Here is a 57,671-nt window from a genome sequence, read left to right as displayed (position 1 = left end):
CTGCTCGCCACCGGTGGCGGTCTGGCTGCTGGCGCCCGGTTGCGCAGTCTGGCCGGGTTGGGTGGTTTCGTCATCCTCGTTTTTTGCAGGCTTGGCCGGCTCGGTTTTTTCCGGTTCCTGTTGCATCAGGCTTTCCACCAGCGCCTTGTTCTTCAGCGCCGGCTGCAAGTCTGGCTGGGCTTCGAGGGCTTGTTCGTAGGCATCGATCGCCGCTTCCAGCTCGCCGCTTTTGGCCAGGGCATTGCCTCGATTGTAGTGGGAGTAGGCGTCGCTGCCTTCGGCAAACCGCTTGGCGGCTTCGGCATAGTTGCCCGCTTCATACAGTGCGACGCCTTGCCATTGCGGGTCTTCGAAATGTTCGGCTGCTTCGGCCGGGCGTTTTTTCTTCAGCAGCAGTTGACCCTGTTGGTCGGGGCGCAGCCACAGGTCCTGGAAGTCGAAGGCATAGCTGGGCTGCGGCGCGCCCAACAGCAGCAACGGCAGGAAGAACAGCCAGCCCCGGCGCCCGGCGCAGGCAGCGAGCAGCAGCAGTGGCAAGAGCAACCAATAACCCTGGTCGGCCCAGGTGTCGAGGTGCAGCAGTTGGCCGTCATTGCGCAGGTTTTGCGGGCCATCCAGCAGGCCGAGGTGGCGCAGGTCCTTGTCGTCCAGGCGGGCCTGGCGGTAGCGGCCGCCCATTTCGCTGGCGAATGCCTTGAGGGTCGGGCTGTCGAGACGCGGTACGAGGATTGCGCCTTGGGCGTCCTTGAGGAATTCGCCGCTTTCCTGGGTCACCGGCGTGCCTTCGCGGCTGCCAATGCCGAGGATCGACAGGCTCGGCGCCTGGTTGCCTTGCAGCTGCAGGCGGATCCCCTGGCGTTCCTGCTTGGACAGCGACGAGCCGATCAGCAGCAGCCGACCCTGGCCGAGGCCGCCATGCTTGAGCAGGCTCAGGGCCTTCTCCACGGCCAGGTCGGCGCGGTGGCCGGGCTCGGGCATGATCGAGGGGCGCAGGGCTTCCAGCAGGTTATGGCTGGTGGCCAGGTCGTCCGAGAGTGGCACCAGCGTATGGGCGCTGCCGGCGTAGACCACGATGGCGGTCTGCGCATCGCTGCGGGCCTGAAGCAGGTCGAACAGCTTGCGCCGTGCCTGTTCGAGGCGGCTGGGCGGGCTGTCGGTGGCGAGCATTTCCGGGGTCAGTTCCAGCAGCACCACCAGCGGGTCGGCGGGCTTCTGGCTGGACTGTTCGACGCGTTCCCAGCTCGGGCCCAGCAACGCCAGCACGGCCAGCAGCCAGGCGATGCCGAGCACCACCCATGGCGACTTGCTTTCGCGGCCACTGCCGCCGCTGAGCAGCGCGGCATGGAACGCCGGCGGCAGAATCATCTGCCAGCGCCCGGCGCGTTTCTGGCGGTGCCACAACTGCCACAGCAACCAACCGAGCAGCGGCAGCAGCAACAGCCACCAGGGACGGAACCAGTGCGGCCACAGGGCGATCATCGACGCCTCCGCAAACGCAGGCGTTTGAGGCGTTCACGCCATTCAGGATTGGGTTGCAGGAAACGGCCCTTGCTTGAGAGTTTGTTGAACAGGCGTTGCAGGGCGTTATCCGGCCAGCGTTCCTGGATCACCAGCAGCATGCTGAGGATCAGCGCCAACGCCAGCGGCGCGCTGTACAGCGCCTGGGCGGGGCGGGCCTGGGTGGGTTGCTGGGCCACGGGTTCGAGCTGGTCGAGGGTTTCCTTGATCTTCAGCAGTTCGTTGCCGTCGCGGGCGCGGAAGTAGCGGCCGCCGGTGGCCTCGGCGATGGCCTTGAGGGCCGGCTCGTCGAGGTCGAGGCTCGGGTTGACGCCGAGGATGCCCAGGGAGCCGGTTTGCTCGGGGTCTGCGCCGATGCCGATCGGGTAGATTTTCACCCCTTCTTCGGCGGCCAGGCGGGCGGCGGTCAGCGGGTCGATTTCGCCGGCATTGTTGGCGCCGTCGGTGACCAGGATCAGCACCCGGCTTTGCGCCGGACGCTGGCGCAGGCGCTTGAGGGCCAGGCCGATGGCGTCGCCAATCGCGGTGTTTTTACCGGCGATGCCAATCCGTGCCTCATCCAGCCAGGTGCGCACGGTGCGCCGGTCAAAGGTCAGCGGCGCTTGCAGATAGGCCTGGCTGCCGAACAGGATTAATCCCACGCGATCACCTTCGCGGCCCTCCAGGAAATCTCCCAGCAGGTGCTTGACCAGGCTCAGGCGGCTGACGTCTTCGTCTTGCCATTGCATGTCGGGGAAGTCCATCGAGCCGGAAACGTCCACCGCCACCAGCAAGTCGCGGCCGCTGGCTGCAATCGGCAAGGGTTCGCCGAGCCATTCCGGGCGGGCGGCGGCGGTCAACAGCAGCAGCCACAGGAACACAAACGGCGCTTGCTGGCGCCATCCCGGCAGGTTGACCCGCGCGCGGCGGCGGGCCAGGCCTTCGAGGTCGCTGAGGAAGCTGACTTTCAGCGCCGGTTCGCCGCTGTCGGCCACCGGCAGGATGAGGCGCAGCAACCAGGGCAATGGCAACAGGGCAAAGATCCACGGCCAGGCGAACTCAAACATGTTTGCGAATCCAGGTGTCGACGGCCTGGGTCAGCCCGGCGATGGCCTTGTCGTCGAGTTTGCATTCGGGCTTGTAGGCGCCTTCCACCAGCACCATCCAGCGGGTCAGGCCGGCGGCGGGGCAGCGGTTGTCGAGGAACGCCAGCCACTTGCGGCCATTGAGGGTGTGGCTCTGGCTGTAGGGGTAGTCGTTGCGGCACAGGCGCTTGAGCAGGCCGTTGAGTTGTTGCAGCCAGGCACCGGCCGGTGCGCCGTCGTAGGGTTTGGGCATCAGCGCCAGTTCGGCGAGGGCGGCGATGCGCAGCGGGTCCAGGGGTTGTTCGGCACGGGCCAATGGGCGCTTGGCTGGCAGGAAACGGCGCAGCCACCACAGGCCCCAGCCCGCCAACGGGATGATCAGCAGCAACAGCCACCAACCCGGCGCCGGCGGCCAGAAGCCGATCACTGGCGGGGCGATCAGGGGTTGCAGTTGGTCGAGGCTGCTCATTGCTTTTTAACCGGGCGTTGCGGGTTCAGGTATTCGCGCAGTTGCTCGACCATTTCACCCTGGGTACTCAAGGGCATCAACAGCACCCGCAGCTTTTGCGCGAGCAGTTCCCAGCGTGCGCTGCGGGCTTCGGCCTGGGCCTTGTAGGCCTGGCGCAGATCAAAATTCAGGGTGTCCAGTTCCAGCTGTGCGCCGCGCTCGGCGAAGCGCAGCAGGCCGGCGGCGGGCAGGGCGTGGTCCAGCGGGTCGGAAACCGGCAACAGCAGCAGGTCGCAATGCCGCGACAACAGGCTCAGCTGTTGCTCGGCGCCTTCGGTCAGGGCGCGCTCGTCACAGATCACAATCACCAGGCTGCCCGGGCGCAATACTTCCCGGGCTCGGCGCAAGGCCATGCCGAGGGCGTCGGCTTCGGGGCGGCGTTCGGTGTTGAGGCTCTGGTTGACCCGTACCAACCGGTTGAGCAATTGCAGCAGGCTTTGCTTGCTGCGCCGGGGTTTGATTTCGTAGTGCTCGCTGTCACCGAACACCAGCCCGCCGACCCGGTCGTTATGGCCCAGCGCCGCCCAGCCGATCAGGCTCGCCGCCTGAGCCGCCAGCACCGACTTGAACATCTGCCCCGAGCCGAAAAACAAGCGGCAGCTTTGCTCCACCATGATGAAGATCGGCCGTTCGCGCTCTTCATGAAACAGCTTGGTGTGTGGCTCCTGGGTGCGTGCGGTGACGCGCCAGTCGATGGTGCGCACATCGTCGCCGGCCTGATACACCCGCACCTGGTCGAAGTCGACCCCGCGCCCGCGCAGTTTCGAGTGGTGCAGGCCGATCAGCGGGCTGCGCTGGCTCGGCGTGGAAAACAGCTGCACTTCTCGGACGCGATGGCGCATCTCGATCAATTCGCTCAGGGTGACACGGGTTCCATCGCCAGCGTTCATGGGCGTCAAGCGACGGCAACGACGTCGAGAATGCGTTGCACCACGCGGTCCTGGTCGATACCGGCCGCTTCAGCTTCGAACGACAGGATGATGCGATGACGCAGCACGTCGAACAGCACCGCCTGGATGTCTTCCGGGCTGACGAAATCGCGACCGGCCAGCCAGGCGTGGGCCCGGGCGCAGCGGTCCAGGGCAATCGAGCCACGAGGGCTGGCGCCATAGGCAATCCATTCGGCCATTTCCGGATCGAACTTGGCCGGGGTGCGAGTGGCCATGACCAGTTGCACCAGGTATTCCTCCACCGCATCGGCCATGTACAGGCCGAGGATTTCCTTGCGCGCGGCGAAGATCGCCTGCTGGCTGACGCGCCGCTCGGGCTTGGTTTCACCGTTGAGGGCTTCGCCACGGGCCTGCTGCAGGATGCGGCGCTCGACGGCGGCATCGGGGAAGCCGATTTTCACGTGCATCAGGAAACGGTCGAGCTGGGCTTCGGGCAGCGGGTAGGTGCCTTCCTGCTCGATCGGGTTTTGCGTGGCCATCACCAGGAACAATGGCGACAACTCGTAAGTGCTGCGCCCCACGCTGACCTGGCGCTCGGCCATGGCTTCGAGCAATGCCGACTGCACCTTGGCCGGGGCACGGTTGATTTCGTCCGCCAGCACCAGGTTGTGGAAGATCGGGCCTTGCTGGAACACGAAACTGCCGGTTTCCGGGCGATAGATCTCGGTGCCGGTGATGTCGGCGGGCAGCAGGTCGGGGGTGAACTGGATGCGATGGAACTGGGCCTCGATCCCTTCGGCAAGCTCCTTGATGGCCTTGGTCTTGGCCAGCCCGGGAGCGCCTTCAACCAGCATGTGGCCATCGGCGAGCAGGGCAATGAGCAAGCGCTCGATGAGTTTTTCCTGGCCGAGAATCTGCGTTGAAAGAAAGGTTCGCAGCGCAAGCAGCGCTTCACGATGTTCCATCGATGACGGTTCCTGGAGAGGTGAGACTGGGCATTGCGAAAAATGCCAGGCCTGGGGGCGTTACTTTAATGCATCGGAGGGGGTGGAGACTAACGGCGCGGGGGGTATTTTTCGGGAAATGTGGGAAATGTCTGAGGTTTTTTCCGATAGGCGCCTGCCTTTGTGGCGAGGGAGCTTGCTCCCGCTGGGTTGCGCAGCAGCCCCAACAAGGCTGCCGAGTTTTTCCAGGCAGAAAGCAGTTGGCTGGATTGGGGCCGCTTCGCAGCCCAGCGGGAGCAAGCTCCCTCGCCACATTGTGCGTGTTTGGCAGCTAGGCCCGGATATAGGTCCCGGTGCCCTTGAGAATGTTCTGCAGGGTTTCTTCCACTTCGGCCAGATCCGACTCGGCGGTGCCGTGGGTGATTGCCAATTGATCGTGGCCGCCCAATGCATCGGCATCCGCCGCGCCAATCTCCACTAACAGTGTCGTGGCACTCAGGGTGATCTTCAGCCCGTCCAGGGTCGACGGCTCGTAATCCCAGGTGACTTCCACCTCGTCCTCGTCCGGATAACGGGTCACCATGAACATCTCGCCCTTGTCGCCGTGGCAGCAGAGCATGGCCATGTTGTCTTCTTCGTCATCGCACGGGTTGACGATCAGGTGGGCGGTGGTGAGTTGCAATGGCATGGTTAATCCTGTCTGGGGGAGGGCGAAGCAGGGCAATTGTGCCATTGCGGCGAATTTTGTGCTGCATCGTGTGTCAGACCTTGTGGCATGACCTGGCGGGCAATATCAGTCATTTCCGGTACTCGGCGCCTTGGGATTTCTCTGAAAACACCCGGTTGCCCAAGTCGCAACCCGCCGGCAGCGTGCCGATGACCGAATATGTCGCAGCGTCGCAAGCAGCTTGCTTCCTACACTCGTTAAGCTGCGCAACGGATGTGCCTCGCCAGGAGTCTGACCTGCCCGTCGTACCGTCACCTGGCAAGGTGCGCATCTTATGGAAGTTGAATGTGACCTCATTGTCTTGTCCAGCTTCACCCACCTGTCACTCTGAATTCGTTACTGTAGACCGCGAACAGAGCTGACGGTCTCCCCGCAAGGGGATAACACGCGACGCTTCCATCAATAACAAGCCCAAGCGGAGTACCACAGATGGCGTTCTTCACCGCAGCCAGCAAAGCCGACTTCCAGCACCAACTGCAAGCGGCACTGGCGCAGCACATCAGTGAACAGGCACTGCCACAAGTGGCGCTGTTCGCTGAACAATTCTTCGGCATCATTTCCCTGGATGAACTGACCCAGCGTCGCTTGTCCGACCTGGCCGGTTGCACCCTGTCTGCCTGGCGCCTGCTTGAGCGCTTTGATCACAACCAACCGCAAGTGCGGGTCTACAACCCCGATTACGAACGTCATGGCTGGCAATCGACCCACACTGCGGTCGAAGTGCTGCACCACGACCTGCCATTCCTGGTGGACTCGGTGCGTACCGAGCTGAACCGCCGTGGCTACAGCATCCACACCCTGCAAACCACCGTACTCAGCGTGCGTCGTGGCAAGAAGGGCGAATTGCTGGAAATCCTGCCCAAAGGCACCCAGGGCGAAGACGTTCAGCAAGAATCGCTGATGTACCTGGAAATCGACCGTTGCGCCAACGCCGCCGAGCTGAGTGTCCTGAGCAAGGAACTTGAGCAGGTACTGGGCGAAGTGCGCGTTGCAGTCGCCGATTTCGAACCGATGAAAGCCAAGGTCCAGGAGCTGCTGGCCGGTATCGACGCCAGCCCGTACGTGATCGACGGCGAAGAAAAAGCCGAGATCAAGAGCTTCCTGGAATGGCTGGTGGGCAACCACTTCACCTTCCTCGGCTACGAAGAGTTCGTGGTACGTGACGAGGCGGACGGCGGTCATATCGAATATGACGCCAACTCGTTCCTCGGTCTGACCAAACTGCTGCGCCCGGGCCTGACTACCGACGAGCTGCGCATCGAAGACTACGCGGTGAACTACCTGCGTGAGCCGGCCGTGCTGTCGTTCGCCAAGGCTGCACACCCAAGCCGCGTGCACCGCCCGGCCTACCCGGACTACGTGTCGATCCGCCAGATCGACGCCGACGGCAAGGTCATCAAGGAATGCCGCTTCATGGGCCTCTACACCTCCTCGGTGTACGGCGAAAGCGTGCGGGTGATTCCTTACATCCGTCGCAAGGTGACGGAAATCGAGCGTCGCTCGGGCTTCCAGGCCAAGGCGCACTTGGGCAAGGAACTGGCCCAGGTGGTCGAGGTTCTGCCCCGCGATGATCTGTTCCAGACCCCGGTGGACGAGCTGTTCAGCACCGTGATGTCGATCGTGCAGATCCAGGAACGCAACAAGATCCGCGTGTTTCTGCGCAAGGACCCGTACGGCCGTTTCTGCTACTGCCTGGCCTACGTGCCGCGCGACATCTATTCCACCGAGGTGCGCCAGAAGATCCAGCAAGTGCTGATGGATCGCCTGAAAGCCTCGGACTGCGAGTTCTGGACGTTCTTCTCCGAGTCCGTACTGGCTCGCGTGCAGTTGATCCTGCGGGTAGACCCGAAGAACCGCCTGGACATCGACCCGCTGCAACTGGAAAAAGAAGTGGTGCAGGCCTGCCGCAGCTGGCAGGACGACTACTCCAGCCTGGTGGTGGAAAGCTTCGGCGAAGCCCACGGCACCAACGTGCTGGCGGATTTCCCGAAAGGTTTCCCGGCCGGCTACCGTGAGCGTTTCGCCGCGCATTCGGCCGTGGTCGACATGCAGCACTTGCTCAGCCTGACCGAAGCCAACCCGCTGGTGATGAGCTTCTACCAGCCGCTGGGCCAGGTTTCCGGCCAGCGCGAGCTGCATTGCAAGCTGTATCACGCCGATACGCCGCTGGCGCTGTCCGATGTGCTGCCGATCCTGGAAAACCTTGGCCTGCGTGTCCTGGGTGAATTCCCGTACCGCCTGCGTCATGCCAATGGCCGCGAGTTCTGGATTCACGATTTCGCGTTCATCGCCGCCGAAGGCGTGAACCTCGATATCCAGCAATTGAACGACACCCTGCAGGACGCGTTCGTGCATATCGTGCACGGCGATGCCGAAAACGATGCGTTCAACCGCCTGGTGCTGACGGCCGGCCTGCCATGGCGCGACGTGGCGCTGCTGCGTGCCTACGCCCGTTACCTGAAGCAGATTCGCCTGGGCTTCGACCTGGGTTACATCGCCAGCACCCTGAACAACCACACCGACATCGCCCGCGAGTTGACCCGGTTGTTCAAGACCCGTTTCTACCTGGCGCGCAAGCTCACCGCCGAAGACCTCGAAGACAAGCAGCAACGCCTGGAACAAGCGATCCTCACGGCCCTGGACGACGTTCAGGTGCTCAACGAAGACCGCATCCTGCGTCGCTACCTGGACCTGATCAAGGCCACCTTGCGGACCAACTTCTACCAGGCTGACGCCAACGGCCAGAACAAGTCGTACTTCAGCTTCAAGTTCAACCCGCACGCGATTCCTGAGCTGCCCAAGCCTGTGCCGAAGTTTGAAATCTTCGTCTACTCGCCACGGGTTGAAGGCGTGCACCTGCGCTTTGGTAACGTCGCTCGCGGCGGCCTGCGCTGGTCTGACCGTGAAGAAGACTTCCGCACTGAAGTATTGGGCCTGGTAAAAGCCCAGCAAGTGAAGAACTCGGTGATCGTGCCGGTGGGCGCCAAGGGCGGTTTCCTGCCGCGTCGCCTGCCGTTGGGCGGCAGCCGGGACGAGATCGCGGCCGAGGGCATCGCCTGCTACCGCATCTTCATTTCCGGCCTGTTGGACATTACCGACAACCTGAAAGACGGCGCCCTGGTGCCACCGTTGAACGTGGTGCGCCACGACAACGATGACCCGTACCTGGTAGTAGCAGCGGACAAGGGCACTGCGACCTTCTCCGACATCGCCAACGGCATCGCCATCGACTACGGTTTCTGGCTGGGTGACGCGTTCGCTTCCGGCGGTTCTGCCGGTTACGACCACAAGAAAATGGGCATCACCGCCAAGGGCGCGTGGGTGGGGGTGCAGCGTCACTTCCGTGAGCGCGGCATCAACGTCCAGCAAGACAGCATCACCGTGGTGGGCGTGGGCGACATGGCCGGCGACGTGTTCGGCAACGGCCTGTTGATGTCCGACAAGCTGCAACTGGTCGCGGCCTTCAACCACCTGCACATCTTCATCGATCCAAACCCGAACCCGGCCAACAGCTTCGCTGAACGTCAGCGCCTGTTCGACCTGCCGCGCTCGGCCTGGACCGACTACGACACCAGCATCATGTCCGAAGGCGGCGGTATCTTCTCGCGCAGCGCGAAGAGCATTGCCATCTCGCCACAGATGAAAGAACGCTTCGACATCCAGGCCGACAAGCTGACCCCGACCGAACTGCTGAATGCCTTGCTCAAGGCACCGGTGGACCTGTTGTGGAACGGCGGTATCGGTACTTACGTCAAGGCCAGCACCGAGAGCCACGCCGATGTGGGCGACAAGGCCAACGACGCCCTGCGCGTCAATGGCAACGAGCTGCGCTGCAAGGTGGTGGGCGAGGGCGGTAACCTCGGCATGACCCAGCTGGGTCGTGTGGAATTCGGCCTCAATGGCGGCGGTTCCAACACCGACTTCATCGACAACGCCGGTGGTGTGGATTGCTCCGACCACGAAGTGAACATCAAGATCCTGCTCAACGAAGTGGTGCAGGCCGGTGACATGACCGACAAGCAGCGCAACCAGTTGCTGGCGAGCATGACCGACGAAGTCGGCAGCCTGGTGTTGGGCAACAACTACAAGCAAACCCAGGCCCTGTCCCTGGCTGCCCGCAAAGCCTTCGAGCGAGCGGCCGAGTACAAGCGCCTGATGAGCGACCTGGAAAGCCGTGGCAAGCTGGACCGCGCCATCGAGTACCTGCCTTCGGAAGATCAACTGACCGAGCGTGCCGCCACCGGCAAGGGCCTGACCCGTCCGGAGCTGTCGGTACTGATCTCCTACAGCAAGATCGACCTCAAGGAAGCGTTGCTCAAGTCTCTGGTACCGGATGACGACTACCTGACCCGCGACATGGAGACCGCGTTCCCGCCGAGCCTGGTGGCGAAGTTTTCCGAAGCCATGCGTCGCCATCGTCTGAAGCGCGAGATCGTCAGCACCCAGATCGCCAACGACCTGGTCAACCACATGGGCATCACCTTTGTTCAGCGGCTGAAAGAGTCCACTGGCATGAGCCCGGCGAACGTGGCCGGTGCCTACGTGATCGTGCGTGACATCTTCCACCTCCCGCACTGGTTCCGTCAGATCGAAGCCCTGGATCACCAGGTCTCGGCTGAAGTGCAACTGGCGTTGATGGACGAACTGATGCGCCTGGGCCGCCGTGCCACACGCTGGTTCCTGCGCAGCCGTCGCAACGAGCAGGATGCTGCCCGTGACGTCGCGCACTTCGGTCCGCACCTGGCGGCGTTGGGCCTCAAGCTCGACGAACTGCTGGAAGGTCCGACCCGCGAAGGCTGGCAGAACCGTTACCAGGCCTATGTCGAAGCCGGTGTGCCGGAGCTGTTGGCGCGCATGGTGGCAGGCACTACCCACCTGTACACCTTGCTGCCGATCATCGAAGCCGCTGACGTGACCGGTCAGAGCGCGGCGGACGTGGCCAAGGCGTACTTCGCCGTGGGCAGCGCCCTGGACCTGCCGTGGTACCTGCAGCAGATCAGCGATCTGCCGGTGGGCAACAACTGGCAGGCCCAGGCCCGCGAAGCCTTCCGCGACGACGTGGACTGGCAGCAACGGGCGATCACCATCAAGGTTCTGCAAATGGCCGATGCGCCACAAGACATGGAAGCCCGCGTGGCCCTGTGGCTTGAGCAGAACGCGAGCATGGTGGAGCGCTGGCGCGCGATGATGGTGGAGATTCGTGCTGCGGTCGGTACGGACTACGCCATGTACGCGGTAGCCAACCGTGAGTTGCTGGACTTGGCGATGAGCGGTCAGTCGGTGCTGTAATGGGTCTGATTGAGCGTTAATACAAAAAGCCCGGTATCGAAAGATACCGGGCTTTTTGTATTCAGGATGCCTAATTCATACTTCTTAAAATTAGAGTGGTCTATATTGTTGCTGGTTTGGATAGGTTTTCATAATACCAACCTCTCGACGATATAAGCTGCGCTGGTGAGCCGGTCTCCACTATTGAGCCGTTTAATAAGACAATAATGTGGTCAGCTAACCCGGCATCCTCAAGGTCGTGAGTGATAATTATCCTTGTTGTATGGTGTTTGAGGGTTTGGAATATGTAGTCATTTATTATTTTTTTTGAGTTGACGTCCAAAGAGTTTGTAGGCTCGTCTAGAAGTAGCAGTTTGGAATTTCTTGCAACTGCTCTTGCAAGAGAAATTCTTTGTTTTTCTCCACCGGACAAGCCTTCAAGTGTTCGCTCAGTTCCATCTTCTTCCATCATGGGGGGCATGTTTGAGCTGTGATAAAAACTGATTGTCTTGTCGTAGTGCTGGTTGGAGGTGGAAAATATATTGTTTTTTATTGTTCGATTAAACAGGCAATGTTCTTGAGGAACATATCCCAGGCGGCAACGCAATTTTTTTACGTTGGTATGGGATAAGCGTTCCGAGTCTACATATATGTGGCCTGAGTGGAGGTTGTAGAGTCCGGCAAGTGATTTGAGCAAGGTACTCTTTCCAGAGCCGGAACTGCCCACGATGGCCATAGATTCACCTGGAGGAATTTTAAATGATACATTTTTTAGGATGAATGAGTCATCAAATCCTTTTACGTAAATATTGTCCACTTCTATTGATGGGGCGGATAACGCTGTACAGTCTATTTTATGTTGCTTGTAATCGAGTGAGCGGGTGAGCAAAAAAGCCGAATTTTCTGCAATGGTAACGGACGCTCTCTTAATGCTGCTGATGACTAGGCCAAAATAGCTGACGGGTAAAACAAACTGTAGCAAATAGGCATTGATCTGTACAAATTCACCCACCGAAATCACATCCTTCGACAGATCTACGGCGGATAAAACGGTGATTATTGTAAGGCCCGCACCCATTACCGCTATCTGCGCCCCTCCGATGAATTGGTTTGTTATGGTATTTTTTACTTCGCTGGTATTGATTTCATTTAAGTTTCTTTCTATGTTAAGTTTTTCGGTGTTTTCATTTGAATGGGCGATTACTATTTCGCGGTTTTTTAGAAGGTCTAAAATTACTTCGTAAGCGGTTTGTGAAATTTTGTTTGCAGTAGTCTGTCTTTCTCCAATGAGTTTGAATGTAAAGTAAGAAATGGTGCCAAAGGCAAATACGACTAAGGCTAGTGTGAGGGAGTAAATGACTGGTAAAAATTGTATGAGGATGCCTATTGACAAGAAAAATCTAACAATTAGTGGTAATACTTGCGAGAGTACACCGTCTAAAAAAATAGGTAAGGCAGAATTTATTCGAGAAAGTTTGTTGGCAAAAACTCCGCTCGACATCGCTGGCTGGCTGGAATCCCATATGAAAATCGTATTTAAGCAGAAACGAATACTGGCCTCTTTTTTGACTTGCTCAATTAAAATGCTGCTAAAGACGGCTCTGAGCCTGAGCATAAGTTCAGAGGCTAACCAGACCAAACCATACGCTGCGCCTACCCATGCAAGATTATAACTGGGCAGGTTGTCGCTGTAAGAGTCAATCAATGTTTTTAGCAGTGCGGGCGCTGCCACCGAAAAGACCACGGTTAAAATATCCATTACTATTGAAAGCGCAAAAAAAAGCTTTAACTTGTGTCCGGCGACTGCCATTATGCTGAAACAGATTCTAATGCAAGTAAAAAAATCTTTTCCTATCATCCAGTTGTACCTATGGAAACGATAATAGCGAGATCTTGAGGTAGCTCGGCTTTGTCGAGAATGACTCCGTATGGCCCCTCAGTCCATGCGTGAGAAATAAATGGGTGTGTTTGAACACCAATGTTGAATGAACATCTAAGGCTTTCTTCGAATGCAATCCTAGATAGGCTGTATGCGAATTCGAGGCATTTTACTTCGACGCTCAATAATTTAATTGCAAAATTAATGTTATTCCCTATTTTTACCAGTCGCCGTTGGCTCGTTTTTTTCTGTTGAAAACTGCTTGCTCTAAGGTCGTTTAATAACTCCGAAAGCTTGCCTGCTTCGGTGAGTGCTTTAGCGCGTTTTAGATAAATAAATGCTTTGATAAACAATGTAGGAGTTAGATCTCCCAGTCTCCAGGAATCGTCTCCGTTACGCCACTCACAGGTAAATGCGCCTACGCTATTTTTTACATCGACAAATGGTTTGCCAGGAGTCCGTTCCTCAATGGACAAGATTCCACACTCAGTTAGTTCGCTTATAAACTCCCTGTCCTTTGATGTTAGATGGTTAGGCGATTTGTGAATTATTGACTCTATGAATTTTCCCTGATCAGGTTCAAAAAAAATAAACCGATCCTTTGTTTCGTCCAGGCTCACAATTTGTGAGTTGTAAATTACGCTGTGCAGGCCTTTTGCCCACTGTACTACTGGTTCTTTATTAGCCATTTATATAAGGCTCCCAGTGCTTTATGAACATGTTTGCTGTGTATAAGTGTATAAGCGCGTGTGGGCACTGTATTGCGCCTACAGCGATCCCGCTTATCAGTCTTTGAATGCGGTCCGTGTCAACAATGTCCAGTTCCACGAGTGGTCCATTTAAAATAAGTTTTTCGATTTCAAATCGGTTCGCCAATAAAGATTTTTGTGTCAGGCCCATCGCACTCCCTTTTCTGGTGTTCCATAAGGAGTTATCGCTATATCGATCAAATGCAGATTGCCGTAGAAAATGCCTGTCGAATTTTCCTTTTATTAATTTATGCGAATGTACCTGTAAAGCAGTAGCTAACGACTCAGGCGATAGGAATGGATATAAATAGCGGCCAGGTACACCCGAGAGTGGTGAGGTAAGCATTTCATACTTGTTTATGAGCGCATTTTGCGTTCGGTCTCGTAAAGATATCCGATGATCATTGTTGTCTACTTCGTAAGAAGACCTGTTGTTGCTTTCTTTGTCTATATGTTCTGGTTTTAGAATTAGATTTGCACCGTAGTCAATAGCTAAACATTTTTCTGGGTCATTCACTCGGTTAAGTGTTTGGTGGTAGCTGGACTTTGAGGCGGCGTACATGCTCGCGATAGGTGATCTAAAATACTCTGAAAGATTTTTCAGTGTTATGGCTGCGGTAATGTAGCGTCTTTCTTTGATGAGTTCTATAACAAGCCCTTTCTGAGGTAGCGCACAAAACAGCGCGTCTCCGCCGGCGCCGTTGATAAGTGTAGTATTCTGATTAGTGATTAAATCATTAGAAAAGTCTAGATAGGCAGTGTTGACCAAGCCGGTATGAGGAAAGCTAGGTAACAATGTCGTGCAAGGCTGACATCCAAATGGTAGGGAGTCATCATAGTTTAGTATGGTGATATCGCACTTGTAACGCTCGGCGGTTTTTATTACTGATTGGGTATCGTCTCCTGATGCGCAAAAATGGTCTGTAATATGATAAAGTTTTAAGCGTTCGGGACAGAGTCTTAGAAGTATATGCAGTAATATAGTGGATTCCAGTCCGCCGGAATATTCAAGCCCAATAGTGCCGGTACTTGGAATGCTTTTTTCCATATGTGTTTCTAGAATATCCAAAAAATTTACACGTCTGGCAGTATCCCAGTCGCGGTTGATTACGACCCAGTTGACAATGTCGAGTGCGGTTCCTGGTGGCAAATACAATACGCCCGCAAACGGTGAGCTAAAGCACGGTTGTGTTCCATACATGAGGTATTTTATGAAGTGTTCTTTGTTTATTTTAGGTGTCTCATGAGATTTTTCGATTGTTGTCTTCAAATCAGAGCTGATGTGGATATGCTCAGGTGAACGCTTGTTAACGTATAGTTGGTGTTTGCAGTGGTGGCCGGTTTCTATGAAATTGCCTTTAAGCGAGAGTATTGGTTTGCCTCTTTCGCTCAGTATGTGTTCATTTGGATCCTTGGGGTTGGGTAGTAGGGTATATCCATCGTTGGTAATATCTGGGGTTTTTACGAGGATTGCTACTCTGTCTTTTATTTCAATCATGAAGTGCATCCAATGCCTCCATCCCTTTGAATCGTTATTAAATGATTAAGCATCCAGCGACTCTTCGCTCGCTGGACGCTTAATCAGTTTATTTTACGATACTGGGTACTTGGCCCATTGAGGGTGTTCCAAGTTTGGCCCGCCCGGTGGCCCTTGGATATTTTTTGCTGCAGGTAGTTGAATCAGGTTTTTAAAGTTCATAGCAAATCTCCTTTATCAAACGTGATTTGGTATTGACTTTGAATCGAAATGATTCAAGAGCAAATTTAGAATCTTGAGTCCAAAAGTACAGACTCAGAATTCCTCAAATATCGTAGGAAAGTTCCCGAGCGAGAGGTGTCGTAGCGAAGCCAAACGCTGGCATGCGCAATCGGGGCTGTAACCAGCTTGATTGAGCGTTAAAACAAAAAGCCCGATATCGAAAGATGCCGGGCTTTTTTGTGTGCGCCATTTACAGGCTCGACAGCTGCTACGTGATAAGGAGCTTGGCTTCCAGATGGTCCAGATGTTGAGTCATCAAGGCTACGGCTTTGCCGGCATCGCCATGCTCCACCGCATCCACAATCGCCCTATGTTCCTGCCATGCGCAATACGTGCAAGCCTTGGCCTCAAACTGCGCAATCGCCAATGAGGTCAGCGGCACCAGGCTGTTGAGAAACTGTGCCAGCGGCGCGTTGCCCGCAATTGCCGCCAATTGCAGGTGAAATTCCCCGGAAAGGCGAATCGCCGGGCCACGTTCGTCACGCTCGATGCAGTCGCGCTCCCGTGCGATCAACTCCCGCAGTTGGCGGATCTGCGCCGGTTTCGCCTGGGCACACGCCAACTGCACCACGGTGATTTCCGTCAGGCGCCTTGCCTCGAGAATCTGCTGGGTCTGTTGTGCATCCGGTGCCGCTACCTGGGCGCGGTGGTTGGGCCGCAGGATGATCACTTGCTGGTGCGACAGCCGCGCCAGCACTCGGCGAATCACGCTGCGGCTGACGCCAAAACTTTGCCCGAGGCTCTCCTCGGTAAAACGGCTGGCGGGGGCGATGCGTTGCTCGAGAATGGCGTCGAACAACGCCGGGTAGATGTCGTCCACCGAGAGTTTCGGCTTGCCCACCAGGCGCAACGGCGTAAAGGGGAAAGGGGTGTGCAGGGCGTGAGCGGTCATGCGCGGTCTCCTGGAAGTCAGCTACCCAGATGGTCATCCGGGATGTTCAAGCGAATGCCCATGCGCAAGCCTTCCTGCAGGATATGCCGGCGCATTTCGGCGCTGGCCAGGGCGCTGTTCTTGTTGCGGATCGCCCGCACCACGGCGTCGTTTTCCTGCAAGCGTTCCGCCAGGTGTTCGGGGGAGTTGCGCAGCACCTGGGCGCTTTGCTTGAGGGCGTTGCTGGTCTGTTGCACCACGTTCTGGAAGATCGGGTTGGAGGTCAGGGCGAACAGTTCTTCGTGGAACGCGATGTAGGCGTTCATCCCGGCTTCGCTGTCGCCGGCGTCGAGGGCTTCGCGCATGTCCATCAGGGTCAGGCGCAGTTGCCCGACTTCCTTGCTGCTGATGGATTGCGCCACTAAACCTACGATAAAGGGCTCGAGGGTGTAGCGCAGTTGCAGGATGTCTTCGAGGCTGGCGTCCGCCACGCCGCTGTCCTGGGCCTGGGATTCGCTGAGGGTGGTTTCCAGCACCACCACGCCCTTGCCGGGCATGGAGCGCACCAGGCCGAGGGTTTCCAGCACGATCACCGCTTCGCGCAGGCTCGGGCGGCTGATGCCCATTTGCTCGGCCAGTTCACGCTGGCCGGGCAGCATCTCGCCGCGCCGCCACTGACCCCTCGCCAGGGCGGCGCGCAGTTTTTCTACCACTGAATTGACGACGGTTGACGAGGTGATCACGTGTGGCTCCCTTTAAATTGAACTGTCTGCTTGGTGTGGCGAGAGAGCTTGCTCCCGCTGGACTGCGCAGCAGGCCCATTTTTTGGGGCCGCTTCGCGCCCCAGCGGGAGCAAGCTCCCTCGCCACAGGGGGTGAGTCTGTCTCATCAGAACTCTTGGTGGGCGGGCAGCACCGGTTTCTTGGCCTGGAAGGCATACCCTTGTTGACCGTCCAGCACCTTGTTGGCGCGCTGGATATCGATGTCTTTTTCCCAGCGGGCGATGGCCACGGTGGCGACGCAGTTGCCGATCAGGTTGGTCAGCGCCCGGCCAATGCCCATGAACCAATCCACCGCCAACACCAGCACCAGGCCCACCACCGGAATCGCCGGGATTGCGGTGAGTGTCGCCGCCAGAATCACCAGTGCCGAACCCGGAATCCCGTGGGCGCCCTTGGAGGTGATCAGCGACACCAGCAGGATGGTCAGCAGGTCGGTCATCGACAGCGGTGTGCCGGTGGCATTGGCGATAAACACGATGGCCAGGGTCAGGTAGATCGAAAAACCGTCGAGGTTGAACGAGTACCCGGTCGGAATCACCAGGCCCACGGTGGAGCTGCCAATGCCAAGGTGTTCCAGTTTACGCATGATCTGTGGCAACACGGCATCGGAGGACGCGGTGCCCATCACGATCAACAGTTCTTCCCGCAGGTACTTGAGCAGCGGCATCATCCGCAGGCCCGACAGGCGCATCACCAGCCCCAGAATCACCGCGACGAACAGGAAGCACGTAAGGTAGAACAGGCCCACCAGGCTGCCCAGGTGTTGCAGGGAATCCAGGCCGTAGGTGCTGGTGGTGAAGGCGATGGCGCCGAACACGCCGATGGGCGCCAGGCGCACGATCATGCCCATGATGCGGAAGATCACGTGGCTCAGCTCGTTGATCAACCGAGAGATGCCGGAAGCGGCTTCGCCCACCAGGTTCAGCGCGCTGCCGAACAACACGGAAAACAACAGCACTTGCAGCACGTTGTTGTCCGCGAAAGCGCCGATCACCGAGTTGGGGATCAGGTCCATCAGGAACTGGCTGGTACCCTTGATGTGTTGGCCACGGTCTGCCAGTTCATTCAGGCCGGCAGACGACAGTTGCTCCAGGTGGATATTGGCGCCGGTGCCGATCCCGGTGCTGAAGGCCATGATCAGGCCGATCACCAGGGCCACGGTGGTCAGTGCTTCGAAGTAGATCACCGACTTGAGGCCGATGCGCCCGACTTTCTTCAAGTCGCCGGCACCGGAAATACCGCTGACCACCACGCAGAAGACGATCAGGCCAATCAGCATTTTGATCAGCTTGATGAAGCCGTCACCCAGGGGTTTGAGTTGCGAGGAGAATTCAGGGAGGGCGAGGCCGCAGATTATGCCGATCACCAGGCCAATCACGACTTGCAGGAAAATCGAACGCGAGCACCATCTGAGCATGGGAAGGATCTCTATTCGGTGCCCTGGTGGGTCCAGGGCTTAATTGTTGTGGTCTGACCGGTATGTCCAGTGCGGGGCCAGTCTACGCTCGGTTTTTTTCAAGTCGCAAGTAAATATTACGCGGATGGCAGGTCCCGGTCTGACCAGTTGGTCCGCAAGGTTCGTACTTGAGCGGTTGGCGGCCCGGAATTTTTTTCGCTTATCATCCCGGGCTTGGTTCACAGGGTGAGTTATGGATATTCCAGGATTGATCACGGACGCGGCGGGCGTCACCAGCTGTACGTGGCGCACGGTGGCGCCGGAGTACCCGGATTACCACGACCACGAATGGGGCGTGCCGGTGGCCGATGACATTGCGCTGTACGAGAAGATTTGCCTGGAAGGTTTTCAGGCCGGCATGGCGTGGATCACCATCCTGCGCAAGCGCGAGGCGTTTCGCCGGGCGTTCGAGGGCTTTGATTTTCGCCGGGTGGCGCAGTACACCGAGCAGGACATCGAGCGATTGATGGCCGACCCGGGCATCGTGCGCAATCGCGCCAAGATCGTGTCCACCATCAACAACGCCCGGCGCGCCTGTGAGCTGGTGGATGAGACCGGCTCGCTGGCGGCGTGGTTGTGGTCGTTTGAACCGGTCGCCGATGAGCGCCCGGCGGTGGTGGACATGGCGTACTGGACGGCCAACCCCACGTCAGCCGCGTCAACGCGCTTGTCCAAGGCCCTGAAAAAGCGTGGCTGGAGCTATGTGGGGCCGACCACCATGTATGCGTTCATGCAGGCGATGGGCATGGTCAACGACCACCTTGAAGGCTGTACCTGCCGGCCTCGAATCGAACACCTGCGCCACCACTTCAAACGACCCTGAGCCACTGACTGTGCGCGGTTAAAACTGTGGGAGCTGGCTTGCCGGCGATGGCGGTGGATCAGCAAACACAACTGTGTCTGATGCACCGCCATCGCAGGCAAGCCAGCTCCCACAGGAGGGTGCGGTGGCGCGGGTTAGTGGGGCAGCGGCGTGAGCACGTCGGCCTTGTCATCCATCACCATCACTACCAGCAGTTTCGCCGGTTGGGTCTGGCTGGCATTGCTGGATTCAAAGTGCCGCGAGCCGGCAGGTTCATAGAACGACTGGCCGACCTTGTAGGTGATCGCCTTTTCATCGTTGACCCGCGAGGTGATTGCACCTTCCAGCACATAGGCCACGGCCGTGCCGGTGTGGCTATGGGGCACGGTGGCCTGGCCCGGCGCATAGTCCACGGTGAGCATCACGGTTTTCTTGCCGGGGACGTTGGCCAGGGCGTGTTCCTGCAACACGTTGATCTTTTCCTGGTTGTACACCGGGTCGTGGGCAAAGGCGCTTAACGAGGCCAGCAGCAGGGTGGTGCCGAGCAGTACTTTCATGGTGAGGCTCCGAGTGAGTCGAGACCCGTTCACCCTAGGCCCCGATCCGGATTTGACCAATAGCCAATCCGGCGGAAATTCCCTCAGCCAATCTGTCGCAGGATATCCCGCACCACGTCCAGCGCCGGGTCAATGTCCAGGGTTTCGATCGCGCCAAACCCGATCTTCAGTCCCTCGCGTACCGGTGTGTCGTGGAAAAACACGCTCAGCGGATAGAGCCCCACGTCAGCCTCCCGTGCCAATTGGGTGAGCTGCGGAATATTCACCGGCACCTTGCACAGTGCGGCCAGATGGAACCCGGCCACGGTGGGCACCACGTCGAACCACGGCGAGAGGTCCCCCGCCAGGCGCTGCAGAATCCGTTCCCGGCGCCCGGTATATACCCCATGGCAGCGCCGAATGTGCTTGAGCAGGTAGCCTTCGCTGATGAACTTGGCCAGGGCCCATTGCGGCAGGGTGGAGCTGTGCTGGTCGGTGAGTTGCTTGGCCTTGAGCACCGCGCCGAAAATTGCCGGCGGCAACACCGTGTAGCCCAGGCGCAACTCCGGCAGCAGGGTTTTCGAGAAGGTCCCGACGTAGGCGACCACGCCGCGGGTGTCCATGCTTTGCAGGGAGTCGGTGGGGCGGCCCTCGTAGCGGAATTCGCTGTCGTAGTCATCCTCGATCACGATGGCGCCCAACGCCAGCGCACGTGCCAGCAACGCCTCACGGCGCGGCACGCTCATGGGCATGCCCAGGGGGAACTGATGGGACGGTGTCACGTAGATCAGCCGCGCGCCGTCGGGAATCAAGTCGACCCGCAGGCCGTGTTCGTCCACCGGCACGCCCACCACGGTCGCCCCCATGGCGTCGAACATCAGTCGCACCGGGGTGTAGCCGGGGTCTTCCATGGCGACGACGGTGCCCGGTTCCAGCACCACGCGGGCGATCAGGTCAAGCGCCTGCTGGGCGCCGTTGGTGACTACGATGTCGTCTTCGCTGCACCTGACCCCACGGGAAAATGCGATATGCCCGGCGATTGCACTGCGCAGGGCCGGCAAGCCTTCCGGCCGGCTGTAGAAGCCGCTGTCCTGTGAGATACGGCGCAAGGCATCGAGGGTGCAGCGCCGCCATTCATCCTGGGGGAACTGGCTGCGGGCGGTGGCACCGCCGATAAAGTCCCGGCTCGGGCGGGTTTCACGGTTGGGGTGACCCATGGGCGCGGGAAGGGCCTGCCACTTGGCCAGGTTGGCGGCGCAGGCAAGGTCGGCGGCACTTTGCAGGTGTTCGCGGCGCGTGGCCCAGGCGTTGACGAACGTGCCACGGCCGATCCTGCCGACCAACAACCCTTCGTAGGTCAGCGCCGCGTAGGTGTCTGAGACTGTCTTGCGCGACACGCCCAGTTGCAGGGCCAGCAAGCGGCTGGGAGGCAATTGCGACCCGGCCACCAGTTGTCCCGACTCAATGGCCGTGCGCAATTGCTGGTAAAGCTGTTCGGCCAGGTCCTTGCGGCCCTTGATAACGACGTGCAGTTCCATGTTTCATCCAGAGGCAAGCAATCACCCGCAAGATTACCGCAAGTCACCCGCCAGCCGAATCAGGACAGGAAACCACCGTCTACATTCAGCGATACACCGGTAGTGTAGCTCGACGCGGCGCTGGCCAGGTACAGCACCGCGCCGGCCATCTCGCTCGGGTCGGCCACGCGCTTGAGGGGGATCTGCGCCAGGGCCATTTTCAGGATCGAGTCGTTCTTCACCAGTGCCGAGGCGAACTTGGTGTCGGTCAGGCCCGGCAGCAGTGCGTTGCAACGAATGCCGAACGGCGCGCATTCCTTGGCGAAGACTTTGGTCATGTTGATCACGGCGGCCTTGGTCACCGAGTAGATGCCCTGGAATACGCCCGGCGAAATCCCGTTGATCGAGGCCACGTTGATGATGCTGCCGCCACCGTTCTCGCGCATCAGCTTGCCGGCTTCCACCGACATGAAGAAGTAGCCGCGGATGTTCACGTCGACGGTCTTCTGGAATGCGCCCAGGTCGGTGTCCAGCACGTTGCAGAACTGCGGGTTGGTGGCGGCGTTGTTGACCAGGATGTCCAGGCGGCCGAACTGTTCGCGGATCGCGGCAAACACGTTGGTGATCTGTTCCATTTCGCCGATATGGCAGGCAATTGCCGTGGCCTTGCCGCCGTCGGCGATGATCGCGTCGGCCACGTGCTGGCAGCCGTCGATCTTGCGGCTCGACACGATCACGTGGGCGCCTTGCTGGGCCAGCAACTTGGCGATGGCCTCACCGATACCGCGGCTGGCGCCGGAAACGAAAGCGATCTTGCCGTCGAGGTCGAACAGTTGGGTCTTGGACATGGTTTTTCCTTGAAGAGGGTCAGAGGGAAGACTGTTTGATGACATTCAGGCTCATCTGCTCAAGCAGCTTGTTCATGTGAATGAACTGCGCAAAGCGTTTGTCCTGGGTCTGGCCATGGAAGAAGCGGTAGTAGATCTGCTGCACGATGCCGGCCAGGCGGAACAGGCCGTAGGTGTAGTAGAAGTCGAAATTGTCGATCTGGATCCCGGAGCGTTCGGCGTAGTAGTCGACGAACTGGCGGCGGGTAAGCATGCCGGGGGCGTTGCTCGGCTGGCGGCGCATCAGTTGCACCGGGGCCGGGTCGGCCGCTTCGATCCAGTAGGCGAGGGTGTTGCCCAGGTCCATCAGCGGGTCGCCGAGGGTGGTCAGTTCCCAGTCCAGCACGCCGATGATCTGCATCGGGTTATGCGGGTCGAGGATCACGTTGTCGAAGCGGTAGTCGTTGTGGACGATGCTCGAGGTGGGGTGGTCGGCCGGCATCTTGTCGTTGAGCCAGGCACGTACCGCTTCCCAGCTGGGGGCGTCGGGGGTCAGGGCTTTTTCGTAGCGGTCGCTCCAGCCGCGAATCTGCCGCTCCACATAACCTTCGGGCTTGCCCAGGTCGGCCAGGCCGCAGGCGCTGTAGTCGACCTGGTGCAGCTCGACGAACTTGTCGATAAAGCTTTTGCACAAGGCTTCGGTTTTCGCCGCGTCCAGGCCCAGTTCCGGCGGCAGGTCCGAGCGCAGGATGATCCCCTTGACCCGCTCCATCACGTAGAACTCGGCGCCGATCACTGACTCGTCGGTGCAGTGCACGTAGGCCTTGGGGCAATACGGGAAACCGTCCTTGAGCTGGTTGAGAATCCGGTATTCGCGGCCCATGTCGTGGGCGGACTTGGCCTTGTGGCCAAAGGGCGGGCGGCGCAGCACGAATTCCTGGCCGGGGTATTCCAGCAGGTACGTCAGGTTGGAGGCACCCCCGGGGAACTGGCTGATTTTGACGCTGCCGCTCAAGCCCGGGATATGGGCCTTGAGGTAGGGATCGATGAGGCTGGCATCAAGTTCTTCGCCGGGGCGAATCTGGGTCGATTGGTCATTAAGCGCCATGCTTATCCCTTCTGCTTATTCTTAAGGCCTTGGACTATTGGCTAATCTAATGCGCGCGGCCGCCAAGCCACAAGGTTGGGGCGGCTTAATAGGTTAGCGTGTTGGCCGATGATCAGCGGGCTTGATGTGCTCAGATCACCAGAACTGCGCGCCCGCCGGGGTTGCAGGACAGGTTGGCACCGATTTCGACTTTTGCCAGGTCGATGCCCAGGCCGGCGAGCAGGTTATTGACCAGCGGGTCGAGGAGCGGGCTGAGCAGTCCGGAGATGATGCCGCTGAGCAGATTCAGTACGCCGGTGATCAGGCCGACCACCAGGTTCAGCACCAGCCCAATCAGTCCGCCCTGTGTCGGTGGATGGTTGATCAACTGGATGCCATTGAGGGTGTTGCTCAAGCTGCCCACCACGTTGTTGGAACTGAAGCTGAAGTAATCCGGGGGGCTTTTCACCTCGGGCGGCGACAGGTAAGTGTGGTTCCGGACGGTCTTGGCCACGCTGCTGTCGATCTTCAGGCTGATGCCACCCACGCCATACGGTTGCCGGGGATCGCAGACACCGTTGCTACAGGTCTTCACCCCAAGGTCGAGTAATGGGAATTCGTCAACGTTCAGTGGTGCTGTGGAGGAAAACAGGTTTTTTGGGTCGATCTGGCCCACCATCAGCCTAACCGCCGAGGTGGTACCGAGCACCGACAAGGCTTTGTCCGCAGGCCCGTTGCAACGATATCCGGTGACCGTGCTGCTGCCGCTGGCGGCTTCCAGTGCTACATCGATTTGCTGGCCGATTTTGGGGTCAAAGGAGCTGCCTAACAAGATGCCCACCAGCGCCGTTACCCCGCCCAGTAAATCGTTCACCGCGCCGATTGCCGGCAGTTTCACCGAGATCAACGTCCTGACTTGCGCGGTCCTGACGTAGATCGGCTGGGTGGCGATCAGCTTGGGGTTACCTATGGCGGAAACCTGCGCCGGTTCAATGACCTTGGTCTTGACCGTGATATTCAGCAGTCCCAGCACATCCACCGGCAACTCCACCGCGACCGCGTTGTACTTGTTCGACAGTTGCACAAACCCCTGGATCAGGTTGAACAGTTGCAGGTTAACGTCCAGGGCGCTCTTGTCGGTGCCGTTCTGGATGGTCAGCAGGTCGCCCAGGTGCAGGATCTTGGTGCCGGGTGCAATCAGCTTGATCGCTTCCAGGTTATTGATCACCACCTTGACCGCATCGCCCCCCAGCTTGAGTACATCTATCGCGGCCTGGATCAGATCGCCGACGCTGGCGTCGGTCTTGAGCAACTCGTCGTAGTTGCCGGCGCTGACCTTCAATTGAATCGCCAGCGCGTCCAGGTAACTGAGCAGGTTGATATCGGTATTGATCAGGCCCTTCCAGCTCACCGCGTCGAGTTGCAATTTGCCCCCCAGCAGTCCGCCGATCAACGCATTGAGTGCGGCGGACTTGGTGCTGTCCACGGTCAGCAAGGTGCTGCGGATGGTCAGTACGGCCACCGGTGGCGCGGGCACGGCGGCCACGGCCACTGCCTGCAACCGGATAGTCCGCTCGAAAGGGCCGGGGGAGAGCAGCATGAACAGGCGGTTGGCGATACTGGTGACGACGCGGTGGGTGGCGATGACCTGGATCGCATCGGACCTTGAGGGATTGGGGCTGAAGGCGCGCATGAAGTCAGCCCCGGTGACCAGGGTGCCACAGGTGGTCGCCAGGGTACGGTCTTCGTTCAGCGGGAAATCATTGCGGGCTGCGCTTTGGATCGCGAATTGCGCGGCGTTGGTATTCGGCGTCACGCAGGCGCCGCCGCGGGTGACCACTTCCAGCGCCGCGGTGTCGGCAACCCGTTGCAGCTTGCGCTTTTCCAGGTACAGCCGGCCGCTGTCGACCACCAGCAACAGGAACAACAGTGCGATCCCCAGGGTCATCGCACCCATCAGTCCTATCGCGCCGCGTTGGCGGGCCGAGCCGGGTCCTTGGCAAACCATCCTGCGTTCCTTCGCCGGTCCAGTACCGGCATCCTGAGTATCCCCTCAGGCAGTGTAGTCAGGTTTTGCAAGGATTCATGGCTATTGGCCATTATTTTCGCGGAGGCAGTGCTACGGGCGTCAGCACAGGGCGGCCGGCAAAGTATTCCAGCAGGTTGTCCGCCACGCGCTGCACGGTGTCATGGGCGGCTTCCGGCGACAGGCCGGCGACGTGGGGCGTGAGCACGGTATTGCTGAGGCGCTTGAGTGCGTCGGGCACGTTGGGTTCATCGTCGAACACGTCCAGTGCCGCGCCGCCGATGCGCCGTTGCTCCAGGGCGGTAATCAGGTCGGCGGTGACCACCACGCTGCCACGGCCGATGTTCACCAGGAAACCGTTGGGCCCCAGTGCGTCGAGGGCCTGGCGGTCGATCAAATGTCGCGTGCTGGCGCCGCCCGGGGTGGCCAGGATCAGGAAGTCCGAGGCCCGCGCCAGTTCCACGGCGGTGGCGCAGTAGGTGTAGTCCACATCTTCGCGGGGCTGGCGGTTGTGATAACTCACCTCCATGCCAAAACCCAGGGCAGCCCGCTTGGCGATTTCCAGGCCCACGGCCCCCAGGCCGAGAATGCCCAGCTGTTTGCCGGCCAGGGAAGGGCGCATTATCTTGGGCCATTCGCTGCGCCGTACTGCTGCGTCCGCCCGGGGAATGTCCCGCACCAGGCACAGCAGCAAAGCCATGGCGTGGTCGGCCACCGACGGCGCATTCACCCCGGCGCCATTGGTGACCACGATTCCACGGTTGCTGGCGGCTTGCAGGTCCACGTGTTCATACCCGGCGCCGATCACGCAGATGATCTCAAGCAGCGGCAGCGCGGCGATTTCCTCGGCGTACAGGCCCAGCGGGCCACGGGTCAGCACCGCCTGGACCTGCCCGCCGTGGGTCTTGATGGCCTTGGCGCGTTCGGCCGGGGTGGGCGCAAGAATCACGTGAAAGCCATTGCCTTCGATGATCGGCAGGTAGTCGTTGATGGTTTCAACCAGGACCAGAACGGTGACGGGCATCGGAAGGTTCTTCCTGAAGGATTAGAGGCTTGGATTATGCGGGATTTGTAGTCCCGATCGTTTCTTTACCGCAGAAAAATTTCATTTCTCACCAGCCTAATCTGATTTTCCAGACCGCTCGTCCCAGGCCTTTTTACTGCAGCAGACTTCGACGACTTTCCTTAGCAGAGACGTCATGGATGCATGTTCCTGCCACCTCCGAAATCGTCGAGTGGACCTCTTATGGCTACAAGCACAGCCCATCAAAAAACCTAGCTTGGGAAGATATTGTCAGCAGCACCCGATACGGCCCGGCCAAATACAAGCCCGGTATAAATATTGAAAAGCTTGAGCGAGAAGCCTATAAAATGGAGTGCCAAGCACTCATGCAAAACCCTGGAAACTCAGGGAGTATCCGCAAGTCATAGGTGCCAGTGATGGCAAGCCCAGTTACTGGGTTCGAATTGAGTCAAGCGCGGGCGTCATACATGGTCATCCGATTTCCGAGCAGGAATTCAGGAGGTTAACAAGTTGATCTCACTAGGCTTTATTGACGGAAACGTCACCCATGATGATCTCTCCATCTTGCAGGATGGGGCGATGGAGAGTCAGGTTCACCTGTTGAAAGAGGACATGCTTCAGGTTGAATACGCCGGTGGGCTTATATTGGATGTCGGCTGGTACCCCTCCTTCGATACCCATGGTGGGTTCCGCATCAATGTAATAAGAAATTACGACTGGGACCGCCCAGTGATTGCGTTAACGGCGCACGCAGCCGGTGATCTGGTGGACCAACTGGCTGTTGCGCAGAGCGCGATCAATGGCGAACTGCGCAACGTATTGAGAACCTCGGCTTAGATAAAGCTCCAGGCTTTAGAAGCAGATATCGTCAGCTTTCACACGCTGCACAAATGCCCCGGCCAAGGTTGCGTTATGGTGCTCGATAATCGATGCGGCCGATAACGCCGGAGTGTCCATACAAGTATGGGCATCCTCCGGCAGCAGCACCGAGAACCCCAGCTCCACGGCCACTCGGCACGTCGTGTCGATGCAGTACTGGGTTTTCATCCCGACGATCACCAGTTCATTCACCTGTGCCGCCGCCAGTTGCTGCGACAGCTCGGTGCCGAGAAAACAGCTGGGCCGGGTTTTATTGAAAACCGTGTCGCGAGCTTCATCAACCTCCAGTGCTGGCCATAGTTGCCAAAACGGGCTGCCCACCTCGATGGGCGAACCCGCAGGGCCGGTGTGACGGGCGGCGAAGATCGGCACGCCAGCGTGTCTGGCACGCTGTATCAACTGGTTGATGATGTCGAGTACGCGCTGGCGTTCGTAGGGTTTTTCCGGACCATCGTACAGACCGGTCTGCATGTCGATGATCAGCAGGGCGGGGCGCTTGTTGTCAGGCATGGTACTGCTCCTTGTGTTTGCCAGATGGCGGAGCAATAAAAAGGCCCCGTCCATTGCTGGCGGGGCCTTGGGTAAATCCGGGTGGCTTAGTTTGCGCGCCACTCACCGCTACCACACGACCCGCCGGAAGCGGTCGTGGTGGTGGTGCGGGTGAGGGCCAGCTGGAAAATGTTCATGGGCCGATCATGCTGGCGCTGGCGTTTGCCTGTCAACGCGTCAGTCGAGGTTTTTTTGCGGGATCAGCAGATTTCTGGCTGCTTCGAGGAATTCATCAGACAGGCTGTTTCCCTTGGTCGCACGGGCGAGGGTAATTGCGCCTACCATCATCGCGTACTGGGCAATGGCGGCCTGGCGGTCGCCTTCGGGGGTTCCGGTGGCCTGGGTAGCGGCCAGGATGCCCATGGACGCTTCAAAGCCCCGGATAAAGCTGCGTTGCAACGCGCTGTCGGCGGCTTCATGGCACATCTCCCCGGCAAAAGCCGCAACCGGGCAACTGTCCCCGGGGTTGTCACGATTGGCGGCCGACAGATACGGATCAATCAACGCCAGGCGCGCAGCCTCGGGATCAGGGCTTTGCTCGACCCTGGCCTGCCAGCGCTCGCTCGATTGCTCGAATGCCCGGTTGCAGGCTTCCGTGGCCAGCGCCTCGCGGGACTCGAAGTGCCCGTAGAAACCGCCATGGGTCAGCCCGGCGGCGGCCATCACGTCCGACACGCTGATGCCATGGATGCCCCGTTCACGAAACAGCCGCGTGGCGGCCTCGACGATGATTTCGCGGTTGAGTTCGGCTTGTTTGCGGGACACGCGTGGCATCGAGGGCTCTCAGGATCAGGTGGTGGCAGGGATGGGTGGCATCATAAAACGTTTAGCTGGCGTACTGCGCGATCCCGTTGCCGAACGACCAGTTTTCCTTCTTGACCTCCACCAGGCTGATAAACACATCTTCCAGGCGCACCGCCAGTTCACGGTGCAAGCTCTCGGCAATGGTTTTGTACAGCAGCTTTTTCTGCTCGGTACTGCGGCCTTCGTTCAGAGTGATCTGGATGATCACCAGGTTGTCGGTGCGCTGGATGCCCAGGTACTCCGGGTCATAGATGAAGTGGTGTTCATCGTGCTCGGTGAGGATCTGGAAGTTGTCGTGTTCAGGCACGCCGATGGCCGTGTGCATGGCGTTGTAGATCAATACGCCGACGCGCTTGGCGTAGGTGACGTCGGGGTTTTTCCGAAGGTCGATGCGCACGATTGGCATGGCAGGTAGTCCAGTGAGGGGCGTGCTTTAAAAATACATGACGTGATGAATTTATAAAATAGATTTCTTATGAAATGTAAAATTGACGCTGCCAAAATCGCCTTCAATCCTCTGCACCGCACAACCATTCCTCAGCTAAGTCTTTGCTTCTTCAAGCGAATCCCGGACAATCGCGCCCCTGTTTCGGTCGTGGCGCTGCCTGTCAGGTTTTTCTGACTCGTCTCGACTGAGTGAATGCGGAGATCCGAACGGATGAATGATCAGGCCAATAGCGTCGACGAACGCTACGCAACGACACCTGCAACCCTCACAAGCTGGAGCCGTCAGGACACCACCTGGATGCTCGGCCTGTTCGGTACGGCCATCGGCGCCGGCACCTTGTTCCTGCCGATCAACGCGGGCCTTGGCGGTTTCTGGCCGCTGGTGATCCTCGCGCTGCTGGCATTCCCGATGACGTTTTTCGCGCACCGTGGCCTGACCCGCTTTGTGCTCTCGGGCCGTGAAGGCTCGGACATCACCGACGTGGTCGAGGAGCACTTCGGCCTCAAGGCCGGCGCCGCGATCACCTTGCTGTACTTCTTCGCGATCTTCCCGATCCTGCTGATCTACAGCGTGGCGCTGACCAACACCGTCGGCAGCTTCATGGAGCATCAACTGCACATCGCGCCGCCACCGCGGGCGATCCTGTCGCTGGTGCTGATCCTCGGCCTGCTGGCCGTGGTGCGGTGTGGCGAGCAGGTGATCGTCAAGGCCATGAGCCTGATGGTGTATCCGTTTATCGTCGCCTTGCTGTTCCTCGCCGTGTACCTGGTGCCGCACTGGAACGGCGGCATCCTCAGCACCGCCAGCACCGTGCCGGCCCCGTCGGCGCTGCTGCACACGCTGTGGCTGGCGATTCCGGTGATGGTGTTCTCGTTCAACCATTCGCCGATCATCTCGGCCTTTGCGGTGGACCAGAAGCGCCAGTACGGCGAACACGCCGAGGAACGCAGCTCGCAGATCCTGTCCCGGGCACACATCCTGATGGTAGTGATGGTGCTGTTCTTCGTGTTCAGTTGCGTACTGACCCTGTCGCCGGCGCAACTGGCCGAAGCCAAGGCGCAGAATCTGTCGATCCTGTCCTACCTGGCGAACCACTTCAGCAACCCGACCATCGAGTTCGCCGCGCCGCTGATCGCGTTTGTGGCGATTGCCAAGTCGTTCCTGGGCCATTACATCGGCGCCAGTGAAGGCCTCAAGGGCCTGGTGCTCAAAAGCGGCCGTCGCCCGGCTGCCAAGACCCTGGACCGCATGACGGCTGCCTTCATGCTGGTGGTGTGCTGGATCGTCGCGACCCTCAACCCTAGCATCCTCGGCATGATCGAGACCCTGGGCGGGCCGATCATTGCGTCGATCCTGTTCCTGATGCCGATGTACGCGATCCGCAAGGTGCCGGCGATGGCCAAGTACCGTGGCCAGGCGTCCAACGTGTTCGTGACGGCGGTGGGCCTGGTGGCGATTACCGCGCTGATTTATTCGCTGGTGTCCTGACAGCACCCGGTTTCAGTGCAATGATCACGGCCAATTCGCAGACAGCGGATTGGCCGTTTTTTTTGCCAGGGAATTAGGGATTGAACACCAAGCCTGAGAGCGACACCACGCCGAACCGTGCACAAGACTTGCTGGCCGGCCTGTCCATCGCCGGCCTGTTGCTGCCCGAGGCCGTGGCCTATTCCAGCATCGCCGCGTTGCCGCCCCAGGCGGGCGTGATCGCCTTGTTTGCCGGATTGTTGTGCTACGGCCTGTTTGGCACCAGCCGCTTCGCGATTGTCTCTGCCACATCGTCCTCGGCAGCGGTGCTGGCGGCGGCCACGGCAACGCTGGCGGGAGACGACCCGGCACTCAGGCTGAGCCTGGCAATGGGCCTGGTACTGGTGACGGGGGCGTTTTTCCTGTTGGCCGGGATGCTCAAGCTGGGCGGGCTGACCTCGTTTATCGCCAAGCCGGTGTTGCGTGGCTTTGCCTTTGGCCTGGCGCTGACGATCATCCTCAAGCAGTTGGCCAGCGTGGTGGGCGTGCACCTGACCGACAACAACCTGATTCGCTTCCTGCCTCAGCTCCTGGAGCAACTGCCGCGCTGGAACTGGGCCGCCGCTGCCGTCGCGGGCGTCGCGTTGCTGCTGCTCTGGCTATGCGCGCGAGTTCGGCGCCTGCCGGGCGGGTTGCTGGTGGTGATCCTCGGGATTGCCGCCGGCCAGTGGCTGGATCTGCAGGCCCATGGCGTGGCGTTGATCGGCGTCATCGACCTGCGTCTGGAACTGGCGCATTTGCCGGTGTTGCCGTTCCCCGACTGGCTGCGCCTGGGAGAGTTGGCGTTTGCCATGGTGATGATTCTTTACGCCGAGTCCTACGGCTCCATCAGCTCCTTCGCCCTCAAGCATGGTGATCGCGTGTCATCCAACCGTGACCTGCTGGCGCTGGGGGCCGCCAACCTGCTGTCCGGGCTGTTCCAGGGCATGCCCACCGGCGCTGGGTATTCGGCGACATCGGCCAATGAGGCGGCGGGCGCCAACTCCCGGCTGGCGGGCGCCGTGGCGGCGCTGGTGGTGTTGGCGATCGTGCTGACGGTGCTGCCGCTGGTGGCATTGACGCCGGAGCCGGTGCTTGCCGCCATCGTCATTTACGCCTTGGGCCGTGGCTTGAGCCTGCAGCCCCTGGGCCGCTATTTCTCCTGGCGGCGCGACCGGTTGCTGGTGATTTGCGCGGTGGCGGCGGTGTTGGTGCTGGGGGTGCTGGATGGGTTATTGGTGGCGGTCGGGATCAGCGTGGTGTTGATGTTGCGCCAGATGTCGTCGGCGGACGTGCGCGAGTTGGGGCGCATTGACGGTGGGCATGATTTTGTCGACTTGCTGCATCACCCGAGCGCTGAACGGATCCCCGGTGTGCTGATCGTGCGGCCCAGTGAAGCGCTGTTCTTCGCGAATGCCGAGCGAGTGTTGGGGGCGGTGTTGAGCCTGATGCGGCACGCTACGTTACCGGTGCACACGGTAGTGCTCAGCCTGGAAGAATCCCCCGACCTGGACGGCACCAGCATCGAGGCATTGCAGGCATTTTTCGTACAGGTGCGAGGGGAGGGCAAATGCCTGGTGCTGGCCCGCGTACGGCATGAGGCGCAGGAGGTGTTGCAGACGCTGCCTGAGGCGTGTGCTCCCCAGGTATTGATCAGCGGCTTGAGTGTTGATGGTGCAGTGCAACTCGCGTTGCAACCCACCGCCTGAATGCAAAAAGCCCCGACTGGTCGGGGCTTTTTATTGACGCGAGCTTACCGGCGGCGGAACAACGGCAACGGTTCATCCGTCGCGGCCTGGTACGTCACCGAGAAATCCTTGAGGCTTTCCAGCGCTTCATACGGGTCTTTGTCCGCGCGCAAGGCGAAGGCATCGAACCCGCAGCGGCGCAGGTAGAACAACTGGTCGCGCAGCACATCGCCAATCGCCCGCAGCTCGCCCTTGTAACCATAACGGTCACGCAGCAGGCGGGCGTTGGAGTAGTTGCGACCGTCGGTGAAGGCCGGGAAGTTCAGGGCGATGACCTGGAAGTGCTCCACGTCATCACCGATCTCTTCGGCTTCTTCATCGGCGTCCAGCCATACACCCAGGCCGCCGTCGCGGGCCTTGAGGGCGTGAGCGTGCTCGCGCCACAGGGCCAGCGGCACGATCAGGTCGTCGCAGTTGGAGATGCCATCGAAGCTCGCATCCTTGGGCAGCAGGTGCCAGGTTTCGTCGAGGACTTCGTTGTTCTTAATGATTCGCTGCATAGACGCGCTCCTTGAACAGGTCAATGCCGATGCGCTGGTAAGTGTCGATGAAACGCTCATCTTCGGTGCGCTGTTCAACGTACACGTCGATCAGCTTGCCGATCACGTCAGGCATGGCTTCCTGGGCGAAGGACGGGCCGAGGATCTTGCCCAGGCTCGCATCGCGGCTGGCGCTGCCACCCAGGGACACTTGGTAGAATTCTTCGCCTTTCTTGTCCACGCCCAGGATGCCGATGTGGCCGACGTGGTGGTGACCACAGGCGTTCATGCAACCGGAGATGTTCAGGTCCAGCTCGCCGATGTCGAACAGGTAGTCCAGGTCGTCGAAACGGCGCTGGATCGATTCGGCAATCGGGATCGACTTGGCGTTGGCCAGGGAGCAGAAGTCGCCGCCCGGGCAGCAGATGATGTCGGTCAGCAAGCCGATGTTCGGCGTGGCAAAACCCTGCTCGCGCAGCTCGCCCCACAGGGTGAACAGTTGAGACTGTTCAACATCGGCGAGGATGATGTTCTGCTCGTGGGAGGTGCGCAGTTGGCCGAAGCTGTAGCGCTCGGCCAGGTCGGCGACGCCGTCCAGTTGCTTGTCGGTGATGTCACCCGGTGCAACACCGGTAGGTTTCAGCGACAGGGTCACGGCCACATAGCCCGGCTTTTTGTGGGCCAGGGTGTTGCGGGTGCGCCAGCGGGCGAAACCCGGGTGCTGCGCATCGAGCTCGGCCAACGCGGCGTCCTGATTGCTCAGGGCCTTGTAGTCCGGGTCGACGAAGTGTTTGGCAACGCGGTGCACTTCGGCGTCGGTCAGGGTGGTCTGGCCGCCGCGCAGGTGTTCCATCTCGGCGTCGACTTTCTGGGCGAACACCTCGGGGGTCAGCGCTTTTACCAGGATCTTGATCCGGGCCTTGTACTTGTTGTCACGACGGCCGTAGCGGTTGTAGACCCGCAGGATCGCGTCGAGGTAGCTCAACAGGTCCTGCCACGGCAGGAATTCGTTGATGAAGGCACCCACTACCGGCGTACGACCGAGGCCGCCGCCGACGAGCACACGGAAGCCCAACTCGCCCGCCTCGTTATGCACCGGCTCCAGGCCGATATCGTGCACTTCGATGGCGGCGCGGTCCGAGGTCGAGCCATTGATGGCGATCTTGAACTTGCGCGGCAGGTAGGCGAATTCCGGGTGGAAGGTGGTCCATTGACGGACGATTTCACACCATGGGCGGGGGTCGATCAGCTCGTCAGCGGCAACGCCGGCGAACTGGTCGGTGGTCACGTTGCGCAGGCAGTTACCGCTGGTCTGAATGGCGTGCATCTGCACGGTGGCCAATTCAGCCAGGATGTCCGGCACGTCTTCCAGGGCCGGCCAGTTGAACTGAACGTTCTGGCGAGTACTGATGTGGGCGTAGCCCTTGTCGAAGTCGCGGGCAATCTTGGCCATCATGCGCGTCTGACGGGAAGTCAGTTGGCCATAAGGCACGGCAACCCGCAGCATCGGCGCAAAGCGCTGAACATAAAGGCCATTTTGCAGGCGCAGAGGGCGGAACTCTTCTTCGCTCAGTTCACCTGCCAGATAGCGTCGGGTCTGATCACGGAACTGCTTGACGCGGTCCTCGATGATGCGCTGATCGTATTCGTCGTATACGTACATATAGGTCCTGTTCTCGGCAAATCTGCGCGCACGGCCGCGCACTCCCAACGGAGCCGGCGCACGATACCAGTTTGCGTTTATGCGCAAAAGTGATGTTTGAGTATATGCAAATAACCAAATGGCCTAATGAGAACGGTTATCGCGATACCCACATTTGTCATGCGGGCAATCATGAACTTTACTGTGCTCGTGTCTTTGTGCAATCACCTATAAAACCGACAAGAGGCGATGCTATGAGCAATCCGACCAAAGCCCGCAAAAGTGACAGCAGTGTCGATGCGTGGGCCATTCTGTTTTTGATTATCCTGGTGGTTTCCACTGCCGTGTTCTGGGTCAGCCATCAATAAAAGGGCGTTATCGAGCCTTGTTGTCGACAATCGGCAATTAGCCGAGATTGACCGGCCTGATGCCATTATCATGGGCCGTCATTCCGAAGGGCTCAGGCAACGATGTTGAAGGTTCTCTGCAAGTGCTTGCTGGTGCTGAGCATGCCGTTCTGGGCCATCGCCCAGGCGACGTCGGTGGTGTTTCTCAACCCTGGCAATTCGACCGAGACCTTCTGGGTCAGCTACGCGCAATTCATGCAGGCCGCCGCCAGGGACCTCGGCCTGGATTTGCGTGTGCGCTATTCCGAGCGCAACCCCGAGACCACGCTGGTGCAGGCCCGTGAAGCCCTGCAAGGCGCCGAGCGCCCGGACTACCTGGTGCTGGTCAACGAGCAGTACATCGCCCCACAGATCTTGCGCCTGGCCCAGGGCAGCGGGGTCAAGCTGCTGATCGTCAACAACGCGCTGACCGCGGACCAGACTCAACTGCTGGACGCCGGCAAATACCCTGACTGGATCGGCAGCATGGTCGCCGACGACGAACAGGCGGGCTACTTGATGCTCACCCAGTTGTTGCGCCTGCATGGGCCTGTCGCCCCCGGCCAGACCCTCGACCTGATCGCGTTCTCCGGGGCCAAGACCACTCCCGCCGCGCAACTGCGCGAGCGAGGCTTGCAGCGCGCCCTGGCGGATCATCCGCAGGTGCGCCTGCGCCAGTTGGTGTATGGCGAGTGGAGTCGCCAGCGCGCTTTCGACCAGGCCACGCAGTTATTCAAACGCTACCCGCAGACCGCGCTGGTGTGGGCGGCCAACGATGAAATGGCGCTGGGGGCAATGGATGCACTCAAAGGCAGCGGGCGCGCGCCGGGCACGGACGTGTTGTTCAGCGCGGTCAACAGTTCGCCCGAAGCGTTGCAGGCGCGCCTTGAGGGGCGCCTGAGTGTGCTGGTGGCCGGGCATTTCACCCTTGGCGGCTGGGCGATGGTGGTGCTGCATGACGATGCCCGCGGCCTGGGCATGGCGCAGTACGGTGGGCGTGAGCGCAAGCTTGGGCTCTTTCGATTGATTGATCCGCCACAAGCTACGCGCCTTTTAGAGATGCAGGGGCGCGAGGACTACGGCGTCGACTTTCGAGCACTGTCAGCCCAGGGCAAGCCAGCCACCTATCGCTACCCGTTCAGCCTGCAACTGCTGATGCATTGACCGGCTTCAAACACCGGCCAGGTGCAGCACCAGCTTGACGATGCCAAACAGGGTCAAGGCAAACACGGCGGTAAACACAATACCCAGGATGACAAAGTGGCTGGGCTTGCCATGGGTAAAGTCGCGGGCGCGATTCTTCCCGCTCTGCACCCCGAAGGCGGCTGCCATCACGCTGTGAAGCATCTGCCAGAAAGTCGGTGGCTTGTTGTTGGAATCGTCCATAAAGGCCTCGCGGTAGGGATCAAACCCATGGATGAGGATAGCCAAGTTCCCGCAAAACACCGGCTGTAGCTATCTACCGCCCTGGCGGTTGGCCCGTTCGCTGTACTGGGACTCCTTAACAGAGTCATCAGGAACGAGCGCATGCCAACCTTACCCGCCCCGACAGAGCAGGGGCTACACACCGCATTGATCAAGAACAGCTTGCCCGGCTGGATTGCCCGCAGCGCGGCTGCGGACATCCGACGCTTGAAGCCGGGCCTGCTGCCTGGGCGCGTCCCCGAGGATGCACCACCTGCCTGGCTCAGTAACGCGCCCCAGGGGTTGCGCCAGGCATTCGCCGACAGCCAGTTGGCCAGTCGCCGCGCCCACGAGCGGCTGGCCAAGACTCTCGACGGCCTCAAGGGCATCACCGAGTTCGCCCAGCCGCTGCTGGAAGACGCCTGGCGCAAACGGTTCGGTGAGGTACCGGACGTCCACAAGCACCAGTTGCATTACCTGCGTTACCGTCAGGTGCCGCAACAGCATTCGCTGTTGCAGGCAGCATTGCTCAACTTTGAAGGCAATGAAGACTTTGCCGATATCGCCCTTGAGCAAACCAGCGCGCTGGCCCCCGAAGGGGCGTTGTTCACCGAGTACTACGGCGAAATTCTGAACGACCATTCACGCCGGGCCCGCTATCGCTACCGCGAAAAGCTCGCCGTCACCCCGGACCAGTTTGCCGCGCTCTGCCGCACGCTGGACCTGGGCCGGCAATACCAGGCGCATTTGCAGCAGGTGTTCGAGGAGGCGGGCACCAAGGCCGTGGTGCGCGAGCAGATGATCGACGCGCACAAGAAACTGCTGGCCGTCAGGCTGCACACGGCGCGGATGAAGAACGAAATCAGCGACAGTGCCTATGCCATGCTCAACGCCTTACTGGCCGGTACCGAACGGCCGCAGTTGGATGGCAAGCCCGTCGCCTGCAGCCAATTGGCGATTCTCGGCTGCAAGTTGGGTGAAGTCGTACTGATCGGGCCGGGCGTCGGCGCGATGGCAGATGCCCGGCAGCCGTTGGGCTGGGGCACTGTGCTGGTGCCCGGCGCCTCGCTAGGGGAGTTGCTGGTGCCGGCCGCGGCCGACCAGCGGCTGGTGGCGTGGATCCCCGGTGCGCCGTTGTGCCCGCTCAAGGAATACCCGTCGATAAAGGCGTTCGAGGCGGAACTGGCGATCAACCTGCGCTCCCCGGAGTATCAGCGGCTGTTTGCCAGCCTGGTGCCGCAAGACGAAGCCCCGGCTTTCCTGCAACGACTGAAGACCAAGCTCTTTACCTTCGAGTGGAACTCCAGAGGCTACATGGAGCAGGTCTACGACCCGAACATCAACCTGGCGCGCCGCGAAAGCCTCATCAGTGGCGAGCTGTTCGGAGCGCTCTATGACAACCACCTGCAACGCCTGAAAGATAACGCCAGAACGCTCGCCGTACCCACCGCCGAGGCGGATCGCAAGGCTGCCCAGGAACGCCACGAACATTGGCTGAGTATTGGCTTGAATGTGCTGAACGTGGCGGCCTTTGTCGTGCCCGGCCTGGGGGAGGTGATGCTGGCGGTCACGGCTGTGCAACTGGGCCTGGAGGTCTACCATGGCATCGAGGCGTGGAAGGAAGGCGACATGGATGCCGCCTGGGGACATCTGGAGTCGGTGGCGCTGAACGTGGCCTTCATGGCCGCCCTCGGCGGTTCGACGGCCCTGGCCGGTCGCGCGCCGAAAATCCAGGTATCCCGCTGGGTGGATGGCCTGGTACCGGTCAAACTGCCCAGTGGTGAGGCTCGGCTGTGGAAACCGGACTTGGCGCCGTACCGCAGCGAGGTGGTGCTGGCCCCGGCTCTCAAGCCCAATGCCCGGGGCCAGTACGAGACAGGCGGCAAGATTTATGTGCGTATCGGCGAAAACCTGCATGAAAAGGTCTTCGACAGCCGAATCCGCAAGTGGCGGATCAAACACCCGGATAATCCCGAGGCTTACCAACCGATCCTTGAACACAACAACGCCGGTGCCTGGCGGCATGTGCATGAGCAGCCCTTCAAATGGGACCGCCTGACCCTGTTGCGACGACTGGGACCCGCCACTGAAGAATTCTCTGATACGACACTGGGCATTATTGGGGATATCAGTGGGGTCCAGGATGACGTGTTGCGCAAGGCGTATATCGAAGGCAGGCCGCTGCCCGCCGTGCTGGCCGATACCCTGGAGCAGTTCCGCAGCCAGCCAGTGGCGGATACGGCGCCGCTGGCTGGCGAAGAGGCGGTGCTGCAACGGCGCTTCCCTGGATTGTCGAGGCGAGCCATCCAGGAAATTCTTGATACCGCCAGCGAACAGGAGCGCTTGCAACTGCGCAGTCAGCGTGGAGCCTCGGCGCGCCTGGACAATGCCGCTCGCCGCGCAGTCCAACAAGGCCGCCTGAGCCGTGCCCTGGCGGGGCTGCATCGTCAGGCCGACGCCGGTGCCGACACTGACCGCCTGGCCCTGCATTGCCTGCAACACTTGCCGGGCTGGCCCACCAATCTGCGCCTGGAAGTGCGCTTTCAGGCTGTCGAAGGACCGTTACTGAACAGCATTGGCCCGCAAGATGCGCCGCTGCGCAGATACCTGGTCAAGCAGGGCGAAGCCTTCCAGGCCTACGACGAGCGCGGTGTCGCGCTGAACAGCCGGACCACCGGGCGGCGTAATTTCTTCCAGTCCGTCGTGCATGCGATCCCCGCTGCGGCCCGACCTGGCCTGGACATGCCCGTGGCGACCCTGGACCGGGAACTGCAACAGGCGGTGGCCAGTTATGCCACCCGCCGCCGTAGCCAAATGTCCAATGTGCTCGGCCTGCGCGCACCGCGTTCGCGACCCGTGTTGACGGGGGCGGGGGGCGTCCTGGGTTACCCGTTGAGCGGTCGGGGCAAAGGCTTTGGAGTGGATGCATCGCTGACGGCGAGGGTGCAGGCGCTCTATCCGAACCTAAACGCCGGGCAGGCCAGCGATTTTGTCCTGAGCCGATTGCAGGCCGGTGAAAGCGTCCAACAGATCTTCACCCTGTTGGGAAACCGCCAGCGTGAGTTCGACCTGTTGCAGGCAGAACTTGATCAATGGACCGCCGCTGCTGCCGGGCAGGCGGGCGGGGCCAGCCAGCAACAACGGGTAGCGGCTGACATCATCGGTTGCTGGCGCCAGGGCATTTACCGCGAGCGGCCGCCCCAGAGCATTCTGTCGTTGGGCAGCGTGACGGACCTTCCGCGCCTGAGTGCAGACTTTTCCCATGTGCAGGCGCTGAGCGCACATGCCGAGCTTTTGTTGGGTGATCAGGGCGTGCGCCTGGCCGATCAGTTTTCCCGGGTGCGACACCTTGAGGTGTTTTTTGACGCAACGCCGGGCACCGGACTGGTCGACGGGCTGAACCGCTTCGTCGATCTCAACCAACTGACGTTGAATGGTCGGGACGTGGCCTATTCGGTCCCCTTCATTCAACGCCTGGGGGCAATGGAGCGCTTGCGCAACCTGTCCGTCGCGGGGCTTTCGCAAAACCTGGACGTCAGCCCCCTCACGCACCTGCGCTCGTTGCGCATGGAGGGCTCGGTGCAGGAGTGGCCACAGGGGGTGACGTCACTTGAGCACCTTGAGAGGCTCGACCTGTGGCGAACAAACATCCGTTCGGTACCCCCGTCGATGCTCATCGGGCATGAACGATTGTGGCGCGGCCTGAACCTGCGGTGGGCCGCGTTTGACCGCCGGGAATTCATGGCGGTGTATGAACATGTGCGGGGCAATCCGGCTCACCTGCTCAATGAGCAAGCCCTGGTGCAGGGTTACTGTGAAGGCGTGATGGACCGCTTGAAAAATGTGCACTGGGGGTTTGGCATAGACGTTGTCTCTCAGTTCCGGCAGCAGGGTCTGACCACTGAACAGATACTGGCTCGCACTCACCAGGTACTCGACGAACAGCTCGCCCTGAGCCGGGACCTGCAGGAGTGGGCGGCCAGGGAGTTGCGGGTTGACCGCCGGCAGGTGGATGTCTTTTACCGCCAGCGCGCCGCCGAGCGGCTCCTGGACAGTTGGCGTGAAGGCCTGGGGCCGCGGCTTGCGCCGTCGGGCATGTCGGCGCGCTCCAACCTGCCGACCGCCACACTGAACCTGTCGGGGGGCGTGCTGGGCGACTTGCCCGGGTTGCCGGCGGCCGCGTTCGCCCATGTCAAACAGGTCAACCTGAGCGGCACCCGGGTTTCGATTGAGGCGCTGAATGACTTTCTCGGCGCATTCAACGCCATTGAAGACTTGAACCTCAGTGCCAGCAACCTGGCACAGCTGCCGTCGGCCCTGGACAACTTCACCGCCCTGCGCCAGTTGGATCTTTCCCACAACCAACTGAGCATCATCCCGTCCATCCAGCAACGCTTGAGCCGCCTGACGGCTCTTGAAACCCTGGACTTGCAATACAACCGTGTCGCGAGCCTGGATCTGCGTGGCCTCAACGCCTTGCGCCACTTGAACCTCAGCCGCACTGGAATCACCGAATGGCCTGAGGGTGTCCTGGACTTGCCAGTCCTGGAGAGCCTGGACCTGAGCCACAGCGCTATCACCCGGGTGCCCGCCCAGGCGCTCACCGGCCACGACACGCTGATGCTCAAGAGCAACCTGCGGGGTTGCCGACTGACTGCCCGGGCCTGCGCCGACATCCTGGCCTTTGCGCAACGCACCCTGCGGGAAAATCCATTGGGCCTTGATGTGGAATTACTGCCGTTGGTGGGGCCGGAAATCTACCTGCACAAGCCGCTGGGCATTCCCCAGGAACAGCTGCGCATCGGCCGGACCGGCGGCGATCCGGAGTATTTCCCGGTCAGGGTCACCGACGACCCCGGCCAGTTGCTGTTGCCCCTGCACGTCGAGAACGTCGACGCGCAAGCACGCCTCACTCCGGCGGCGCGCCTGCAACAACTGGATCCTGCCTTGAGCAGTGCCCAGGCGGTGGCGCGCATTGATGAATGGCTGGCCGCCGGCCTGGGCGCCACCGGCGTCGACACACGCCTGGTGCAGTTGCACGCCGAGCATCAACGCTTGAGCCGGGTGTTGAACAGTTGGATCGACACCGAGGGTTATCGCGAGGGGGGCGGCTGGGTCAGTGCCCTCGACCGTCGTCGTGCCGCCGGCCGGCTCCTTGAAAGCTGGCGCCACAACCTGCGTGCCCGGCCCGAGGTGCCGCCGGTGGACGGGCGCGAGGTACTGGACCTGTCCGGGTTGTATCTGGGCGACCTGCCGACGTTGCCGGCTTCAATGAGCCACGTCAGCGTGCTCGACCTCACCGAGGTGAAGCTGACGGAGCAGGGGTCCAATGGGTTCCTGGGCAGTTTCCCCCACCTGCGCCGGCTTGTGCTCAACAAGAATGGCCTGGCGCACCTGCCCGAGGTGATCAACCAATACACGGCGCTGACTCATCTCGAAGCCACCTACAATGATTTGCGCGACGCTGTGGAGCTACAGGCACTGCTCGGCCCATTAAGTGCGCTGGAATGGCTCGACCTTGGCGAAAACACCCTGGCCAGCCTGGATGTCAGCGGCCTGCGCGGGCTGACAAACCTGGACCTGCACAACAACGTCCTGGAGGAATGGCCGGCCGGGGCATTGGAACTGCCGCGACTGCGCACCCTCGACCTCAGCAATAACCAGATCGAGACCATCCCGGACGATGCCCTGTTGCCTCGCCACAACCTCCTGATGAGCAACACCAACCTGACGGACAACGGGCTGGAAGAACGCGTGTTCGAGCGCCTGAGCGACTTCCTCGAGGAAACGGGGTTCGGCCTGGGCTATACCCGGGAGCAAATTGATCGCGAGCTCGATGGCTTCCTCCTCAGTACCAGTCACGAGGAAGCGGATCTGAGCGGTGAGCTGCATCCGGAGCTGCTGACGCCCGCAGCACAGAAGGCCCAGTGGTTTGCTGGCGTGGCGGCCGGCTCCAGCAAACACGCAGTCTGGGAGTCGCTCAAGAGCGCTGACGACAGTGAGGATTTCTTCTACATCATTTCCCAGCTGAAAAACGCCCAGGACTTCATCACCGACCGCCCTGAGTTGACGCGCCGGGTATGGGAGGTGCTGGAGGCCGCCGAGCAACGTCCGGCGTTGCGCGAGCAACTGTTCGGCAAGGCTCGCGGCATGCGGATCAACGCGACCTGCGGTGACGGTTGGATCCTGCTGTTCAGCGACCTTGAAGTCAGTGTCTATGAGTTCAAGGCCCTGGAAACCGTGGAGCCCGGAAAAGAAGGCGCGGCGCTGTTCAAGCTGGCCAGAAGCATGATCCGCCTGGAACAGACTGAAGCCACCGCCAGCCGCGTGGTCAGCCTAAAGCCCAGTGTTGACCCGGCGGAAATTCGCCTGGCCTACCGCATCGGCCTGGCCCAACGCCTGGAGTTGCCGCGCCAGCCGTCCGGCATGCTGTACCGCAACCTTTCCCAAGTGAAACAGGCCGATATCGACCAGGCCTACGCCAGCATCATCGGCCGGGAGGCGACCGAGGCGTTCACGGCCGATCTGGTCACGCGCCAGTACTGGGTCGACTACGTGCAGAAGCAATACGCCGCCGACTTTACGACGCTGGCCCAGACCCAGGCCCGCGAGGCTGAAGCCCTGGAGGATCGCTATCCGGAGTTTGGCGCGCAGTACGAGGCAGAAGCCGTGGTACTGGCCAAGCAAAGGACTGAGCAACGCCAGGCCCTGCTGATTCGCCTGTCCGAGCGGGAGAGAGCAGCACTGAGGCTATAACAGCCTGTGCCCCGGCGGCAGGTCCGGAAACGGGCCTGCCGCGCCTCAGTGGTCGTAACCCAGGTTCGGCGCCAAGGTGCACAAAAACAATTATCTACCTGCGAAGGCGCTCGCCTGTTCGCTGTACTGGGCCTCCCTAAAGCGTTCTCAGGAAGCCGCACATGTCTACTCCACCTAACGCCCTCGCGGACGAAAGCTTGCACACCGCCCTGATCACGGAACGCCTGCCCGCGTGGGTCGCCCACATGGCCCCCGTCGATGTGCGCCGGCTCAAACATGGACTGTTGCCCGGCAGGGAGCGGCCTGCCACCAAGGTTCCGCTCTCGCCCGCATTGAACAAGGCACTCGATGACAGTCGCAAGGCCAGCCGTCAGTCCCGCGAAGCCTTGGCCAAGGGCCTTGGCGCGCTGCAAGGCATTGTCGAATTCGCCCAGCCCAAGCTGGAAGCGGCGTTGCGCGAGGCGATGGGCGAGGCCCCGGACGTCAACAAAAACCAGCTGCATTACCTGCGGTATCGCCAGGCCCCGCAGCAGCATTCGTTGTTGCAGGCGGCGTTGCTGAACTTCGAGGGCGATGAAGACTTCACCGATATCGCCCTCGAACAGACCAGCGCCCTGGCGCCGGAAGGTGCGCTGCTGACCGAGTACTACGGCGAGGCGCGGGCGGATGGCTCGCGTGCGGCGCGTTATCGCTACAGCGAAACCCTGTCGATGACTCCACAAACCTTTTCCACCCTGTGCCGCACCCTGGACCTGGGGCAGCAATACCAGGCCCACCTGGCGCAGGTGTTCGATGCCGCTGCCACTCGGGCCGTGGTGCGGGAGCAGATGATTCGCGCGCAAAAAGACCTGCTGACGGTACGCCTGTATACCGCATGGGCGCAGGGCGACATCGGTCCGGCGGTGTTTCTCATGTTGCGTGAAGTGCTGGCAGGTACTTCGCGGCCGCTGCTGGAGGGTGAGGCCGTCCGTTTCGGTCAACTGTCGATCCTGGGCTGCGAGCTGGGGGAGGTGCTGCTGATCGGGCCGGGTGTCGCACCGACCCGGTCCGTGATCCCGCCCTTGTTTCCTGGGGCAGGTGTGAGCGGGCTGCTTCCCGTGGCGCCTGATACGCGGGTGGTGGCCTGGATTCCGGGCGCGCCGCAGTGCCCGCTCAAGGAATACCCGTCTATGCAGGCGTTCGACAAGGAACTGGCGGTGAACCTGCGCTCACCTGCCTATCAGCAGTTGTTTGCCAGCCTGGTACCTCAGCAACAGGCGCCGCAGTTCCTTGAGCGCCTCAAGGAAAAACTCTACACCTTCACCTGGAACCCGCGAGGCTACAAGGAGCAGGTCTACGACGAGCAAATCAACTTGAACCGACGAGAACGGTTGATCGAGGGGGAGTTGTTCGGCGCGCTCTACGAGCGGCATGTACAGCGCCTCAAGGACAATGCCAGAACCCTGGCGGTGCCCACTGCGGAGGCTGATCGAAAAGCCGCACAGGCACGCCATGCTCACTGGTTGAGCATGGGTTTGAACACATTGAATGTGGCCGCATTCATGGTGCCCGGCCTGGGGGAGCTGTTGTTGGCGGTCACGGCGATTCAGTTGGGCCTGGAGGTCTATCACGGCATCGAATCCTGGCAGGAGGGCGATATGGATGCGGCATGGGAGCACCTGGAGTCGGTGGCGCTGAATCTCGGGTTCATGGCCACCCTGGGCGGGGCGGCAGCCCTCGCTGGCCGGGCGCCCGCTATCCAGGTGTCGAAATGGGTCGATGGGCTGGTGCCGGTGAAGTTGCCGAACGGCGAAAGGCGCCTGTGGAAACCCGACCTTGCGGCCTACCGCAGTCATACCGTTCTGGATGCATCACTCAAGCCCAATGCCCAGGGTCAGTACGCGCAGGACGGCAAAATGTATGTGCGCCTGGGTGAAAGCCTTTATGAAAAGGCTTTTGATGCGCGGACTCGAAAATGGCGGATCCAGCATCCGAACAATCCGGCCGCGTACCAGCCGATCCTCGAACACAACCAGGCGGGTGCCTGGCGCCATACCCATGAACGCCCACTGGAATGGGACCGCCTGACCTTGCTGAGGCGCCTGGGTCATGAAACCCAGGGAATCAGCGATGCAACGTTGAGCGCCCTTGGCGACATCAGCGGCATCAGTGATGACCTGTTGCGCAAGGTCCACATAGATGGTTTGCCGATGCCTGCCGTGCTGGCCGATACGTTGCAGTTGTTTCGCGGCGCGCCGCCACAGGCTGTACTCCTGTCCCCCGAGGGCGCAGTGTTGCAGCGCCGCTTTGCTTCTTTGTCCCGAGGCGCGATCAACGAAATTATCAGTACGGCCAGCGATAAGGAACGCCTGCAGATACTCGGCCGAACCGGTGTTGCGCCGCGCCTGGATAACCTGGCGCGGCGTGCGGTACAGCAACGTCGCCTGAGCAGTGCGTTGGCCGGCTTGTACCTGCCGGCGCTCGCCAGCCTGGACAGTGACCGGCTGGCGTTGCATTGCTTGCAGCAACTGCCGGGCTGGTCTCCCACGCTGCGCCTGGAACTGCGCGCCGACAGCCACAGTGGGCGCTTGCTGGCTTCAGTCGGCCCTGAAGATGCGGCAGTGCGGCGTTACCTGGTCAAGCAAGGCGAGACATTCCTGGCGTACGACCTGCAGGGCGCTCCTCTTAACAGTCCGGTCCCCGGCAGTCATAATTTCTACCCATCAATCCTCCATGCCTTGCCCGTGACCACTCGCCAGTCACTGGGTTTGCCGCTGGCCAGCGCGGATGTGGATTTGCAGCAAGCCCTGGCACGCTATGCCACGGCACACCGCGTCGAAATGGCCGCCGTGCTGAAGATGCGCGCGCCCATGGCTCGCCCGGCGTTGCGTCTGGCGAGCGGGTCATTAGGTTATGCCCTGAGCGGCCGGGGTACGGTCCAAACACCTAATATCGCCCTGGCGGCCAGGGTTCGCGATGTTTACCCCAACCTCAGCGATGACGCGGCCCAGCTGTTTGTGCAAAGTCTGTTGCAGGCCGGCCAGCGCCCCCCACAGATCTATGAGTTGATTGGCAACCGCGAGCGCGAACTGACCCGGTTACGCATGACCCTGGATCAGTGGGTGACGCAAAACAGTGCTCAGGCGGGGGCACAACATACGGCAGACACCCTGATCAATTGCTGGCGCGAAGGCGCGTACCGGGGCTTGAAACCCCATGCCTATCTGTCACTGGGCAAGGCCGGTAACTTGCCGGCGCTGGATGCTGATTTTTCCCATGTGCGAGGGTTGGGCGTAAGCGGTGAAACCTTGGCGGGCGCCCAGGGCACCAGGCTTGCGCAGCAGTTCTCCAACGTCGAAGTCCTGAATGTGTTTACCGAGCCCGCCCATGTCGAAGCGATTGCCGCGGGCCTCGGGCTGTTTCCCAAGCTTGAAGAGTTGTCGATCGACGGCTGGGGCTTGACCTACTCGCCGGCCTTTTTGCAACGCCTTAACACGTTGAGCCAATTGCGCCGGTTAGTCCTGACGGGTGCGCTGGACGCGTTGGATGTCAGTGGCTTGAAACAGCTGCTTGCCTTGCGGGTGGCGGGCGCCCTGAAAGAGTGGCCGGTGGGCGTTCTGACGTTGGACAAACTGGAGACGCTCGACCTGTTGGGCACCGGGATAAATACGGTGCCGGCGGCAATGCTTGAGGGCCATGAGCGCCTGTGGCGTGGCCTTACCCTCAATTGGTCAGCGTTTGAGCGACGTGCGTTCATGCCGGCGTACCAACACGTGAAGGGCCACCCGGGGCATTTGGTGGATGAGGTGCTGATGGTGGACGCTTATTGTGAGGGCGCGTTGCGACGCCTGAAAGACAGCGACCCGGCGTTTGCGCCCAGTGCCTTGGCGTACCTGCGGCGCCATCGGTTGACCAGTGACGCCAAGTTGACCCGTGTGCATGCCTTGCTGGATGAACATGCAACGTTGCAACAGGCGCTGGAAGAGTGGCAGGGCAGGGAAGTGGAGGTCGACCGGCGACCGGTGGACCCGCTCAATCGTCAACGTGCGGCAGACAAGCTCATGGCTTACTGGCGTGATGGGCTCGACCGGCGTTTTGCCTCCCCCCGTGAGGTGGCCGGGCCTTCTTCGCCAGTCGCCTCGGAGGGCGTCATGCTGGACCTGTCGGGTACGATACTGGGGGATTTGCCGCTGATGCCGGCCGCAGCTTTTGCCCACGTGCAGCGCTTGAACCTCGCAGGCACCCGGGTTTCAGTGGCGGCATTGAACGATTTCCTCCCCCAGTTCACCCAAATCCACGGCCTGGACCTGAGCCGCAGCAACCTGATGGACCTGCCGGCGTCCCTGACGCAGTTGAGGTCTCTCAAACAGCTGGACCTGGCGCACAACCAGTTGACGATCACTGAGGCGATACAGCAGCGCCTCAGCGCCCTGGTCACGCTTCGAGGGTTGAACCTGGATTACAACCGTGTGGGTACCCTGGATGTCAGCGGGCTCAACCAGCTGCGCAGCCTGAACCTGAGCCACACCGCGACCACCGCCTGGCCGACAGGTTGGCTGGCATTACCCGAACTGCGTCAAGTGGATCTGAGCTACAGCGCTATTACCACGATCCCCCAGGCTGCACTGACCGGCCATGACCTGCTGATGCTCAGCAGCAACGTGCGTGGCTGTCGCCTGACCTTGCCGGCCTGTGCCGACATACAGCGTTTTGCCCTGCGTACCTACCAGGACAATCCGATGAACGTCGCACCGGCCATGCTGCCGGTTTTTGGCCCGAGCTTTTACCTGAACAAACCCTTGGGCATTCCCCGCGAAGGGCTGGCGGAGGGCAGAACGGGCGGCGATCCGGAATACTTTCCCCTGGAGGTCACGGACAGTCCCGATCTGCTCCTCGCGCTGGAAGTAGAGGTGCCCAACAGTGACGTTCGGCAGACACCTGCGCAGCGTCTGCAACAAATAGACCCGGCGTTGTCCACGCGCGATGCGGTACGGCGCATTGACGAACTGCTTGCCAGTGGCCTGGGCGCACTGGAGGTCGAGGCATGCCTGGTTCGGTGGCGCACGGGCTACCGGGGTATGGTGCGGGTGTTGAACGACTGGATCGATATTCGTGCTTATCGCCAGGGGGGCGGCTGGGTCAGCGCGGTGGACCGTCGTCGCGCGGCCGACAGGCTTATCGACAGTTGGCGCCATACCTTGCGGGCGCACCCCGAGGTTGCGCCGGGCGATGGGCGCGAGGTCCTTCAATTGAACGACCTGTATCTGGGTGACCTGCCGGCGTTACCCGAGCCGTTGGCCCATGTGAGGGTGTTGAACCTCAACGCAGTCAAGCTTACTGAGCAGGGCTCCAATGCGTTCCTGCGGGCGTTTCCCAAGCTGCGTACCCTGACCCTCAACAATAATGGCCTGATGAGCCTGCCCGACGCCGTCGGCGAATGCTCGACACTTACCGAGCTGCACCTGAGCCATAACGAACTGCGCTATCGCAGCGAGCTGCAGGGCCAGCTCAATCGGTTGACCGCGCTGGAGCGCCTGGACCTGAGTGAGAACCTCCTGGACTCTCTGGATATCAGCAGCCTGCCTCAATTGCAGTCATTGGAACTGCGTGGCAATAACCTTCTGGCGTGGCCGCAGGGTGTCCTCCAGGCTGCGCAGTTGCGCCACCTGGACCTGCGCAGCAACCGTATCGAAACCATCCCTGAAGACGCGTTGCTGCCCCAGCACAGCGCTCTGATGTGGGGCACGGACCTGTCCGATAACCTGCTGTTTGAGGAAGATCTTGCACGCTTGCGCGTCTACCAGCAGCAGACCGATTGTGGCCTGGGATTTTCCGCCGAGGAACTGGAAGACGCACTGGAGGGGTACCACAGTACCGATAGCAGCTCCGGGTCGGACATCCACCCTGAACTCTTGACCCCGGAACAACAGAAGGCCCAATGGTTCCCGGACATTGCCGCCGATTCAGCCCGTCACCGGGTATGGAGCGTGCTCAAACAGGCCGAAAACAGCGAAGACTTTTTCTACATCATTTCCCAGTTGAAGAACGCCCAGGATTTCTTGCACGACCGCGCCGACCTGACTCGCCGGGTGTGGGCGGTGCTTGAGGCGGCGGAGCAATACCCGCACTTGCGCGAACAACTATTTGGCCAGGCCCAGGCGATGCGGGTAAGGGCTACCTGTGGTGACGGCTGGATCCTCCTGTTCAGTGATCTTGAAGTCAGCGTGTATGAGTTCAAGGCCCTGAGGGCCCTTGCGCCCGGGCAGGAAGGCACCACGCTGTTCAACCTGGCCCGGCGCATGATCCGTCTCGATGAAGCGGAGCGCATTGCTGGCGAAGCGATCAACCGCAGCCCTGGCATCGACCCGGCGGAAATTCGCCTGGCCTACCGCATTGGCCTGGCCGAGCGCCTGGATCTGCCTCACCAACCGTCCACCATGCTGTACCGCAACCTGTCCCGGGTGACCCAGGCCAACATCGATCAGGCGTATGCCGCCATTATGGCCAGAGAGAGTACTCCGGTGTTTATGCAAGAGCTGGTCAAGCGCCCGTACTGGGTCAGCTACTTGCAGAAGCTGTATCCCGAAGAGTTTTCGGTGTTGGCCCAGGCGCATCAGGTCAAGGTAGATGCCCTCGAGGAGCTTCACCCGGACCTCAGCGCCCAATACCTGAGCGAAGTCGCAGCCTTGGACACCGAAAACCTTGCCGAGCAACAGGCACTGGCGCTCAGGCTTTCGGGGCGAGCGAGGAGGGATCTGGGGATCTGACCCGGGCGCCCAGCCGGCTGGACGCCCGGGCCAGCGCGCCACAACTTAGTTGTCGTAACCCAGGTTCGGCGCCAGCCAGCGTTCGGTCACGCTCAGGTCCTGCTCCTTGCGGGCGGTGTAGCTGGCGACCTGGTCCTTGTCGATCTTGCCCACCGCAAAGTACTGCGCCTGCGGGTGAGCGAAGTACCAGCCGCTGACGGCCGCTGCCGGGAACATCGCGTAGTGCTCGGTCAGGAACACGCCGCTGCGGCCGGCGTGCATCTCGCGGGCTTCAGGGTCCAGCAGCTGGAACAACTGGGCCTTCTCGGTGTGGTCCGGGCACGCCGGGTAACCCGGGGCAGGGCGGATACCGCTGTACTGCTCCTTGATCAGCGCTTCGTTATCCAGCACTTCGTCCTTGGCGTAGCCCCAGTGCTCTTTACGCACCTGCTGGTGCAGCCACTCGGCGCAGGCTTCGGCCAGGCGGTCGGCCAGGGCCTTGACCATGATCGAGTTGTAGTCGTCGCCGGCGTCCTGGTAGGCCTTGGCGACTTCTTCGGCACCGATGCCGGCGGTGGTGATAAAGCCACCGATGTAGTCGGTTACGCCGCTGTCCTTGGGTGCGACGAAGTCGGCCAGGGAAAAGTTCGGCTTGCCGTCGGTCTTGATGATCTGCTGGCGCAAATGGTGCAGCCTGGCAATCGGCTGGCCGTCATCGCCGTAGACTTCCAGGTCATCGTCCTGCACCTGGTTGGTCGGCCAGAAACCGAACACCGCGCGGGCGCTGATGAGTTTTTCGTCGATCAGCTTCTTGAGCATGTCCTGTGCGTCGGCGTACAGCGCCGTCGCCGCTTCACCCACCACTTCATCGGTGAGGATGCGCGGGAACTTGCCGGCCAGGTCCCAGGAGATGAAGAACGGTGTCCAGTCGATGTACTCGGCCAGGATGTTGAGGTCGATATTGTCCAGCACCTTGGCGCCGGTAAACGTCGGCTTGACCGGCGTGTAGCTGTTCCAGTCGAACTGCGGCTTCTTGGCGATGGCGGCCGGGTAGCTCAGGCGCTCGGTGCGCGCGCTGCGGTTGGAGGTGCGCTCGCGCACGTCGATGTATTCCAGGCGGGTCTTCTCGACGAATGCCGGCTTCAATTCCTTGGACAGCAATTGCGTCGCCACGCCCACGGCGCGGGAGGCGTCGGTGACGTAGATCACCGCGTCGTTGCTGTATTTGGGCTCGATCTTCACGGCCGTGTGGGCCTTGGAAGTGGTGGCGCCACCGATCATCAGCGGCAGGTGGAAATCCTGGCGCTGCATCTCGCGGGCGACGTGCACCATCTCGTCCAGGGACGGAGTGATCAGCCCGGACAGGCCGATGATGTCGCACTTCTGCTCCTTGGCCACCTGCAGGATTTTCTCGGCCGGGACCATCACGCCCAGGTCGACGATGTCATAGCCGTTGCAACCCAGCACCACGCCGACGATGTTCTTGCCGATGTCGTGCACGTCGCCCTTCACCGTGGCCATCAGGATCTTGCCCTTGGCTTCCGGCTTGTCGCCTTTTTCCAGCTCGATGAACGGGATCAAGTGGGCCACGGCCTGCTTCATCACCCGGGCGGATTTCACCACCTGGGGCAGGAACATTTTGCCGGCGCCGAACAGGTCGCCGACGATGTTCATGCCGGACATAAGCGGGCCTTCGATCACTTCGATCGGGCGCGCGAACGACTGCCGGGATTCTTCGGTGTCTTCGACAATGTGGGTGGTGATGCCCTTGACCAGCGCGTGTTCCAGGCGCTTGTTGACTTCCCAGCCACGCCATTCTTCGGTCTCGGCTTCCTTGACGCTGCCGTCGCCCTTGTACTTGTCGGCAATGGCGAGGAGGGCGTCGGTGCCTTCCGGGGTGCGGTTGAGCACCACGTCTTCCACCGCGTCACGCAGCTCGGCCGGGATCTGGTCGTAGATCTCCAGCTGGCCGGCGTTGACGATACCCATCGTCAGGCCGTTGCGGATCGCATACAGCAGGAACACCGAGTGAATCGCCTCGCGCACCGGGTTGTTGCCGCGGAACGAGAACGACACGTTGGACACGCCGCCGGAGGTCAGCGCATACGGCAGCTCGTCGCGGATGTAGGCACAGGCGTTGATGAAATCGACGGCGTAGTTGTTGTGTTCCTCGATACCGGTGGCGACCGCGAAGATGTTCGGGTCGAAGATAATGTCTTCCGGCGGGAAGCCGACTTCATTCACCAGGATGTCGTAGGAGCGTTTGCAGATTTCTTTCTTGCGCGCTTCGGTGTCGGCCTGGCCGGCTTCGTCGAACGCCATCACCACCACCGCCGCGCCGTAGCGCTTGCACAGCCTGGCGTGGTGAATGAACTGTTCCACGCCTTCCTTCATGCTGATGGAGTTGACGATGCCCTTGCCCTGTATGCACTTCAGGCCGGCCTCGATCACTTCCCACTTGGATGAGTCGATCATGATCGGTACGCGGGAGATGTCCGGCTCGCCGGCAATCAGGTTGAGGAAGGTCACCATGGCCTTCTTCGAATCCAGCATGCCTTCGTCCATGTTGATGTCGATCACCTGGGCGCCGGCTTCCACCTGCTGCAGGGCGACTTCCAGGGCTTCGGTGTAGTTGTCTTCACGGATCAGGCGGGCGAAGCGGGCGGAACCGGTGATGTTGGTGCGCTCGCCGACGTTGACGAACAACGAGTTGCGATCAATGGTGAACGGTTCCAGGCCCGACAGGCGGCAGGCCTTCGGAATGTCCGGGATCGGGCGCGGTGCGTAACCGGCCACGGCCTTGGCGATGGCTTCAATATGGCCCGGGGTGGTACCGCAGCAACCACCGACGATGTTCAGGAAGCCGCTCTGGGCGAATTCTTCGATGACCTTGGCGGTTTCCGACGGCAGTTCATCGTACTCGCCGAATTCGTTGGGCAGGCCGGCGTTCGGGTGGGCGGAAACGTGGGTGTTGGCCTTGTTCGACAGCTCTTCCAGGTACGGACGCAGCTCGCTCGCGCCCAGTGCGCAGTTCAGGCCCACAGACAGCGGCTTGGCGTGGCTGACCGAGTTCCAGAAGGCTTCGGTGGTCTGGCCCGACAGGGTGCGGCCGGAGGCGTCGGTGATGGTGCCGGAGATCATGATCGGCAGTTCGACGTTCAATTCTTCGAACACGCCCTGTACGGCGAAGATCGCGGCCTTGGCGTTGAGGGTGTCGAAAATGGTTTCGATCAGGATCAGGTCGGCGCCGCCTTCGATCAGGCCTTTGGTGGCTTCGGTGTAGTTTTCCACCAGCTCATCGAAGGTCACGTTGCGGTAGCCGGGGTTATTTACGTCGGGCGACAGCGAGCAGGTACGGCTGGTCGGACCGAGCACGCCGGCGACGAAGCGCGGCTTGGCCGGGTTTTCCAGGGTCTTGGCGTCGGCGATCTTGCGCGCCAGGCGCGCGCCTTCTACGTTTAATTCGTAGGCGAGGTCTTCCATGCCGTAGTCGGCCATGGAAATGCGCGTGGCATTGAAGGTGTTGGTTTCCAGGATGTCGGCGCCGGCATCCAGGTAGGCTTTTTCGATGCCGCCGATCACGTCCGGACGGGTGATCACCAGCAGGTCGTTATTGCCCTTGACGTCGCTCGGCCAGTCGGCGAAGCGTTTGCCACGGTAGTCCTGCTCTTCCAGTTTATAGCTCTGGATCATCGTGCCCATGCCGCCGTCGAGGATCAGGATGCGTTCCTTGAGGGCTTGGTGGAGGGCTTGCAGACGAGCGCTACGATCGGGCATGGGACTACTCTGGTCAGGTATTACGGAGGGCGAAGATCATAACAAACCTGTGCGCTTTTAGAGCATGTGCTGGGTTTGCATGAATATCGCTCATGTTGGCGGGGGCGTTACATCGGTAGAATCGACGGGTTTTTCACTGCACGCATTGAATCGGGACCGGAAACATGTCACTTCGCCTCATCGTCAGCGCCGCGTTTGCGCTGTTCGCCCTTACCGCACAGGCAGAAGGTCCCGCCCCGGCGATCTCTTATACCCGTGACATCCAGCCGATCTTCACCGAGAAATGCGTGGCCTGCCACGCCTGCTACGACTCGGCCTGCCAGCTCAACCTGGGCAGTGCCGAAGGCGCCGCACGTGGCGCGACCAAGGTGCCGGTGTACGACGGCGAGCGCAGCCAGGCCAGCCAGCCCACCCGTTTGTTCTATGACGCCTTCGGCAAAGCCGCCTGGCAGCAAAAGGATTTCTACTCGGTACTCGACGCCCAGGGCAGCCAGGCCGCACTGATGGCGCGCATGCTGGAGCTGGGGCATAACGCGCCGCTTGCGCCCAACGCCAAGCTGCCCGACGACATCGTGCTGGGCCTGAGCCGCGAAAACACCTGCCCGATGCCGGGGGAGTTCAACGCCTACGCAGGTAACCACCCGAAGGAAGGCATGCCCCTGGCCGTCACCGGCCTGACCGACCAGCAGTACCAGACCCTGCAACGCTGGCTGGCCTCCGGCGCACCGATCGACGAACAAGGCCTGGCCCCGAGTGCCAAGGAAGCCTTGCAAGTGCAGCAATGGGAAAACCTGTTCAACCAGCCCGGGGCCCGGGAAAGCCTGGTGGCGCGCTGGTTGTTCGAGCACCTGTTCCTTGCCCACATCTACTTTGAAGGCGGCGAGCCGGGGCATTTCTTCCAGTGGGTACGCTCGCGCACCCCGAGCGGGCAGCCGATCGACCTGATCAACACCCGCCGCCCCAACGACGACCCGGGCACCCAGGTGTACTACCGCCTGTGGCCGGTGCAGGGGGTGATCGTGCACAAGACTCACATCACCTATCCGTTCAGCGCCGAGAAGATGGCCCGGATCAAGTCGCTGTTCTATACCGATGACTGGCAGGTGCAAGCCTTGCCGGGCTACGGGCCGGGCCGGCGCGCAAACCCGTTCGAGACCTTCGAGGCGATTCCGGCCAAGGCGCGCTACCAGTTCATGCTGGATAACGCCGAATACTTCGTGCGCACCTTTATTCGCGGGCCGGTATGCCGGGGCCAGATCGCCACGGACGTGATCCGCGACAACTTCTGGACCCTGTTCCAGGACCCCGACCACGACCTGTATATCACCGATGCCCGCTACCGCGGCCAGGCCACGCCGTTGCTGGCGATGCCGGGGCAGATTGACGATGTGGGCAGCGTGCTCAGCCTCTGGCTCAAATACCGCGACAAGCGCAACGAGTACGAAGCGTTGCGCCGGGACAGTTATGCCGACCTGCCGCCGCCGAGCTGGTCGAGCCTGTGGGCGGGCAACGACAACGCCTTGTTGAGCATCTTCCGTCACTTCGACAGCGCCTCGGTGACCAAGGGCTTGATTGGTGAAGTGCCGCAAACCCTGTGGCTGTTCGACTATCCGCTGCTGGAGCGCACCTACTACCAGTTGGCGGTGAATTTCGATGTGTTCGGCAACGTTTCCCATCAGGCCCAGACGCGCCTGTATTTCGACCTGATCCGCAACGGTGCCGAGCAGAACTTCCTGCGCCTGATGCCGGCGGACTCGCGGGACGACTTTCTTGACGATTGGTACCAGAACAGCGGCAAGGTCAAGCTGTGGCTGGACTATGAAGCCATCGACGATGACAAGCCCACGGGCCTCAAGCTCGATGAAAAGGACCCCAAGCGCGACTTCGCCAACCAGTTGCTGGCCCGTTACGGTGACCTGAACGCCAGCCCGGACCCGATCAACCGTTGCGTCAGCGCCTATTGCTCGCGTCCGGGCATTGACCCTGCGTTGCAGGACGCCGAACAGGCCCTGAGCCGCCTGACCAACCGCCCGGCGGCGGGGCTCAAGGTGATCGACCTGTTGCCGGAAGCGACCATGCTGCGCATCGAAACCCGCAGCGGCAAACGTGAGATGTACAGCCTGTTGCGCAACCGCGCCCACAGCAACGTGGCCTTTATGCTCGGTGAGGCTTATCGCTATCAGCCGGGCCTGGACACCGTGACCATTTATCCCGGCGTGCTGAGCAGCTACCCGAACTTCATGTTCAACATTCCGGCGCAGCAGGTGCCGGAGTTTGTCGCTGCCATGGAGAATGCCAAGGACGCCAATCGCTTCGAGAAGATTGTCGACCGCTGGGGCATCCGCCGCAGTCACCCGCAGTTCTGGCAGTACTTCCACGACCTGTCGCAGTACATCCGCGAAACCACGCCGGTGGAAGAGGGCGTGCTGGACATGAACCGCTACGAGAATCTTTGATCGACCTTTGACCGTCGACGGCTGTCCCAAGCCATAGGCACCTGAATAACCGGTGTCGAGGCTTGGGAGAGTGGGTCGACGATGTTGATTTCAGTACAGGCACTGCGCGCCCTGGCGGCCTGGACCGTGGTGGGTCATCACTTCATGCAGATTTTCTTTGGCTTTAAGGCCGATTCGGCGCTGGGCCACCTGTTTGTCGACAAAGGTGCGGCGGGCGTGGATGTGTTTTTTGTGATCAGCGGCCTGGTGATCTTCCTCTCCACCGAGAACAAACAGCTGCCGCCCTGGCGATTTCTGCTGTATCGCCTGCTGCGAATCGTCCCGGCCTACTGGTTCTACACGCTGTTGATGGCGCTGCTGGTGGTGTTTGCGCGGCCGGTGTTGCCGGACCAGAGCGTCGATGCGGCCCATGTGTTGATGTCCTTGTTGTTTATACCTTCGGAAAATCCCGGTGGTTATGGGGTGTACCCGACCTTGAACGTCGGCTGGACCCTGAACTACGAGATGCTTTTCTACGTGCTGTTTGCGTGGGCGTTGCTGTTTCGCCGGCAGTGGCGGGTGCTGGTGGTGGGCGCGTTGTTGTTCGCGGTGTGCCAGGCGTGGACTTCTTTCGGCTGGATCAGCGAATTCTATCGTTCGGACATTGTGTATGAGTTCCTGCTGGGGATAGGCATCGGCATGCTTTACCGCAAGGGCTGGATTCGCCCCGGGCTGTGGCTTCCATTGCTGGGGATTGCGGGGGCATTGCTGGCGATCTATCACTGGCCGGCATCGCCGCGGGCCCTGACCTGGGGCTTGCCGAGTGCGGTGCTGGTGGTGGCCTGTATCTCGATGGAACGCTATTTCGAGCGCAGCCGGCTGCTCAAGGTGATGGGGGATTGTTCCTACTCGGTCTATCTGATGCACGTGCTGGTGCTGTCGGCGGGTGGTTTTGTCGCCCAGCGTTATGGGGTTAACGCCTACGTGATGCTCGGCGTGTGTGTGGTGCTGATCGCCATTGGGTCGCTGGCCAGCTACCACTGGCTGGAAAAGGGCAGTTATCGTCGGCTCAAAGGCTGGTTCGATGGCGACGAACGGTTGGTGCTTTCCCGACAAAAATACTAGGACTTTGTACCTCGGTAATAATTTGGCGTAAACTGCCGGCAAGCCTGCGAGGAGTTTCCATGACCGCCATAACCATTACCGACGCCGCCCACGATTACCTGGCTGATCTGCTGTCGAAGCAGAACACCCCGGGCATTGGCATCCGCGTCTTTATCACCCAGCCCGGCACCCAGTACGCTGAGACGTGCATTGCCTACTGCAAGCCGGGAGAAGAAAAACCTGAAGATACGGCGTTGGGGCTGAAAAGCTTCACGGCGTATATCGATGCGTTCAGTGAAGCGTTTCTTGACGATGCGGTGGTTGATTACGCCACTGATCGCATGGGTGGCCAACTGACCATCAAGGCGCCGAACGCCAAGGTGCCGAATGTTAATGCGGATAGCCCGATTAACGAGCGCATCAACTATTACCTGCAGACCGAGATTAATCCTGGGTTGGCCAGCCACGGTGGTCAGGTGAGTCTGATTGACGTGGTTGATGATGGTATTGCTGTGTTGAAGTTTGGTGGCGGTTGCCAGGGCTGCGGCCAGGCGGACGTGACCTTGCGTGAGGGTATTGAGCGTACGCTGCTTGAGCGGGTTCCGGAGCTCAAGGGTGTGCGGGATGTGACTGACCATACGCAGAAAGAAAACGCCTACTACTAAGGGTGTTCGCTGCGGATGTGAAAAACGGCGCCCCGTGAGCGCCGTTTTTTTATGGTTTGGATTCAGTGGGTTGCGTTAGGGTTGTGAGGTTTTAGGTTAGGTATGTTGTGTACATATCCGTTATTTAGGT

The 57,671-nt window shown here is 60.6% G+C and carries 36 protein-coding genes (1 of these 36 running past the window's edge); 11 read left to right on the top strand and 25 right to left on the bottom strand.

Translation table 11 applies throughout. The features are described from left to right. From HX821_RS14085 to HX821_RS14060, 6 genes are all read right to left on the bottom strand, one after another. On the bottom strand, positions 1 to 1,479 hold the 5' portion of the coding sequence (locus HX821_RS14085) for a tetratricopeptide repeat protein (RefSeq protein WP_177035929.1). Its footprint begins 264 nt before the window's first position; only the first 1,479 of its 1,743 coding nucleotides appear in the window; its start codon is at positions 1,477 to 1,479; its stop codon lies off the left edge, out of view. Beyond that, the gene (locus tag HX821_RS14080; protein ID WP_003218538.1) at positions 1,476 to 2,564 is read right to left on the bottom strand and encodes a VWA domain-containing protein; all 1,089 of its coding nucleotides are present in this window, start codon (positions 2,562 to 2,564) and stop codon (positions 1,476 to 1,478) included. The genes HX821_RS14085 and HX821_RS14080 overlap by 4 nt, the downstream gene beginning before the upstream one ends. Further along, entirely contained in the window at positions 2,557 to 3,051 is a 495-nt protein-coding gene (locus HX821_RS14075) for a DUF4381 domain-containing protein (RefSeq protein WP_003218539.1), read from the bottom strand. Before HX821_RS14075 ends, HX821_RS14080 begins: the two co-directional genes overlap by 8 nt. Then, complete coding sequence (locus tag HX821_RS14070; RefSeq protein ID WP_003218540.1) at positions 3,048 to 3,980, bottom strand: DUF58 domain-containing protein; 933 nt, start codon at positions 3,978 to 3,980, stop codon at positions 3,048 to 3,050. The genes HX821_RS14075 and HX821_RS14070 overlap by 4 nt, the downstream gene beginning before the upstream one ends. A 5-nt stretch (positions 3,981 to 3,985) precedes the next feature. Continuing rightward, positions 3,986 to 4,945, bottom strand: a complete 960-nt coding sequence (locus tag HX821_RS14065) for a MoxR family ATPase (protein ID WP_003218556.1) — start codon at positions 4,943 to 4,945, stop codon at positions 3,986 to 3,988. 310 nt (positions 4,946 to 5,255) lie between these two features. Further along, positions 5,256 to 5,612, bottom strand: coding sequence for a hypothetical protein (locus HX821_RS14060; protein WP_003212949.1), 357 nt, complete (start codon positions 5,610 to 5,612; stop codon positions 5,256 to 5,258). 468 nt (positions 5,613 to 6,080) lie between these two features. On the opposite strand from HX821_RS14060, the gene HX821_RS14055 reads away from it, so the two are divergent. Then, the gene (locus HX821_RS14055; RefSeq protein ID WP_177035928.1) at positions 6,081 to 10,940 is read left to right on the top strand and encodes an NAD-glutamate dehydrogenase; all 4,860 of its coding nucleotides are present in this window, start codon (positions 6,081 to 6,083) and stop codon (positions 10,938 to 10,940) included. A gap of 100 nt (positions 10,941 to 11,040) precedes the next feature. Here HX821_RS14055 and HX821_RS14050 read toward each other — a convergent pair whose 3' ends face one another. From HX821_RS14050 to HX821_RS14025, 6 genes are all read right to left on the bottom strand, one after another. Beyond that, complete coding sequence (locus tag HX821_RS14050; RefSeq protein ID WP_177035927.1) at positions 11,041 to 12,729, bottom strand: ABC transporter ATP-binding protein; 1,689 nt, start codon at positions 12,727 to 12,729, stop codon at positions 11,041 to 11,043. 44 nt (positions 12,730 to 12,773) lie between these two features. Continuing rightward, positions 12,774 to 13,487, bottom strand: coding sequence for a lasso peptide biosynthesis B2 protein (locus tag HX821_RS14045; RefSeq protein ID WP_177035926.1), 714 nt, complete (start codon positions 13,485 to 13,487; stop codon positions 12,774 to 12,776). Further along, entirely contained in the window at positions 13,480 to 15,054 is a 1,575-nt protein-coding gene (locus tag HX821_RS14040; RefSeq protein WP_177035925.1) for an asparagine synthase-related protein, read from the bottom strand. The genes HX821_RS14045 and HX821_RS14040 overlap by 8 nt, the downstream gene beginning before the upstream one ends. Before the next feature lie 460 nt (positions 15,055 to 15,514). Beyond that, positions 15,515 to 16,198, bottom strand: a complete 684-nt coding sequence (locus tag HX821_RS14035; protein WP_177029354.1) for a GntR family transcriptional regulator — start codon at positions 16,196 to 16,198, stop codon at positions 15,515 to 15,517. 17 nt (positions 16,199 to 16,215) lie between these two features. Next, the gene (locus HX821_RS14030; RefSeq protein WP_003212959.1) at positions 16,216 to 16,920 is read right to left on the bottom strand and encodes a FadR/GntR family transcriptional regulator; all 705 of its coding nucleotides are present in this window, start codon (positions 16,918 to 16,920) and stop codon (positions 16,216 to 16,218) included. Between the two features lie 145 nt (positions 16,921 to 17,065). After that, positions 17,066 to 18,376, bottom strand: a complete 1,311-nt coding sequence (locus HX821_RS14025) for a C4-dicarboxylate transporter DctA (RefSeq protein ID WP_008433031.1) — start codon at positions 18,374 to 18,376, stop codon at positions 17,066 to 17,068. A gap of 232 nt (positions 18,377 to 18,608) precedes the next feature. Here HX821_RS14025 and HX821_RS14020 point away from each other — a divergent pair, with 232 nt between their 5' ends. Beyond that, positions 18,609 to 19,238 (top strand): DNA-3-methyladenine glycosylase I, encoded by a 630-nt coding sequence (locus tag HX821_RS14020; RefSeq protein ID WP_177035924.1) that lies wholly within the window; start codon positions 18,609 to 18,611, stop codon positions 19,236 to 19,238. 134 nt (positions 19,239 to 19,372) lie between these two features. Here the strand turns inward: HX821_RS14020 and HX821_RS14015 are convergent, their stop codons facing one another. The 6 genes from HX821_RS14015 to HX821_RS13990 form a co-directional block, all read right to left on the bottom strand. Then, positions 19,373 to 19,774 carry a cupin domain-containing protein gene (locus tag HX821_RS14015; RefSeq protein WP_003210770.1) on the bottom strand — a complete coding sequence of 134 codons (402 nt, stop codon included), beginning with the start codon at positions 19,772 to 19,774 and terminating at the stop codon, positions 19,373 to 19,375. A gap of 83 nt (positions 19,775 to 19,857) precedes the next feature. Further along, on the bottom strand, positions 19,858 to 21,291 hold the full coding sequence (locus tag HX821_RS14010; protein ID WP_177035923.1) for a PLP-dependent aminotransferase family protein: 1,434 nt from the start codon (positions 21,289 to 21,291) through the stop codon (positions 19,858 to 19,860). A gap of 59 nt (positions 21,292 to 21,350) precedes the next feature. Then, complete coding sequence (locus HX821_RS14005) at positions 21,351 to 22,118, bottom strand: SDR family oxidoreductase (RefSeq protein ID WP_177035922.1); 768 nt, start codon at positions 22,116 to 22,118, stop codon at positions 21,351 to 21,353. 19 nt (positions 22,119 to 22,137) lie between these two features. After that, a complete protein-coding gene (locus tag HX821_RS14000; RefSeq protein ID WP_177008208.1) occupies positions 22,138 to 23,205 on the bottom strand; it encodes a phosphotransferase family protein in 1,068 nt (355 codons plus the stop codon). Positions 23,206 to 23,335: 130 nt separating this feature from the next. Next, complete coding sequence (locus tag HX821_RS13995; RefSeq protein ID WP_177035921.1) at positions 23,336 to 25,192, bottom strand: pilus assembly protein TadG-related protein; 1,857 nt, start codon at positions 25,190 to 25,192, stop codon at positions 23,336 to 23,338. A gap of 91 nt (positions 25,193 to 25,283) precedes the next feature. Further along, complete coding sequence (locus tag HX821_RS13990; protein WP_087692887.1) at positions 25,284 to 26,234, bottom strand: 2-hydroxyacid dehydrogenase; 951 nt, start codon at positions 26,232 to 26,234, stop codon at positions 25,284 to 25,286. Between the two features lie 510 nt (positions 26,235 to 26,744). Between HX821_RS13990 and HX821_RS13985 the strand changes: the two genes are divergently transcribed. Beyond that, positions 26,745 to 27,071 carry a hypothetical protein gene (locus HX821_RS13985; protein WP_134326805.1) on the top strand — a complete coding sequence of 109 codons (327 nt, stop codon included), beginning with the start codon at positions 26,745 to 26,747 and terminating at the stop codon, positions 27,069 to 27,071. Between the two features lie 15 nt (positions 27,072 to 27,086). Here HX821_RS13985 and HX821_RS13980 read toward each other — a convergent pair whose 3' ends face one another. The 3 genes from HX821_RS13980 to HX821_RS13970 all read right to left on the bottom strand — a co-directional run bounded on the left by HX821_RS13980 (position 27,087) and on the right by HX821_RS13970 (position 28,872). Continuing rightward, positions 27,087 to 27,623, bottom strand: coding sequence for a cysteine hydrolase family protein (locus HX821_RS13980; protein ID WP_177021426.1), 537 nt, complete (start codon positions 27,621 to 27,623; stop codon positions 27,087 to 27,089). Between the two features lie 216 nt (positions 27,624 to 27,839). Continuing rightward, complete coding sequence (locus tag HX821_RS13975) at positions 27,840 to 28,436, bottom strand: TetR/AcrR family transcriptional regulator (RefSeq protein ID WP_177035920.1); 597 nt, start codon at positions 28,434 to 28,436, stop codon at positions 27,840 to 27,842. Positions 28,437 to 28,488: 52 nt separating this feature from the next. Then, positions 28,489 to 28,872: a tautomerase family protein gene (locus tag HX821_RS13970; RefSeq protein WP_102369271.1), complete on the bottom strand. Its 384-nt coding sequence runs from the start codon at positions 28,870 to 28,872 to the stop codon at positions 28,489 to 28,491. Positions 28,873 to 29,124: 252 nt separating this feature from the next. Here HX821_RS13970 and HX821_RS13965 point away from each other — a divergent pair, with 252 nt between their 5' ends. Both HX821_RS13965 and HX821_RS13960 read left to right on the top strand, forming a co-directional pair. After that, the gene (locus HX821_RS13965) at positions 29,125 to 30,402 is read left to right on the top strand and encodes a serine/threonine transporter (RefSeq protein WP_102604662.1); all 1,278 of its coding nucleotides are present in this window, start codon (positions 29,125 to 29,127) and stop codon (positions 30,400 to 30,402) included. Positions 30,403 to 30,482: 80 nt separating this feature from the next. Further along, the gene (locus HX821_RS13960; protein ID WP_177035919.1) at positions 30,483 to 32,129 is read left to right on the top strand and encodes a SulP family inorganic anion transporter; all 1,647 of its coding nucleotides are present in this window, start codon (positions 30,483 to 30,485) and stop codon (positions 32,127 to 32,129) included. A gap of 44 nt (positions 32,130 to 32,173) precedes the next feature. Here the strand turns inward: HX821_RS13960 and HX821_RS13955 are convergent, their stop codons facing one another. Together HX821_RS13955 and HX821_RS13950 are read right to left on the bottom strand one after the other, a co-directional pair. After that, positions 32,174 to 32,668 carry a DUF934 domain-containing protein gene (locus tag HX821_RS13955; RefSeq protein WP_003210798.1) on the bottom strand — a complete coding sequence of 165 codons (495 nt, stop codon included), beginning with the start codon at positions 32,666 to 32,668 and terminating at the stop codon, positions 32,174 to 32,176. Next, the gene (locus tag HX821_RS13950) at positions 32,652 to 34,310 is read right to left on the bottom strand and encodes a nitrite/sulfite reductase (RefSeq protein WP_177035918.1); all 1,659 of its coding nucleotides are present in this window, start codon (positions 34,308 to 34,310) and stop codon (positions 32,652 to 32,654) included. The genes HX821_RS13955 and HX821_RS13950 overlap by 17 nt, the downstream gene beginning before the upstream one ends. A gap of 449 nt (positions 34,311 to 34,759) precedes the next feature. Here HX821_RS13950 and HX821_RS13945 point away from each other — a divergent pair, with 449 nt between their 5' ends. Next, positions 34,760 to 35,839, top strand: a complete 1,080-nt coding sequence (locus tag HX821_RS13945; RefSeq protein ID WP_177035917.1) for an ABC transporter substrate-binding protein — start codon at positions 34,760 to 34,762, stop codon at positions 35,837 to 35,839. 6 nt (positions 35,840 to 35,845) lie between these two features. On the opposite strand, the gene HX821_RS13940 is transcribed toward HX821_RS13945, so the two are convergent. Continuing rightward, the gene (locus tag HX821_RS13940; protein ID WP_008432997.1) at positions 35,846 to 36,061 is read right to left on the bottom strand and encodes a DUF2970 domain-containing protein; all 216 of its coding nucleotides are present in this window, start codon (positions 36,059 to 36,061) and stop codon (positions 35,846 to 35,848) included. Positions 36,062 to 36,202: 141 nt separating this feature from the next. Between HX821_RS13940 and HX821_RS13935 the strand changes: the two genes are divergently transcribed. Next, a complete protein-coding gene (locus HX821_RS13935) occupies positions 36,203 to 42,835 on the top strand; it encodes an NEL-type E3 ubiquitin ligase domain-containing protein (RefSeq protein WP_256344181.1) in 6,633 nt (2,210 codons plus the stop codon). A gap of 161 nt (positions 42,836 to 42,996) precedes the next feature. Next, a complete protein-coding gene (locus tag HX821_RS13930; RefSeq protein ID WP_177035916.1) occupies positions 42,997 to 49,581 on the top strand; it encodes an NEL-type E3 ubiquitin ligase domain-containing protein in 6,585 nt (2,194 codons plus the stop codon). A 45-nt stretch (positions 49,582 to 49,626) separates the two neighbouring features. On the opposite strand, the gene metH is transcribed toward HX821_RS13930, so the two are convergent. After that, positions 49,627 to 53,337: a methionine synthase gene (gene metH / locus HX821_RS13925; RefSeq protein WP_177035915.1), complete on the bottom strand. Its 3,711-nt coding sequence runs from the start codon at positions 53,335 to 53,337 to the stop codon at positions 49,627 to 49,629. A gap of 164 nt (positions 53,338 to 53,501) precedes the next feature. Here metH and HX821_RS13920 point away from each other — a divergent pair, with 164 nt between their 5' ends. From HX821_RS13920 to nfuA, 3 genes are all read left to right on the top strand, one after another. Then, positions 53,502 to 55,793: a fatty acid cis/trans isomerase gene (locus tag HX821_RS13920; protein ID WP_003210812.1), complete on the top strand. Its 2,292-nt coding sequence runs from the start codon at positions 53,502 to 53,504 to the stop codon at positions 55,791 to 55,793. 81 nt (positions 55,794 to 55,874) lie between these two features. Next, a complete protein-coding gene (locus HX821_RS13915) occupies positions 55,875 to 56,897 on the top strand; it encodes an acyltransferase (RefSeq protein WP_177035914.1) in 1,023 nt (340 codons plus the stop codon). Between the two features lie 59 nt (positions 56,898 to 56,956). Then, positions 56,957 to 57,541, top strand: a complete 585-nt coding sequence (gene nfuA / locus HX821_RS13910; protein ID WP_003210817.1) for a Fe-S biogenesis protein NfuA — start codon at positions 56,957 to 56,959, stop codon at positions 57,539 to 57,541. Positions 57,542 to 57,671: the final 130 nt, after the last annotated feature.

Source organism: Pseudomonas sp. B6001 (assembly GCF_013386015.1).
Taxonomy (GTDB): Bacteria; Pseudomonadota; Gammaproteobacteria; order Pseudomonadales; family Pseudomonadaceae; genus Aquipseudomonas.
The sequence above is the reverse complement of the archived record's forward strand: the minus strand, read 5'-3'. Positions and strand labels throughout refer to the sequence as shown.

Bases quoted from the DNA above. Each gene is read 5' to 3' on its own strand.
- HX821_RS14080 (WP_003218538.1), bottom strand. From the start codon at position 2,564: ATGTTTGAGTTCGCCTGGCCGTGGATCTTTGCCCTGTTGCCATTGCCC.
- HX821_RS14075 (WP_003218539.1), bottom strand. From the start codon at position 3,051: ATGAGCAGCCTCGACCAACTGCAACCCCTGATCGCCCCGCCAGTGATC.
- HX821_RS14070 (WP_003218540.1), bottom strand. From the start codon at position 3,980: ATGAACGCTGGCGATGGAACCCGTGTCACCCTGAGCGAATTGATCGAG.
- HX821_RS14065 (WP_003218556.1), bottom strand. From the start codon at position 4,945: ATGGAACATCGTGAAGCGCTGCTTGCGCTGCGAACCTTTCTTTCAACG.
- HX821_RS14060 (WP_003212949.1), bottom strand. From the start codon at position 5,612: ATGCCATTGCAACTCACCACCGCCCACCTGATCGTCAACCCGTGCGAT.
- HX821_RS14055 (WP_177035928.1), top strand. From the start codon at position 6,081: ATGGCGTTCTTCACCGCAGCCAGCAAAGCCGACTTCCAGCACCAACTG.
- HX821_RS14050 (WP_177035927.1), bottom strand. From the start codon at position 12,729: ATGGCAGTCGCCGGACACAAGTTAAAGCTTTTTTTTGCGCTTTCAATA.
- HX821_RS14045 (WP_177035926.1), bottom strand. From the start codon at position 13,487: ATGGCTAATAAAGAACCAGTAGTACAGTGGGCAAAAGGCCTGCACAGC.
- HX821_RS14040 (WP_177035925.1), bottom strand. From the start codon at position 15,054: ATGCACTTCATGATTGAAATAAAAGACAGAGTAGCAATCCTCGTAAAA.
- HX821_RS14035 (WP_177029354.1), bottom strand. From the start codon at position 16,198: ATGACCGCTCACGCCCTGCACACCCCTTTCCCCTTTACGCCGTTGCGC.
- HX821_RS14025 (WP_008433031.1), bottom strand. From the start codon at position 18,376: ATGCTCAGATGGTGCTCGCGTTCGATTTTCCTGCAAGTCGTGATTGGC.
- HX821_RS14020 (WP_177035924.1), top strand. From the start codon at position 18,609: ATGGATATTCCAGGATTGATCACGGACGCGGCGGGCGTCACCAGCTGT.
- HX821_RS14015 (WP_003210770.1), bottom strand. From the start codon at position 19,774: ATGAAAGTACTGCTCGGCACCACCCTGCTGCTGGCCTCGTTAAGCGCC.
- HX821_RS14010 (WP_177035923.1), bottom strand. From the start codon at position 21,291: ATGGAACTGCACGTCGTTATCAAGGGCCGCAAGGACCTGGCCGAACAG.
- HX821_RS14005 (WP_177035922.1), bottom strand. From the start codon at position 22,118: ATGTCCAAGACCCAACTGTTCGACCTCGACGGCAAGATCGCTTTCGTT.
- HX821_RS14000 (WP_177008208.1), bottom strand. From the start codon at position 23,205: ATGGCGCTTAATGACCAATCGACCCAGATTCGCCCCGGCGAAGAACTT.
- HX821_RS13995 (WP_177035921.1), bottom strand. From the start codon at position 25,192: ATGGTTTGCCAAGGACCCGGCTCGGCCCGCCAACGCGGCGCGATAGGA.
- HX821_RS13990 (WP_087692887.1), bottom strand. From the start codon at position 26,234: ATGCCCGTCACCGTTCTGGTCCTGGTTGAAACCATCAACGACTACCTG.
- HX821_RS13980 (WP_177021426.1), bottom strand. From the start codon at position 27,623: ATGCCTGACAACAAGCGCCCCGCCCTGCTGATCATCGACATGCAGACC.
- HX821_RS13975 (WP_177035920.1), bottom strand. From the start codon at position 28,436: ATGCCACGCGTGTCCCGCAAACAAGCCGAACTCAACCGCGAAATCATC.
- HX821_RS13970 (WP_102369271.1), bottom strand. From the start codon at position 28,872: ATGCCAATCGTGCGCATCGACCTTCGGAAAAACCCCGACGTCACCTAC.
- HX821_RS13965 (WP_102604662.1), top strand. From the start codon at position 29,125: ATGAATGATCAGGCCAATAGCGTCGACGAACGCTACGCAACGACACCT.
- HX821_RS13955 (WP_003210798.1), bottom strand. From the start codon at position 32,668: ATGCAGCGAATCATTAAGAACAACGAAGTCCTCGACGAAACCTGGCAC.
- HX821_RS13950 (WP_177035918.1), bottom strand. From the start codon at position 34,310: ATGTACGTATACGACGAATACGATCAGCGCATCATCGAGGACCGCGTC.
- HX821_RS13945 (WP_177035917.1), top strand. From the start codon at position 34,760: ATGTTGAAGGTTCTCTGCAAGTGCTTGCTGGTGCTGAGCATGCCGTTC.
- HX821_RS13940 (WP_008432997.1), bottom strand. From the start codon at position 36,061: ATGGACGATTCCAACAACAAGCCACCGACTTTCTGGCAGATGCTTCAC.
- HX821_RS13935 (WP_256344181.1), top strand. From the start codon at position 36,203: ATGCCAACCTTACCCGCCCCGACAGAGCAGGGGCTACACACCGCATTG.
- HX821_RS13930 (WP_177035916.1), top strand. From the start codon at position 42,997: ATGTCTACTCCACCTAACGCCCTCGCGGACGAAAGCTTGCACACCGCC.
- metH (WP_177035915.1), bottom strand. From the start codon at position 53,337: ATGCCCGATCGTAGCGCTCGTCTGCAAGCCCTCCACCAAGCCCTCAAG.
- HX821_RS13920 (WP_003210812.1), top strand. From the start codon at position 53,502: ATGTCACTTCGCCTCATCGTCAGCGCCGCGTTTGCGCTGTTCGCCCTT.
- HX821_RS13915 (WP_177035914.1), top strand. From the start codon at position 55,875: ATGTTGATTTCAGTACAGGCACTGCGCGCCCTGGCGGCCTGGACCGTG.
- nfuA (WP_003210817.1), top strand. From the start codon at position 56,957: ATGACCGCCATAACCATTACCGACGCCGCCCACGATTACCTGGCTGAT.